The organism is Caballeronia sp. AZ7_KS35 (genome assembly GCF_023631045.1).
In the GTDB taxonomy this organism is placed as follows: Bacteria; Pseudomonadota; Gammaproteobacteria; order Burkholderiales; family Burkholderiaceae; genus Caballeronia; species Caballeronia zhejiangensis.
In genome coordinates this window covers 1-53737 of the sequence record NZ_JALQDV010000067.1, presented here as the reverse complement: position 1 = coordinate 53737, position 53737 = coordinate 1, and the positions used below count along the sequence as shown (strand labels likewise).

General features: G+C 64.0%; 61 protein-coding genes and 1 tRNA gene (1 of these 62 cut by a window edge). 22 read left to right on the top strand and 40 right to left on the bottom strand.

Features of this window, described 5'->3' with window-relative positions; translation table 11 throughout:
* Both NCT05_RS34990 and NCT05_RS34985 read right to left on the bottom strand, forming a co-directional pair.
* Positions 1 to 2071, bottom strand: partial view of a hypothetical protein gene (locus NCT05_RS34990; protein ID WP_502801826.1) — the 5' portion only. Its footprint begins 26 nt before the window's first position; 2071 of the gene's 2097 nt are visible here — the first part of the coding sequence; its start codon is at positions 2069 to 2071; its stop codon lies off the left edge, out of view.
* A 278-nt stretch (positions 2072 to 2349) separates the two neighbouring features.
* The gene (locus NCT05_RS34985; RefSeq protein WP_250504482.1) at positions 2350 to 3726 is read right to left on the bottom strand and encodes a DEAD/DEAH box helicase; all 1377 of its coding nucleotides are present in this window, start codon (positions 3724 to 3726) and stop codon (positions 2350 to 2352) included.
* A gap of 267 nt (positions 3727 to 3993) precedes the next feature.
* Between NCT05_RS34985 and NCT05_RS34980 the strand changes: the two genes are divergently transcribed.
* Positions 3994 to 5493 (top strand): argininosuccinate lyase, encoded by a 1500-nt coding sequence (locus NCT05_RS34980; RefSeq protein WP_008345650.1) that lies wholly within the window; start codon positions 3994 to 3996, stop codon positions 5491 to 5493.
* Positions 5494 to 5539: 46 nt separating this feature from the next.
* Here NCT05_RS34980 and NCT05_RS34975 read toward each other — a convergent pair whose 3' ends face one another.
* From NCT05_RS34975 to NCT05_RS34955, 5 genes are all read right to left on the bottom strand, one after another.
* Complete coding sequence (locus NCT05_RS34975) at positions 5540 to 6757, bottom strand: GGDEF domain-containing protein (RefSeq protein WP_008345652.1); 1218 nt, start codon at positions 6755 to 6757, stop codon at positions 5540 to 5542.
* 104 nt (positions 6758 to 6861) lie between these two features.
* Positions 6862 to 7101, bottom strand: coding sequence for a DUF3072 domain-containing protein (locus NCT05_RS34970; protein WP_116567874.1), 240 nt, complete (start codon positions 7099 to 7101; stop codon positions 6862 to 6864).
* 81 nt (positions 7102 to 7182) lie between these two features.
* Positions 7183 to 7255: transfer RNA gene (locus NCT05_RS34965), tRNA-Lys, on the bottom strand.
* A 189-nt stretch (positions 7256 to 7444) separates the two neighbouring features.
* Positions 7445 to 7852 carry an Hsp20/alpha crystallin family protein gene (locus NCT05_RS34960; RefSeq protein ID WP_008345656.1) on the bottom strand — a complete coding sequence of 136 codons (408 nt, stop codon included), beginning with the start codon at positions 7850 to 7852 and terminating at the stop codon, positions 7445 to 7447.
* A 28-nt stretch (positions 7853 to 7880) separates the two neighbouring features.
* A complete protein-coding gene (locus tag NCT05_RS34955) occupies positions 7881 to 8321 on the bottom strand; it encodes an Hsp20/alpha crystallin family protein (RefSeq protein WP_250504481.1) in 441 nt (146 codons plus the stop codon).
* Between the two features lie 245 nt (positions 8322 to 8566).
* On the opposite strand from NCT05_RS34955, the gene NCT05_RS34950 reads away from it, so the two are divergent.
* Positions 8567 to 8950, top strand: a complete 384-nt coding sequence (locus tag NCT05_RS34950; RefSeq protein WP_033535688.1) for a hypothetical protein — start codon at positions 8567 to 8569, stop codon at positions 8948 to 8950.
* Between the two features lie 122 nt (positions 8951 to 9072).
* On the opposite strand, the gene NCT05_RS34945 is transcribed toward NCT05_RS34950, so the two are convergent.
* Complete coding sequence (locus tag NCT05_RS34945; protein ID WP_250504480.1) at positions 9073 to 9702, bottom strand: CGNR zinc finger domain-containing protein; 630 nt, start codon at positions 9700 to 9702, stop codon at positions 9073 to 9075.
* A gap of 143 nt (positions 9703 to 9845) precedes the next feature.
* Between NCT05_RS34945 and NCT05_RS34940 the strand changes: the two genes are divergently transcribed.
* Positions 9846 to 10700 carry an alpha/beta fold hydrolase gene (locus NCT05_RS34940; protein WP_250504479.1) on the top strand — a complete coding sequence of 285 codons (855 nt, stop codon included), beginning with the start codon at positions 9846 to 9848 and terminating at the stop codon, positions 10698 to 10700.
* 41 nt (positions 10701 to 10741) lie between these two features.
* Here NCT05_RS34940 and NCT05_RS34935 read toward each other — a convergent pair whose 3' ends face one another.
* The 3 genes from NCT05_RS34935 to NCT05_RS34925 are packed head-to-tail and all read right to left on the bottom strand — an operon-like array spanning position 10742 to position 12458.
* Positions 10742 to 10990 carry a pentapeptide MXKDX repeat protein gene (locus NCT05_RS34935; protein WP_008345665.1) on the bottom strand — a complete coding sequence of 83 codons (249 nt, stop codon included), beginning with the start codon at positions 10988 to 10990 and terminating at the stop codon, positions 10742 to 10744.
* Positions 10991 to 11037: 47 nt separating this feature from the next.
* Complete coding sequence (locus NCT05_RS34930; RefSeq protein ID WP_175982154.1) at positions 11038 to 11814, bottom strand: molybdopterin-dependent oxidoreductase; 777 nt, start codon at positions 11812 to 11814, stop codon at positions 11038 to 11040.
* Between the two features lie 14 nt (positions 11815 to 11828).
* A complete protein-coding gene (locus NCT05_RS34925; RefSeq protein ID WP_250504478.1) occupies positions 11829 to 12458 on the bottom strand; it encodes a cytochrome b/b6 domain-containing protein in 630 nt (209 codons plus the stop codon).
* A 365-nt stretch (positions 12459 to 12823) separates the two neighbouring features.
* Here NCT05_RS34925 and NCT05_RS34920 point away from each other — a divergent pair, with 365 nt between their 5' ends.
* From NCT05_RS34920 to NCT05_RS34905, 4 genes are all read left to right on the top strand, one after another.
* On the top strand, positions 12824 to 13369 hold the full coding sequence (locus tag NCT05_RS34920) for a sigma-70 family RNA polymerase sigma factor (RefSeq protein ID WP_250442261.1): 546 nt from the start codon (positions 12824 to 12826) through the stop codon (positions 13367 to 13369).
* Positions 13366 to 14007, top strand: coding sequence for a DUF1109 domain-containing protein (locus tag NCT05_RS34915; RefSeq protein ID WP_008345671.1), 642 nt, complete (start codon positions 13366 to 13368; stop codon positions 14005 to 14007). The genes NCT05_RS34920 and NCT05_RS34915 overlap by 4 nt, the downstream gene beginning before the upstream one ends.
* A 113-nt stretch (positions 14008 to 14120) precedes the next feature.
* Entirely contained in the window at positions 14121 to 14348 is a 228-nt protein-coding gene (locus tag NCT05_RS34910) for a hypothetical protein (protein ID WP_008345673.1), read from the top strand.
* A 47-nt stretch (positions 14349 to 14395) separates the two neighbouring features.
* The gene (locus tag NCT05_RS34905) at positions 14396 to 14614 is read left to right on the top strand and encodes a hypothetical protein (RefSeq protein WP_250504477.1); all 219 of its coding nucleotides are present in this window, start codon (positions 14396 to 14398) and stop codon (positions 14612 to 14614) included.
* Positions 14615 to 14666: 52 nt separating this feature from the next.
* Here the strand turns inward: NCT05_RS34905 and NCT05_RS34900 are convergent, their stop codons facing one another.
* The gene (locus NCT05_RS34900; protein WP_250504476.1) at positions 14667 to 17084 is read right to left on the bottom strand and encodes a glucose/quinate/shikimate family membrane-bound PQQ-dependent dehydrogenase; all 2418 of its coding nucleotides are present in this window, start codon (positions 17082 to 17084) and stop codon (positions 14667 to 14669) included.
* A gap of 58 nt (positions 17085 to 17142) precedes the next feature.
* Positions 17143 to 17559: a hypothetical protein gene (locus NCT05_RS34895; protein ID WP_175982157.1), complete on the bottom strand. Its 417-nt coding sequence runs from the start codon at positions 17557 to 17559 to the stop codon at positions 17143 to 17145.
* Positions 17560 to 17730: 171 nt separating this feature from the next.
* Here NCT05_RS34895 and NCT05_RS34890 point away from each other — a divergent pair, with 171 nt between their 5' ends.
* Entirely contained in the window at positions 17731 to 18075 is a 345-nt protein-coding gene (locus tag NCT05_RS34890; RefSeq protein WP_061164684.1) for an ElaB/YgaM/YqjD family protein, read from the top strand.
* A 34-nt stretch (positions 18076 to 18109) separates the two neighbouring features.
* Entirely contained in the window at positions 18110 to 18301 is a 192-nt protein-coding gene (locus NCT05_RS34885) for a DUF2934 domain-containing protein (protein WP_008345682.1), read from the top strand.
* A 25-nt stretch (positions 18302 to 18326) separates the two neighbouring features.
* On the opposite strand, the gene NCT05_RS34880 is transcribed toward NCT05_RS34885, so the two are convergent.
* The 8 genes from NCT05_RS34880 to NCT05_RS34845 form a co-directional block, all read right to left on the bottom strand.
* Positions 18327 to 19358 carry an SDR family oxidoreductase gene (locus NCT05_RS34880; protein ID WP_034471084.1) on the bottom strand — a complete coding sequence of 344 codons (1032 nt, stop codon included), beginning with the start codon at positions 19356 to 19358 and terminating at the stop codon, positions 18327 to 18329.
* A 55-nt stretch (positions 19359 to 19413) separates the two neighbouring features.
* Positions 19414 to 20304: an MBL fold metallo-hydrolase gene (locus tag NCT05_RS34875; protein WP_250504475.1), complete on the bottom strand. Its 891-nt coding sequence runs from the start codon at positions 20302 to 20304 to the stop codon at positions 19414 to 19416.
* An 8-nt stretch (positions 20305 to 20312) separates the two neighbouring features.
* A complete protein-coding gene (gene nadE, locus NCT05_RS34870; protein ID WP_250504474.1) occupies positions 20313 to 21170 on the bottom strand; it encodes an NAD(+) synthase in 858 nt (285 codons plus the stop codon).
* Positions 21167 to 21682, bottom strand: a complete 516-nt coding sequence (locus NCT05_RS34865; protein WP_250504473.1) for a CinA family protein — start codon at positions 21680 to 21682, stop codon at positions 21167 to 21169. The genes nadE and NCT05_RS34865 overlap by 4 nt, the downstream gene beginning before the upstream one ends.
* Positions 21683 to 21840: 158 nt before the next feature.
* Positions 21841 to 22062, bottom strand: a complete 222-nt coding sequence (locus tag NCT05_RS34860) for a hypothetical protein (protein WP_008345692.1) — start codon at positions 22060 to 22062, stop codon at positions 21841 to 21843.
* A 24-nt stretch (positions 22063 to 22086) separates the two neighbouring features.
* Entirely contained in the window at positions 22087 to 22584 is a 498-nt protein-coding gene (locus NCT05_RS34855) for a YciE/YciF ferroxidase family protein (RefSeq protein ID WP_250504472.1), read from the bottom strand.
* A 127-nt stretch (positions 22585 to 22711) separates the two neighbouring features.
* Positions 22712 to 23674, bottom strand: a complete 963-nt coding sequence (locus NCT05_RS34850) for an alpha/beta fold hydrolase (RefSeq protein ID WP_008345696.1) — start codon at positions 23672 to 23674, stop codon at positions 22712 to 22714.
* A gap of 149 nt (positions 23675 to 23823) precedes the next feature.
* Positions 23824 to 24369: a DUF4142 domain-containing protein gene (locus NCT05_RS34845; RefSeq protein ID WP_250504471.1), complete on the bottom strand. Its 546-nt coding sequence runs from the start codon at positions 24367 to 24369 to the stop codon at positions 23824 to 23826.
* A 124-nt stretch (positions 24370 to 24493) separates the two neighbouring features.
* Here NCT05_RS34845 and NCT05_RS34840 point away from each other — a divergent pair, with 124 nt between their 5' ends.
* Complete coding sequence (locus NCT05_RS34840; RefSeq protein ID WP_008345700.1) at positions 24494 to 24715, top strand: DUF2795 domain-containing protein; 222 nt, start codon at positions 24494 to 24496, stop codon at positions 24713 to 24715.
* Positions 24716 to 24747: 32 nt separating this feature from the next.
* On the opposite strand, the gene NCT05_RS34835 is transcribed toward NCT05_RS34840, so the two are convergent.
* Positions 24748 to 25914, bottom strand: coding sequence for a mandelate racemase/muconate lactonizing enzyme family protein (locus NCT05_RS34835; protein WP_350030113.1), 1167 nt, complete (start codon positions 25912 to 25914; stop codon positions 24748 to 24750).
* Between the two features lie 118 nt (positions 25915 to 26032).
* Here NCT05_RS34835 and NCT05_RS34830 point away from each other — a divergent pair, with 118 nt between their 5' ends.
* Positions 26033 to 26995: a LysR family transcriptional regulator gene (locus tag NCT05_RS34830; protein ID WP_008345704.1), complete on the top strand. Its 963-nt coding sequence runs from the start codon at positions 26033 to 26035 to the stop codon at positions 26993 to 26995.
* A gap of 15 nt (positions 26996 to 27010) precedes the next feature.
* Here the strand turns inward: NCT05_RS34830 and NCT05_RS34825 are convergent, their stop codons facing one another.
* Entirely contained in the window at positions 27011 to 28045 is a 1035-nt protein-coding gene (locus tag NCT05_RS34825) for a methyl-accepting chemotaxis protein (protein ID WP_250504470.1), read from the bottom strand.
* 353 nt (positions 28046 to 28398) lie between these two features.
* On the opposite strand from NCT05_RS34825, the gene NCT05_RS34820 reads away from it, so the two are divergent.
* Both NCT05_RS34820 and NCT05_RS34815 read left to right on the top strand, forming a co-directional pair.
* Positions 28399 to 28872: a hypothetical protein gene (locus NCT05_RS34820; protein WP_250504469.1), complete on the top strand. Its 474-nt coding sequence runs from the start codon at positions 28399 to 28401 to the stop codon at positions 28870 to 28872.
* Between the two features lie 7 nt (positions 28873 to 28879).
* Positions 28880 to 31189 carry a M48 family metalloprotease gene (locus NCT05_RS34815; RefSeq protein ID WP_250504468.1) on the top strand — a complete coding sequence of 770 codons (2310 nt, stop codon included), beginning with the start codon at positions 28880 to 28882 and terminating at the stop codon, positions 31187 to 31189.
* On the opposite strand, the gene scpA is transcribed toward NCT05_RS34815, so the two are convergent.
* Genes scpA through NCT05_RS34770 form a run of 9 tightly spaced genes read right to left on the bottom strand, consistent with a single transcriptional unit; the run spans position 31182 to position 39794 of the window.
* A complete protein-coding gene (scpA, locus tag NCT05_RS34810; RefSeq protein WP_250504467.1) occupies positions 31182 to 33269 on the bottom strand; it encodes a methylmalonyl-CoA mutase in 2088 nt (695 codons plus the stop codon). The genes NCT05_RS34815 and scpA overlap by 8 nt on opposite strands.
* On the bottom strand, positions 33266 to 34090 hold the full coding sequence (locus NCT05_RS34805; RefSeq protein WP_008345713.1) for a Pnap_2097 family protein: 825 nt from the start codon (positions 34088 to 34090) through the stop codon (positions 33266 to 33268). Before NCT05_RS34805 ends, scpA begins: the two co-directional genes overlap by 4 nt.
* Before the next feature lie 9 nt (positions 34091 to 34099).
* Entirely contained in the window at positions 34100 to 35389 is a 1290-nt protein-coding gene (locus NCT05_RS34800) for an MSMEG_0569 family flavin-dependent oxidoreductase (protein ID WP_250442205.1), read from the bottom strand.
* Between the two features lie 30 nt (positions 35390 to 35419).
* Positions 35420 to 35704 carry an MSMEG_0570 family nitrogen starvation response protein gene (locus tag NCT05_RS34795; RefSeq protein WP_250437867.1) on the bottom strand — a complete coding sequence of 95 codons (285 nt, stop codon included), beginning with the start codon at positions 35702 to 35704 and terminating at the stop codon, positions 35420 to 35422.
* A gap of 22 nt (positions 35705 to 35726) precedes the next feature.
* Entirely contained in the window at positions 35727 to 36677 is a 951-nt protein-coding gene (locus NCT05_RS34790; RefSeq protein WP_250504466.1) for a sll0787 family AIR synthase-like protein, read from the bottom strand.
* On the bottom strand, positions 36674 to 37234 hold the full coding sequence (locus NCT05_RS34785; RefSeq protein ID WP_250504465.1) for an MSMEG_0567/Sll0786 family nitrogen starvation N-acetyltransferase: 561 nt from the start codon (positions 37232 to 37234) through the stop codon (positions 36674 to 36676). Before NCT05_RS34785 ends, NCT05_RS34790 begins: the two co-directional genes overlap by 4 nt.
* A gap of 1 nt (position 37235) precedes the next feature.
* On the bottom strand, positions 37236 to 38306 hold the full coding sequence (locus tag NCT05_RS34780; protein WP_008345724.1) for an MSMEG_0568 family radical SAM protein: 1071 nt from the start codon (positions 38304 to 38306) through the stop codon (positions 37236 to 37238).
* A complete protein-coding gene (locus NCT05_RS34775) occupies positions 38299 to 39306 on the bottom strand; it encodes a Nit6803 family nitrilase (RefSeq protein WP_033535685.1) in 1008 nt (335 codons plus the stop codon). Before NCT05_RS34775 ends, NCT05_RS34780 begins: the two co-directional genes overlap by 8 nt.
* A gap of 5 nt (positions 39307 to 39311) precedes the next feature.
* On the bottom strand, positions 39312 to 39794 hold the full coding sequence (locus tag NCT05_RS34770) for an MSMEG_0572/Sll0783 family nitrogen starvation response protein (protein ID WP_008345727.1): 483 nt from the start codon (positions 39792 to 39794) through the stop codon (positions 39312 to 39314).
* Between the two features lie 401 nt (positions 39795 to 40195).
* Between NCT05_RS34770 and NCT05_RS34765 the strand changes: the two genes are divergently transcribed.
* Positions 40196 to 41587 (top strand): aminotransferase-like domain-containing protein, encoded by a 1392-nt coding sequence (locus NCT05_RS34765; protein WP_008345729.1) that lies wholly within the window; start codon positions 40196 to 40198, stop codon positions 41585 to 41587.
* Between the two features lie 14 nt (positions 41588 to 41601).
* On the opposite strand, the gene NCT05_RS34760 is transcribed toward NCT05_RS34765, so the two are convergent.
* Positions 41602 to 42813, bottom strand: coding sequence for a DUF2252 family protein (locus NCT05_RS34760; RefSeq protein WP_250437863.1), 1212 nt, complete (start codon positions 42811 to 42813; stop codon positions 41602 to 41604).
* Positions 42814 to 42875: 62 nt separating this feature from the next.
* A complete protein-coding gene (locus NCT05_RS34755) occupies positions 42876 to 43895 on the bottom strand; it encodes an FUSC family protein (RefSeq protein ID WP_250504464.1) in 1020 nt (339 codons plus the stop codon).
* Positions 43896 to 44053: 158 nt separating this feature from the next.
* Here NCT05_RS34755 and NCT05_RS34750 point away from each other — a divergent pair, with 158 nt between their 5' ends.
* Positions 44054 to 45181 carry an L-dopachrome tautomerase-related protein gene (locus NCT05_RS34750; RefSeq protein ID WP_250504463.1) on the top strand — a complete coding sequence of 376 codons (1128 nt, stop codon included), beginning with the start codon at positions 44054 to 44056 and terminating at the stop codon, positions 45179 to 45181.
* Between the two features lie 18 nt (positions 45182 to 45199).
* Here the strand turns inward: NCT05_RS34750 and NCT05_RS34745 are convergent, their stop codons facing one another.
* The 3 genes from NCT05_RS34745 to NCT05_RS34735 all read right to left on the bottom strand — a co-directional run bounded on the left by NCT05_RS34745 (position 45200) and on the right by NCT05_RS34735 (position 46416).
* Positions 45200 to 45418: a hypothetical protein gene (locus NCT05_RS34745; RefSeq protein ID WP_250437860.1), complete on the bottom strand. Its 219-nt coding sequence runs from the start codon at positions 45416 to 45418 to the stop codon at positions 45200 to 45202.
* Between the two features lie 110 nt (positions 45419 to 45528).
* Positions 45529 to 45873 (bottom strand): response regulator, encoded by a 345-nt coding sequence (locus NCT05_RS34740; protein WP_008345740.1) that lies wholly within the window; start codon positions 45871 to 45873, stop codon positions 45529 to 45531.
* 105 nt (positions 45874 to 45978) lie between these two features.
* Positions 45979 to 46416: a CBS domain-containing protein gene (locus NCT05_RS34735; RefSeq protein WP_033535648.1), complete on the bottom strand. Its 438-nt coding sequence runs from the start codon at positions 46414 to 46416 to the stop codon at positions 45979 to 45981.
* Positions 46417 to 46556: 140 nt separating this feature from the next.
* Between NCT05_RS34735 and coxB the strand changes: the two genes are divergently transcribed.
* From coxB to NCT05_RS34700, 7 genes are read left to right on the top strand one after another with little or no spacing between them, the layout of a single operon-like run.
* Entirely contained in the window at positions 46557 to 47513 is a 957-nt protein-coding gene (gene coxB, locus NCT05_RS34730; protein WP_250504462.1) for a cytochrome c oxidase subunit II, read from the top strand.
* Positions 47510 to 49432 carry a cytochrome c oxidase subunit I gene (gene ctaD / locus NCT05_RS34725; protein ID WP_250504461.1) on the top strand — a complete coding sequence of 641 codons (1923 nt, stop codon included), beginning with the start codon at positions 47510 to 47512 and terminating at the stop codon, positions 49430 to 49432. The genes coxB and ctaD overlap by 4 nt, the downstream gene beginning before the upstream one ends.
* Entirely contained in the window at positions 49429 to 50058 is a 630-nt protein-coding gene (locus tag NCT05_RS34720; RefSeq protein ID WP_175982175.1) for a cytochrome c oxidase subunit 3, read from the top strand. The genes ctaD and NCT05_RS34720 overlap by 4 nt, the downstream gene beginning before the upstream one ends.
* A complete protein-coding gene (locus NCT05_RS34715) occupies positions 50055 to 50390 on the top strand; it encodes a hypothetical protein (protein WP_033535647.1) in 336 nt (111 codons plus the stop codon). Before NCT05_RS34720 ends, NCT05_RS34715 begins: the two co-directional genes overlap by 4 nt.
* Complete coding sequence (locus NCT05_RS34710; protein WP_250504460.1) at positions 50369 to 51295, top strand: cytochrome c oxidase assembly protein; 927 nt, start codon at positions 50369 to 50371, stop codon at positions 51293 to 51295. Before NCT05_RS34715 ends, NCT05_RS34710 begins: the two co-directional genes overlap by 22 nt.
* Before the next feature lie 4 nt (positions 51296 to 51299).
* A complete protein-coding gene (locus tag NCT05_RS34705) occupies positions 51300 to 51662 on the top strand; it encodes a c-type cytochrome (RefSeq protein ID WP_008345748.1) in 363 nt (120 codons plus the stop codon).
* A 2-nt stretch (positions 51663 to 51664) separates the two neighbouring features.
* Entirely contained in the window at positions 51665 to 52942 is a 1278-nt protein-coding gene (locus tag NCT05_RS34700; RefSeq protein WP_250437854.1) for a c-type cytochrome, read from the top strand.
* Positions 52943 to 52948: 6 nt separating this feature from the next.
* On the opposite strand, the gene NCT05_RS34695 is transcribed toward NCT05_RS34700, so the two are convergent.
* The 3 genes from NCT05_RS34695 to NCT05_RS36900 form a co-directional block, all read right to left on the bottom strand.
* Entirely contained in the window at positions 52949 to 53122 is a 174-nt protein-coding gene (locus NCT05_RS34695; RefSeq protein ID WP_008345750.1) for a hypothetical protein, read from the bottom strand.
* Positions 53123 to 53194: 72 nt separating this feature from the next.
* Complete coding sequence (locus NCT05_RS34690) at positions 53195 to 53398, bottom strand: CsbD family protein (protein ID WP_008345751.1); 204 nt, start codon at positions 53396 to 53398, stop codon at positions 53195 to 53197.
* A gap of 46 nt (positions 53399 to 53444) precedes the next feature.
* On the bottom strand, positions 53445 to 53570 hold the full coding sequence (locus NCT05_RS36900; RefSeq protein WP_284507644.1) for a hypothetical protein: 126 nt from the start codon (positions 53568 to 53570) through the stop codon (positions 53445 to 53447).
* Between the last annotated feature and the right edge of the window lie 167 nt (positions 53571 to 53737).

Sequence of the window (53737 nt, the reverse complement as noted above, 5' to 3'; positions counted from 1 at the left end):
AGTCCGCGATCGCGCCGTTGCTGCCTTGCGTGTACTGCAGCGTGTAGCCGTTCTTGAGACCGCGATTGGACGCCAGCACGATCTGGCCGAGCGTGGTCGTCGTGGCCGCGCGCGTCGAACGTTGCTCGATGATCAGATCGGCGAGTTCGGGGTTCGCGCGCGCCGCGTCCGCATCGATGATGCGTCGCGCGTTCGACACGCTGCCGCGATACCAGCCGTAGAACGGGCGATACGCCGGACCCGCGTAATGGCTGTCGATGATCATGTACGGATCGAGACGCTTCAGCGCGGCCTCGACGTCGTCGTCGTTGAGGATGTACGCGAGATCGCCGCCCAGACGCGAACCCGGCTCGCCGATGTGCGCCGGATCGTAGCGCCAGCCGTCCGGCCCGTTGCGCAACTGCGACCACGTCTTGCCCGTCCACGTGACGACGTGCGACAACGCGATCGTCGACGTCGCCGTTTCGGGCACCGTCACGCCGTTGACCTTCTTCGGCGCCTGCGTGATATAGAGCAGATCGCCCGGCAACAGCAGCTTCGACGTCGCATCGAAATTGCCGTGGTTGATGTCGAGCAACACGCCCATTTGCTTGACGCCCGCCCATTTCGGCGTCGTCGTGGCGCCCGCGGGCGTCATGCACGCCTGCGTCGTGATGCCGGTTTCGACTTCGCGATTGTCCGTGGTCAAGCCCGCGAAGTTGTAGACCCACGCGGTGAAGTCGGAGCAGTCGACGCCGTGCCACTGAATCTGCGCCGGCTCGAGCGCGGCCGCGTTCGTTTCGCCCTTGCGCTGCACGACCTGCGAGCCGTCGATGCCGCTGCGCTGCGCCGTGCACGTCATGCCGTACTTCTGCGCCGGATCGGTCTTTCCGCCCGACGTGCTGCCCTTGGACGAGTTGCGATATTTCGGATCGGCTTCCGACGAATCGTCGAACGGCAGCCAGCCCGGAATATGGTGGTGGCAATAGTTGATGTTCTGATCGACCCAGTAATTCTCGACCGCGATCACCAGTTCACGCTGGAACGTGCCGCTATCCGCGCACCCGGCGGGCGCCTGGATCGCGCCGTACTGGCCGGCGAGCGGCCCCCAGCTGCTCGGCGTCTTGAGCGTCGACCAGTTGGTCTTCGTCAGCTTGCCGGTGAGCTTCGCCTGCACGTCGTTTCGGCGGCCATCGAAGAGCGCGAGGTTATCGGTCAGAAGCGCGACGCGGTCGCCGCACGTGCTCGCGCTGCCCTTCGCGGTCTGCACCGCGCCTGGCATCACCGGCTCGATCTGTGCGACCGACGTGATGCCCGAGCGGTTGCGCGGATTCGACATGTACGTCGCCGCGCCCGTCGTGATCGAGCAGTTGCCGCCGCCCGGCGCGCTCACCGTGCCGTCTTCCGCGATGTTGCCCGAGCCCGCGTGACACGACGTCAGCGTGTCGCCGTTGGCCGCCTGCGCGACGATGTCCTGCGTGCTCGCCTCGATGCTGCTGCCGTCGGCCGTGCGGCTTTCGGACTCCGCGCCGAGGGCGAGCGCCATCTTCGCGCCGTCCGTGACCGTCGACGCCGTGCCGGCCGCGACGAGTGCCGGCATGGTTTGCTGCACGTCGATATCGCCGGCGAACGCGTTCACGCGCGACATAGCCGCCGCGATATTGCCCGCGATAAGACCGCCCGCGGCGCGCGCATCGGCGACGATCGCGTTCGAATACGCGGAGACGACCATCTGCGAAGGCGCGCTCAGATAGACCGCGTCGAGTTCGCCGGCGAGCGTCGTCGCCGTGCCGTTCGCTTCTTCCTCGAAGCTGCCGCCCTTCACGCGCACGAGCAGCGGATAGCGCAGCGTGCCCGTCAGCTTGAACGTGCCGTCGCTGCCGGTCGTGGCGATGGCGGAAGCCTTGTCGGCGACGGTGCCGTCGGCCGCGATCTCGTGCACGGTCACCGATGCGTTCGCGACCGGGCCCATGTATACGCCGCCCGACGTCGACGGAGTCGATCCGCCGCACGCGGACAGACACAGGGAAAACGCCGCGCTCGCCGCGGCGGTAAAAGGAATGGGCTTCACGATGACCTTACCGATAAGGATGCGGGCGCGGCGATGAACCGCGCTTGATGTGTCCGATGCGGCTTTCGGGAAGCCGACCATCGACGTCATCAGCGTAAGGCAAGCGTCAGCACCGCGATCCGGCGATCAGACTCGAAAACGGCCGGTTGTTCAGCGGATTTGAAAGGCTAAAGAAGAGCGGATCGTGGCCGCGCGGCGCATCCGTGACGTCACGCTCGACCGCCGTGCCATGACAGGGTCTCGCTGATTGCTCTCGGCCACTAGCGGTCGTTTATCGCCACGCTGAGGTTCAGACCGGATCAGGGTCGCCGTTTGCTTCGCCCATCAGCGGATTTACCAGCGGGCTTGCGCGACCCCGCCGCTGGCTTGCCGGCGGATTTGCCGCGTGGCTTCTGTACGCCGAAAGGATTGCTGCCAGGCGAGATCATGCCTTTGTCCGCGGTCGCAACGCGGGACGTCGCGGCCGGCGCGACTTTGGGCTTCTTCGGCTTTTTGGGTTTCTTGATGATCTGGCCCGTCGCGCTGGTTTGCGGCACGCGGTGTTCGGCCTCGAAACCCGGCTCTTCTTCACGCGGCAGCGTTTGCCGGATCAGCGCTTCGATCGCGGCCAGTTGCGGCGCTTCATCGGCACACACCAAGGACACCGCCACACCGCTGGCGCCCGCGCGTCCGGTACGGCCAATACGGTGCACATAGTCCTGCGCGACGATCGGCAGATCGACGTTGATCACCAGCGGCAAGTCATCGATATCCAGCCCGCGCGCGGCTACGTCGGTGGCGACCAGCATGCTCACTTCGCCCGTCTTGAAGCGCTCGAGCGCACGCAAGCGCGCGGGTTGCGGCTTGTCGCCGTGAATGGTGTCGACGGCGTATCCCGCTTCATCCAGCATCGCCGCCAGATAATCCACGCCATTGCGGGTTTTGACGAACACCAGCGCGTGTTCCCAGTTGTTCTCGGCCACGAGATGCATGAAGAGATCAGGCTTGTTTCTCTTGTCCACCGGCACGACCCACTGCCTGATCTTGCTGGCCGTCGCATTGGGCGGACTGACGCTGATATTGACCGGCCCGCGCAGAATGCCCGCCGCCATCGCGCGGATATCGTCGGTGAAGGTGGCGGAGAACAGCAGCGTCTGGCGCTCGGTCGGCAACGCCGCAAAGACAGCGTTGAGTTCGCGCGCAAAGCCGAGATCGAGCATGCGGTCGGCTTCGTCCAGCACGAGCGTCTGCACTTGATCGAACTGCACCGCGTTCTGCCGATTGAGATCCAGCAAACGGCCCGGCGTGGCGACGAGCACATCGACGCCCTTGCGCAACTTCATCATCTGCGGATTGATGCTCACACCGCCGTAGGCGGCCAGATATCGCAAGTCGAGGCCTTTGCCGTATTCGATGAAGCTCTGCAGCACCTGTTCTGCCAGCTCACGCGTAGGCACCAGCACCAGAACGCGCGCCCGGTTGCTGGACACCGGCGGACCGTGCTGCACCAGCCGTTGCAACAGCGGCAGCGCAAAACCCGCCGTCTTGCCAGTGCCGGTCTGCGCCGCAGCCATGACGTCCTTGCCGCCGAGCACGGCAGGAATCGCCTTCGCCTGCACCGGCGTAGGTGTCCGATATTCGAGGTCCTGCAGATTACGTAATAACGGACCGATCAGGCCAAGCGAGGCGAAGGACATGCACGTATTCCGGGCTAAAACCGCAATTTTAGCTTTACGAAGCGCGCATCGGCGGCGCGCGCGATCGAAAGCGGCGCGAAAGCTCGGGTTCCAGATTCGCATCGATGAACCCGCCGCGCTTGCGAGATCGAGGAGACACCGCGATGACCCGCTTCATCGATTGCGATGATGGATGAAAAGGCCCGCGTTTAGAATGCGCTCTTCGCTATCGGCGCAACGGCTATTCGAACAAACGCTGTCACTGCAGCGACAAGGACAATCGAGACCATGCTCAGAAAGAAGGTAATTCCGCTCGCTTTCGCGATTCTTCTCCATGCGTTGCCCGCGAGCGCCCAGCAGACGACGAACCGCGACGAGTTTTACTGGCTCGGCGAAATCAACAAGGCTACCGCGGTCATCAATAGTCAGGAAGGGTTGCTGGACAAGGCGTTGGTGCCCGGCATCGCGGCAGGCCTCGCCAAAGTGATTCACGACGGCAATCAACCCGGCGGCAAGCGCCCTTCCACCGTCATCACATTCGAGCCGCTGCTGATTCAAGCCGCAGGAATGGATGTGACGCTGCTGCACGCCGGGCGCTCCAGCCAGGACATGCATGCCACGTATCGCGCCGCCATCTTGCGCGACGATATGCTGCGCCTCGCCGAACAGTTGAACAAGACATCCGCGACGCTCGTGACGCTGGCGCAAAAGCACGAGCGCACCATCGTGCCGAATTACACCAATGGCGTCGCCGCCCAGCCGAACAGCTACGGGCATTATCTGCTCGGTTACGCTGCCGCCCTCGATCGCGACGCGCAGCGCATCCGCGAAGCGTACGCACGCATCGATCTGTGCCCGATGGGAACCACGGTGCTGAACGGCACGAGCTGGCCGCTGGACCGCGTTCGCATGGCGCAATATCTGGGCTTCGCCGACATCGTCGACAACGCCTACGACGCGCATCAGATCGCCGCGGTCGATCATCCGGTAGAAGTCGGCTCGATCGTGACGAGCATCGCGCTTCATGCGGGCAGTTTCATCGAGGACGTCATGACGCAATATGCGCAGCCGCGTCCGTGGATTCTGCTTCAGGAAGGCGGCAACAACACCTACGTTTCCAGCGCGATGCCTCAGAAGCGCAATCCGGGCCTGCTGAATTCGACACGCGCGGATGCATCGACTGCCATCACGCTCGCGATGGGACCGGTCATTCGCGCACACAATCTGCCGCCCGGCATGCCGGACGCGAAGGAAGTCAGGGACAACAAGGAAATGGTGAACAGCGCTATCACCGTCCTGCGCAAATGGGACGACATTCTCAAGGCTTTGGTGATCGATCAGGGCCGGGCGCTGGAGGAACTGAACAGCGACTGGACCGCATCGCAGGAAGTCGCCGACGTGCTGATGCGCAAATACAAGCTGCCTTTCCGATTGGGCCACCACTTCGCGTCGGAGGTCGTGGAATACGCGCGAGCGAACGATATCAAGCCCAGCGATTTCCCCTACGATCAGGCGCAGCGCATCTACGCCGAAACGACCAAAGGCTACGGCAACGGCGTGCTGCCGATGAGCGAAGAGGAATTTCGTTCGACGCTGAATCCGGCGGCTATCGTCGATAACCGGCGTACCGTCGGCGGGCCTCAACCGGCCGAGATGGAACGCATGCTGACTGCGGCAAGAGCGAAGATCGCGCAGCAGGACGCATGGGTGGCCGAGAAGCGCAAGACGATCGATTCATCGTTGGCCGGACTCGATCGTGACTTCGACAAGCTCTTGAGCAGCCGGTGATCGTCCGGGCGTTGCAACGGGCTTCTCGACCCAGGCGAATGAACGCTCAGAGCGCCGTCAGACGGCGGTCCGGCGCATCGTCGAGATTCGCGCGGGCCGTCGCGGCTCGCGCGATTTCAAGCCGGTTGCCGCCGCGCGATTTTGCGCTGTAGAGCGCGCGATCCGCGGCAGCGAGCACTTTTTCCAGCGTGTCTTCATCGGTGCCGATGCGTGCCATGCCGATACTCACCGTCGCCTCGATCTCCACGCCGCCCGCCGTGCGCGTGACGGTCTGCGCGAAGCGGCGAACGACGGCTTCGGCCAGGTCTTTCGCGCGGGCGCTTTCGTGCCCCGGCAACAGCGCGGCAAACTCTTCGCCGCCGATGCGCGCCAGGATCACATCGCGTCCGAGCACGCTGCGCAGAATCTTCGCGAACGACTTCAGTACGTCATCGCCGGCTTCGTGGCCGAAGCGGTCATTGATCGCCTTGAAGCGGTCGAGGTCGAGCGCGAGACACGACGCCGGCGGAAAGGCGTCGCTTTCGCGGATGACGCGTGCGCCTTCTTCGAAGAACCATCGGCGGTTGCCGAGACCCGTGAGGTAATCGGTCTGCGATTCGCGTCGCAGATCGGCGTGGGCTTCGTCGCGCGCGAGGCGCAGGAGCGTCATCGGCAGAACGACGGAATAGAGCACGCCTTCATACATCGTCGCCTGACCGGCGATCGCCAGCAACTGCGGTCCGAACGACGCCGCCAGCCACGGCAGAATCGCGGCCCTGAATGCGTAGAAGAGCGCGTGGCCGCCCGTGACGGCCACGGCGATGTTGCGCGACTGCTTCCATTTCGAATCCCGCGTGCCGAGGAGTTCGCGCGCAGTCAGACCGCACACCACGGCAATGGGAATGGCGCTGATGTACGCCCACATGACCGCTTCGCCGCGCTTGCCCGCGATGGCCCAGGCGAGCGCGAGCATCGACAGGATGCCGACGGCGAACCGGCCGTAGCGGCGTCCGTTCAGGAGCGCGACGCCTTGCAGATTGAGCAGATACCCGCCGACGATGATGAGATTCGACACCGCGGCCCCCACGACGCCGGGGAGGCCGGGCACGCCGTGCCGCATCGACGCGGCGGCGCAGCCGAGCGCGAGCGTCGCATAACCGGCCGCGAGCACGCCGAGTTCGCGCCTGCGCCGCGGATACGACCGGCGCTCCCAGAGCGTCAGCGCGCTGCTGGCGAGGAGCGTTCCTATCGCTAACAGGTAAAGGGTGATGAGGTCGACACGCATGCGCTCGTTAAGCCTTCTTCCGGCCGAAGACGATCTGACATGACTCGTTTACGGCGGCAGAATCGGAAAATTTAGGCACGCGTGCCGGATTCGGACGCGTGCCGTCAGCCTGATTTACCGCGCCCCGTCTTTTGCTGAAGTTCGTCGATGCGGCGGGACGCGTCGGCTTTCGTCAGGGTTTCGTCGAAAGGTTCCTTGGCTTCTTCGCAGAGCGTTTTGAGGTAAGACGCCTGCGCGCCGGTCATCGGCTCATCGCCTGTGGTCCAGTCGGCGGGGTCTTTTTCCGCGTTCGACGTCGGGTGCGATTTGGGGTTGTCATGCGGATCGGCGGATTTCTGGGTCATGCTGGGATCTCCTTGCAATGCCCCTTGCTGCGCAAAGAATGTGCCCTGCCTGGGCGAAAGCCCCGACGTGTGATGCCGATATGGGCCGTACTGGATTCGAACCAGTGACCAACGGATTAAAAGTCCGCTGCTCTACCAACTGAGCTAACGGCCCGGCTCGCCCGATCTCCGCCCGCCACAAAGGCGCTTCTTGGGTGCCTGCCCTGGCCGATGGCCGGCAATCGCGTGTATGTCCGCGCGAGCGCTCCTTGATGACGGTGCGCATCCGGGTCTGCGCAGTCGGAGGGTGGCGGCAGACGGCCGCCACCCACGTTCTCCTGTCGTTGCTGCCCGCCCGCCGGCCTCAGTTCGTACGCACTTCGATTCGGCGCGGCCGGGCTTCGTCGCGGCGCGGTATCGTCAGCTTCAGCACGCCGTTCTTCAGGTTCGCATCGATTTTCGATGCGTCGAAGTCAGCCCCCAGCGAGAACGCCCGCGCGAAATGAGGCTGGCGGATCTCCGCATGCTGCAGGCGCAGTCCTGCCGGCGTGGGCACCACCGCCTCGGCCTCGATGTACAGGTTGCCGTCGTGGACCTTCACATCGAGCCGGTCCTTCGTCACGCCGGGCAGATCCGCCCACAGAGTGACGCCCTGGCTATCCTCGAAGACGTCGACGGGCGGCGCCAGCGTGATCCGGCGTGGCGACTGCTCGTCGTCGCGCCGAGCCACCGTCGTGTCGTCTTTCCTGGCAAGTTTGGTCGTGTCGTTCATGATGTCCTCCTACGTTCTGCGACGCGTTTCATTGAACCGTGATGGCGCGCGGCTTCGACGTCTCCCGCTTGCCGATGCTCACGGTCAGGCAGCCATTGGTGTACTGCGCCGTGACCTTGTCCGGGTCCGCGTGCTGCGGCAGTTCGATGACGCGCCGGAAAGCGCCGACGAACCGCTCCTGCGCATAGGTACGCGTGTCGTCGCCGGATTCCGGCTGTGCGCTCCCGCGCTCGCCGCTGATGGTCAGCAGCCCCTTGTCGATCGATACATCGAGGCTGGCCGGATCGACACCCGGCGCGAACGCGACGATCTCGATCGAGTCGTCGGTCGAACCGATGTTGACCTGCGGGAAGGCGCCCGAGCGCCCGGAACGGATGCTGGAGGGGAAACCGCCGAAGAGGCTCGCCATCTGCTGTTGCAGACGGTCGAACTCGCTGAAGAGGTCGGTCCCGAAGTAGAGATCGCTCATGGTCATTTCCTCCTTGAAACCAGCAGGAAGACGAACCGGCCTACGCGCTCCAGTTCGTCTGCCATGCTGCGGGCAAACAAATCGAAACACGCAGCGCGCCGGACTGCTGGCGCGACTGCCTGAGCGGAATTCAAGATAGGATCCCGAGCGGAAATTTCAAGGGGATTTTTGCGACTTTCCGCTCTTGAATTGGAATGCCCGCACCCTATCTTCACGACGCTTCCGACGGACCATGCGAGGACATCATGGAATTCGAATACGATTGGCTGACCCTGGGCCGGCACCGAATCCGGCTGCGCTCGACAAGGGGTTTTCCGACCGAGACGATGCGTACGGCGGTCGAGGTCATCCGGCTGGCTATCGACAGCAACATGAGCGCGCGTGCGCGGCTCGTTGAAGTCGTCTTCCAGCAGGAATCTGCTTACGAGATTGCCGTCGGCACCACGTTCGCCGACGACCGGTTATGTGCGCCGCAACTGGAGGTGGCGATCGCGACGGTCCTCGGCCTGCAGCCCACGAAGATCAATATTTCCGTGACGGTGGTCACGCAGGAAGAGGTCGATCTGCACTTCGGAGTCTACGAGAGAATGCTGGCCGAAAAGCTCGGCGTGGTGCCGCCGATCCAGTGAACCGTCGCACGCCACACCAGAGCTCCAGACCTGCGGCGAACAATGAGTGCGCGACCTTGTCCCGGCGTCCGGTAGCCTCGAGCAGGGGCCGGACCTTCGATCTCGCGTCACGCCATTAGAACTCAACCGCCCTTTCCTTCCCTGAGCCGCGCGCGATGCGCGGCGACTTTCGCGCGGTTCCCGCAACTGGCCATGCTGCACCAGCGGCGAGCGTGACCGCGCGTGTGATCGGCGAATAGCAGCGTGCATGTCGGACCTTCGCACGCTTTGACGTAGGTGAAATCCTCTTCGCAGACGAGTTTCGCGAGCGCCTCGACAATCGGCATCAGCAGCGACTCGGCCGTCGGATAGCGGCGCTGCATCGCGAATGCAAGCCCGCTCGACGCGCTTGCATCCGCGACGATCGCGCCGTGTTGTTCATCGCGCATCAGCACGGTGTTCAGCGCTTCCAGTTCGCGCAGGTCTTTAGCCGCGAGCGGCCGCCCCTTGTTCTTCTGCACGAACGATCTGAACCATTCGCGCAAGCCGCGCGCCTTCGCCGCGACCTCGTCGAGTTCGGCGGGTGCGATTTGCGAACGCATGTGCGCAAGCACGTCGGCGGGCACGAGCCTCGCCTGCTCGAGCCATGACAAAAAGCCTTCGCCGTCGGCGAGCCAGTCGACGGGTTCATCGACCGGCGTGGCAACCGAGTTGAGAAAGTCGAGGCCGGGCGCGTCAGCCACGAAGAATGCGGGAAGTGAGCGGTATTCCATTTCTTCGGTCCAGCGGTGTTTCTACGATGACTTCATCGTAACCGCTAAAAACGCACTTGACAAGTTACCTAGTCGATAAGTAACCTTCATCGCAGACGTTTAACGGTTACACGAACGAACGCCCTCACTCGCGGAGAAACAACATGTCCACCATTGCTCATCGCCATATCGACGTCGACGGTTTCAACGTGTTCTATCGCGAAGCCGGTCCGGCAGACGCGCCGAAGCTGCTCTTGCTGCATGGCTTTCCCAGTTCCAGCCACATGTTTCGCGACCTGATTCCGCTCCTGGCCGACCGCTTTCATATCGTCGCGCCCGATCTTCCCGGTTTCGGCCTCACCGACATGCCGAGCCGCGACAGCTTCGCATACACGTTCGATAACATCGCCGGCGTGATCGACCGCTTCACGGAACGGGTCGGCTTCGATCGCTATGCGGTCTACGTCTTCGATTACGGTGCGCCGACCGGTTTCCGCCTCGCGCTGAAGCATCCGGAACGCATCGCGGCGATCGTTTCGCAGAACGGCAATGCCTATGAGGAAGGACTGAGCGACGGCTGGAGTCCGATCCGCGCGTATTGGCAGACGCCGACGCAGACGAATCGCGATGCGTTGCGCGCGATGCTCACGAAGGACACGACGAAGTGGCAATACACGCACGGCGTGCCCGATGCGTCGGCGGTTTCGCCCGATGGTTACTCGCTCGACGACTACTACCTGAACCGTCCCGGCGCGCACGAAGTGCAGCTCGATCTGTTCGCCGACTATCGCAACAACGTCGCGCTTTATCCGGCGTTTCAGGCGTATTTCCGCGAGCATCGGCCGAAGTTTCTCGCCGTGTGGGGCAAGAACGATCCGTTCTTCCTGCCGCCGGGCGCGGAAGCGTTCAAGCGCGACATCCCGAACGCGGACGTGCGCTTCTTCGACACGGGCCACTTCGCGCTCGAAACGCACGCGGCGCAGATCGCGGCGGCGATCAAGGAATTCCTCGCCGATTAATCACGGGTAAGCAAGGCCGGGCGCGCACCCGGCCTTCGCTTTTACTGCGACATCGCGCCCGAAGCCGGATGGTCCATGCCCATCGCGTTGTTCTTCTTCATCTTGTCGCTCTTCTTCATCGAGTCGTGCGACATCGCGTCCTTGCTCATCGAGTCGTGAGACATGCTGTTTTTGCTCATGGCATCGTGAGACATGGCGTCGTTGGACATCGCGCCGCTCGCCTGCGCGAACGCGGACGAAGCGCCGAGCGCCATCATGGTTGCAAACACTGCGGTCATCAGTCGCTTCATGGTGCATCTCCTTCGTGGGTTGAAAAGCAAAAAATGCGGTGCGGCGATCAGGAACCGCCGAACCAGTTGTAGCCCTGGTCGACCCAGTAGCCGCCCGGATACGTATTGGTGACGAACATCTCGACGATGTGCTTCGGGTTCTTGTAGCCGAGCTTGGTCGGCATGCGCAGCTTCATCGGATAACCGTATTTCGCGGGCAGACGCTCGCCGTCGTATTCGAACGTGAGCAAGGTCTGCGGATGCAGCGCGGTCGGCATGTCGATGCTTTCGTAGTAGTCGTCCGCGCAGCGAAAGCCGACGTATTTCGCGGTCGTGTCCGCGCCCACGCGACGCAGAAACTCGGAGAACGGCGTGCCGCCCCATCGCCCTATCGCGCTCCAGCCTTCGACGCATATGTGCCGCGTGATCTGCTCCGCGTGAGGCAGCGCATACAGCTCGGGCAAGGTCCACACACGCTTGCCCGTGACGAGGCCGCTCACCTTCAGCCGATAGTCGCCGCCATCGACATGCGGCACGTCGTCGATGCCGTAATACGCGTTGAACGGAAACGGTCGCGTGAGCTGCGCTTCGGTATAAGTGGGCGCGAGACGCTTCGGGTCGAAGAGCAGCGCCTGCGCGCGATCGTTCAGGCGCGAGACGGCGGTCAGGAACGTGTTGACCGAGTCTTCATCGGTGATGGAGCAGCCGGTCAACAGCGACAGGCCGCCGAGCGTCAGCATGCGCTTGCCGAAGAGACGCCGCGAAGGCATGTCGAGTTCGCGGCGCGCGTCCGCGAGTATCGAGGCGCGGTCGAGCTTCATGATCTTTCTGTCGTTCGTGTTCATCGCGAGTCTCCGGATCAGCGGCCGCGCAGCATGGTGAGCAGCGAACGCGGCACGAGCGCGACCATCGCGACATGCACGACCACGAACGCAGCCATCAACGCCATCGCGCAGAAATGCACGACGCGCGCGCGGTCATAGCCGCCCATCATTTCGCGCAGCAACGGAAACTGCACCGACTTCCAGATCGCGAGACCGGACAGAACGAGCAGGATCAGATCGATCACGACGAAGAGATAAGCGAGCTTCTGCACCGCGTTGTATTGACGAAGGTCCGCGTGCGAAAGCTTGCCGGTGAGCGCCGCGATCAGATCGTGCAGGACGGCGCGCGGCGAGAGCGGAAAGAACTTTGCAAGAAAGCGGCCGCTCGCGAGATTGAGCGCGAGATACACGATGCCGTTGAAGACCAGCAGCCACATCGCGGCGAAATGCCATTGCAATGCCCCGCCGAGCCATCCGCCGAGCGTGATCGACGCCGGAATGACGATGCCTGGAAACACCGGCGAAGCGTCGTAGATGCGCCAGCCCGAAAGCATTAAGATCAGCGCGGCGAACGCGTTCAGCCAATGCGTGATGCGCAGCCAGAGCGGATGAATGGGCGGAATGCGTTGCGCGGTTTCGCGCGTCTGCGTGAGTGTCGTTTGCATGTCGGTCCCCGTGATGAAGCGTCGGATACGGGTGAATTCGTCGCGAGTCCGCGTTCGGTTACAGACGGGTTTTTCTTTTTCTGTTTCCCGTCGTGTAACCAATCGGCACGCAAAGACGAACTAGCTCACAAGACATGCAAGGAGTTCGTCATGCGGATACGCACGGCTTTCAACACGCTTGCGCAATGAAAAAGATGGACCGCGACGGCGCGTTTTCGACCCTCGTGAGCGCTATTGCGGCGCATCACGGCTTCGTCTATTCTGAAGCGCCCGATCTGACACACGACGCGTCCGCGCCCCGTACGCGCACGTCAGGCGCCGTGTATGAATCGCCGTCCGGCCGTCTCGCCAATACGGGAACCATCTTGCAAGAAGCGGAAAACCGCCTGAGAGTGCTTTTCATCGCCGGACTCGATGGCGACCCGAACGCATACCGCGATTTTCTGCAGGCGCTTACGCGGCACTTGCGCGGCTATCTGCGCAGACGCATTCCGCAGCATCGCGACGATGTCGAAGATCTCGTCCAGGACATTCTGCTCGCCGTGCATAATGCGCGTCACACCTATCGCACCGACGAACCGCTGACCGCGTGGCTGCACGCAATCGCGCGCTACAAGCTGATGGACTATTTCCGCTCGCGCGCACGCCGCGAATCCCTGAACGATCCCATCGACGACTATGCCGACTTGCTCGCCGTCTCCGACGACGAACCCGCGCAAGCGCGGCGCGACATAGGCAAATTGCTGGAGGCCTTACCGGACAAGCAGCGCCTGCCGATCGTGCATATGAAACTCGAAGGCTTGTCGGTGATGGAAACCGCGCGCATCACGGGGCTGTCGGAATCGGCGGTCAAGGTCGGCGTGCATCGTGGGCTCAAGGCGCTCGCCGCACGGCTTCGGGGGTTGCGATGAAAACCGACGACCTCATCGGGCTGCTCTCGAATCAGGTGACGCGCATCGATCGCGGCGCGGTGGCGCGGCGCTTCGCCAGGGCGCTGCTGCTGGGCGCGCTCGGCTCGGTGATCCTGATGGCCATCGTCTACGGCGTGCGGCCGGATCTCGCGAGCATCGCGCGCACGCCGGTGTTCTGGGCCAAGATGGCGTATCCGTTCGTGGTGGCGATCGGCGCGTTCATCGCCGTGACGCGGCTCGGGCGTCCGGGCGTTCGTGCGGGTTATGCGTGGGCGCTCGTCGGCGTGCCGTTCGTCGCGGTGTGGCTCGCGGGCTGGCTGGTGCTCGAGGGCGCCGCGCCGGCCGAACGTCTGCCCATCGTGCTCGGCCAGTCGTGGCGTACGTGTCCGTTCAACATTCTGCTGCTGTCGGTCCCGACTTTTCCCGCCGTGTTCTGGGCGATGAAGAGTCTCGCGCCCACACGCCTTCGCCTCGTGGGCGCGGTCGCCGGTCTGCTCGCGAGCGCGATCGCCACCGTCGCCTATTGCCTGCATTGCCCGGAGATGAGCCCGGCGTTCTGGAGCGTGTGGTACGCAATCGGCATGATGCTGCCCGCGGGCATCGGCGCTTGGCTCGGGCCCAGGCTGCTGCGCTGGTGATCGGCGTCGTGAGGCGCGAGCGTACCGAAGCCGATCCTGCCAGGCCCGATCAATGCTGATGTAAGGAAGCGCGACGTCGCCGCGTCCGATCAGATGTCAGCCGGAGCAACGCCATGGGCCCCACTTCCCTTACTTTCGACATCGATCCCACCCCGCGCCGGGCAGACGGCGAGTTCATGGCCCACGCGCGAATCACCATGCCCGCGGAAAACGGAAGCGAGGGCCAGATCTTCATGAGCGGCGATCTTGCCGGATTCGACACGCGCGAAGACGCGATCGCGTACGCAAGGATCTGGGCCCGCGACTGGATCGACGCTTTCGTGCGGCTCAATACGCGATGACGCGTCCGCACGATCCCATCCCTGATATCGACCACCGAGACGAAAGCATGAACCAGCCGGAAAACAACGCAGCCAATGCAGAGGACGAGCGCGAAAAAGACCGCGCGGCTCGCGAAGCGCTGGACCGCGGCGACAAGGAAAAAATCGACAAAAAGCTCGATGAACTGGGCGTATCGAGAACCGAGTCCGGAAAAGACCAGTCGTCGAAACCGGACACGGAAGGATCGAATTCATCGAGCAAGAACCTCGACGAGCAAAGCGACTAGCCGGGCTCCGCCGTCCCGCCCGAATCGATCGATCAGGCGGGACGAGTCGCGGTCAATGCTTGTCCGGCAGCGCATACGCGATCACGTAATCGCCGAGCTTCGTCAGAAACGAGCCGTGACCGCCCGCCGCGATCAGCACGTACTGCTTGCCGTTCGCTTCGTAGGTCATCGGGGTGGCTTGGCCGCCGGCTGGCAAACGCGCTTCCCAGAGCTTTTCACCGGTGTCGGTGCTGAAGGCGCGCAGGTAATCGTCCTGCGTCGCGCCGATGAAGAAGACGTGCCCGGCGGTCGTCATCGGTCCGCCCAGCATCGGCATACCCATGCGGAACGGAACCGGAATCGGCGATGCATCGCGCGTCGTGCCGATGCGTTTCTTCCAGATCACCTTGTTCGTGTCGAGATCGAGCGCGGCGACATAACCCCACGCGGGTTGCTTGCAAGGCAGACGCAGCGGAGACAGGAAAGGATTGAGCTCCACGCCATACGGCACGCCGTATTGCGGCTGAATGCCGACTTCGGTGCCGGTGCCCGCCTGGCCCGCTTGCGGCGGATCGATCGGGTTGCCGGGGCCGCGCGGCACGAGCTTCGAGACGAATGGTAGCGCGATCGGATTGGCGATTGCGATGCGTCGGTCCGTATCGACGGCGAGCCCGCCCCATTCGAACATGCCGAGATTGCCGGGGAACACGAGCGTGCCCTGCTCGGACGGCGGCGTGAACGGCCCTTCGTACTTCAGCCGATGAAAGATCACGCGGCACATGAGCTGGTCGTACATCGTCGCGCCCCACATGTCCGCGTCGGTCAGGTTCTTTGCGGGCCGGAAAGTGAGCTGCGAGAACGGTTGCGTCGGCGAGAGGCGATCGCCCTTCGCCGCGCCTTGCGGGACCGGCTGCTCGGGCGCGGGCACGATCGGCTTGCCGGTGCGACGGTCGAGCACGAAGATGTTGCCGGTCTTAGCCGGTGCGTAGATCGCCGGAACGATGTTGCCGCTCTGATCCCTGATATCCGCGATGGTCGGCTGCGCGGGCAGGTCCATGTCCCAGAGATCGTGATGCACGGTCTGATAGAACCACGCGAGCTTGCCCGTCGATGCGTTGAGCGCGAGCAGCCCGCTCGCATAGCGCTCCTGATCGGGCGTGCGGTTGCCGCCCCATATATCGGGGGTCGTCACGCCCATCGGCAGATAGACGAGATCGAGCTTCGCATCGTAGGCAGCGGGCGCCCACGAGTTCGGCGAGTTCTGCGTGTAGCTATGCTGATCGTCGGGGATCGCGTTCGGGTCGTGCGCGCCGGGATCGAAGGCCCACAGCAGCTTGCCGGTGTTCACGTCGAAACCACGGATCACGCCCGACGGCTCGCGCGTGCCGTAGTTGTCCGTGACCGCGCCCGCGACGACGATCACTTTCGACGTGACGATCGGCGGCGACGTCGGCTCGTACTGGCCGGGCGTCTTGACCGGCTGCAGATGCTGAAGATCCAGCACGCCGTTCGTCGCGAACTCGGGGCACGGCTTCCCGCTCGCGGCGTCGAGTTCGAAGAGACGCCCATCGTTGACGGGCAACACGATGCGGCGCGCGCACATCGGCAGATTCGTCGTGTTGCCGGCGGCGCGCGCCTGCTCGGCGGCGGGCGTCTCGTAGTACGACACGCCGCGGCAAGTCACGTGCTGGAAACTCGGATCGGGCTTGAGCTTCGGATCGAAGCGCCATTTCTCCTTGCCCGTGGCGCCATCGAGCGCGATCGCATTCTGATGCGGCGTGCAGAAGAAGAGCGTGCCGTCGATGGCGAGCGGCGCCACTTCATCGGTGATCTCGACCGGATCGTTCGGGCCTTTCATGTCGCCCGTGCGAAAGCGCCAGGCTTCCTTCAGTTCGTGCGCGTTGCCCGCGTTGATCTGCGCGAGTTGCGAATAGCGCGTGCCGGTCTGCGTATTGCCGTAAGCGCGCCAGTCGCCATCTTGCTGCGCGGGCGCAGTGGCGGCAGCCGACGGCGCCGCGCGCACCGTGCCGTCCAGCTCCTGCGGATCGTTGAACACCGCATATGCGAGCGCGATGCCCGACAGCACGATGGTCGCACCGAGCGCGAGTGCGCCGGACTGCCGGGGCCACGTAAAGATGCGCAGCACGAATGGCAGCACCATCCATATGCCGACGATGACAAGCACATCGAGACGCGGCGCGAGCGCCCAGAAGTCGAAGCCCGACTCGACGATCGCCCATATCAGTGTGCCGAGCAACAGCGCCGCGTAGAGCCACAGTGCGAGGCCGTTGGCGCGCCAGACGAGCCACGCGATCACGAGCATCGCCACGCCGGCGACCACGTAGTATGGCGAGCCGCCCACCGCGATCAGCCATCCGCCGCCGACGGCCATGTAAAGCCCCGACAGAACGAGAAAGACGATCGTGATCCACTTCGGCACGGACGAAGGCGAACGATGCCGCGCGGGCGGCGGCGAGGAGGATGTGTTCATTCGATGGAAAAAGGATGCGTTGCCGGCAACGCAGCAGTCGTCGTGCCTGTCGTTTGCTTTACTTGGGGACGTGGGCCACGACCGCGCCGGTCGCGTCGACGATTGCGGTCTCGCCCGATGCGCTCACCGATGCCGGCGGCTCGATCGATTCCGCGAGCACGAGTTTCGGCGCGCCCGCGTCCGGCTGCGATGACGTGGCGCCTATTGCATCGATGACATCGGCGGCTGTCGCGGCGATGATCGACAGCAGATCGCTTGCGTACGACAGGAACGCGACCGGCAATGCAGGCTGCGCTTCGCTGGCCTGCGGCGCGCCCCACTGAACGCGCACATCGGCGAGCGCGGATTGCATCGTCTTTTCGTTCAGTTCTCCGAGTTGCCGGAAACCGACCGCAAAACTGGAAGCGGCGCGCAAGCCCGTCTCGAGATTCGTGCGTGCGACGGAGAAGAAAGGCTGCATCAGAACAGGAAACATTTGTACGCTCCATTAGCGATGAAAGTCGGCGAATCATGGAGCAACGGATATGCCATACACGCGGGACTTTCGTTTCGTCAGGACGGCACGCCGATTGCGCCACGCACATGCGCGTCTCTCGACGCGCACCGCGACTTCATCGCATTCAAACGATTTCCAGTGGAGGCAAGCATGGCTGACAACGACCGCGCGCTCGAACCCGTCAACGCTATCAAGACCGAAAGAGCCGACAGCGCCTATGAATTCCCGACGAGCGACAACATGACATCCTCGAATGGAGACCACAGCAGCTTTCGCGAAGCATCGAAGTCATGGGATGCAGGCAACGATGCAACGTCGACGAGCAATCTGCGCTCCGATGCGAAGGCCCGGTTCGCCGACATGCAAGACGCGATGACCCGAAAGTACCGCGCCGCCGCCGATACGACCGACGACTTCGTGCACGAGAATCCGTGGAAGGCGATCACGATGGCCGCGCTGGTCGGCGTGGTCGTGGGCATGCTCGCCGCGCGCTGAGCATCGCTCGTTCGTTGAAAAGGAGGAAAGCATCATGGACGTCCCGGCTAGCGAAGAACAGATTCGGGCACTCGCTTATCGGCTTTGGGAAGAAGCGGGCGGCCCTGAAGGCCGCTCGGACGAGTTCTGGATCATCGCGCAGCAGCAACTGGCGACCGAGCCTGGCATGGGCGGCAACGAATTGCCGGGAGGCGAGCCCGCCGGCGCATCGCCGTCCTCTCGCTGATCTCGAAGATGACTCGACGACGCGCTTACTCGAACCTCGGTTTGCGCGTCGCCCGAAGATAGCGGCGGCCGGCGTCGAGCAGCAGCAAGGCGGCGACGCCCATCGCCACGCCGCGCATGCCGGGCGGATCGATGCGCGCATCGGTGTAAAGGCTTCGCTCGCGCACCTTGCCGTTGCGGCCCGACCGTTCGCGCAGACTGCCCGCCCCTTCATACAACGCGTCGCCTTCGCCATGAGGCTGCCGCGTGAGTTGCGCCTTCACGCCGACGAGACTGACCAGCCTGTCATACAGTCGCGGTGCGCGCTGGCCGAACGACGCCATCGCGCGCGACGCCCCACCGACATGGACATCGCGCTCGGGCACCTCGGCGCAATGCAATATCGCTTTAGCGACCACCTCGGGCGCATAGACCGGTTGCGGCAGCTTCGGCTCGTGCGTGAGATAGTTTCGCGCGTGCTCGACGAAGAGCGTGTCGATTCCCGCAGGCTTGATGAGCGTGACGGACACCGGCGCACGATCGTTTTCCAGCTCGATGCGCAACGCATCGGTATAGCCCTTCACCGCATGTTTCGACGCGACGTATGCCCCTTGCAGCGGAATGGCGACATCCGACAATTCACTGCCGAGATTGATCAAAGCGCCGCCATGCTCGCGCAGATGCTTCAACGCACTGAGCGAGCCGTTCACGATGCCCCAGAAATTCGTATCGAAGAGCTTGCGCTGGTCTTCGAGCGGGACGTCGGTACATCGGCCATAGAGCGATACGCCCGCATTGTTGATCCATGTATCGAAGCGCCCGAATCGCGCGATGGCCGCATCGGCTGCGGCCTGCAACTGTGCCGCGTCGCCCACGTCCGCAACGGCGTAAGCCGCTCGCTGGGTGTCACCGTGCGATAACTCGTCCGACAGCGCCTTGAGCGCCGCTTCGTCGCGCGCCACGAGCATGAGGCGCGCGCCGCGCTTCGCCGCCATTCTCGCGGTGACGAGACCGATACCGCTCGTCGCCCCCGTGATGACGATCACTTGTTCGCTGAGTGGTTTGAGCTGTACTCGCATGATGATCTCGCCGGTTATGGTTGGACCAAACCGGGAGAGCATGCGACATGCCGCGTTACGCCAACGAGCGCGCGGGCCGTATGAAAGCGTCGGCCGGAATGCCCGCCGATCGTCCGGCCATGCGCTCGAATTCGATCGGGTCGTGGCTGCAAAACACGTCGAGCTTGCCGCGCGAATCGACGCTGGCGCACAGCTCACGCAGCCTCGCCTGATTCCTTAGCCGCGCCGCGCGGTCCTTTTCCATCATCCATTGATAGAACGCCAGTCCCGGTGTACAGCGCGGATGTTCGAGATCCATCTCCGTATGAAAGAAATACGCGTCGGCCGCCAGCAGCAGCCAACCGTTTTCCTTGCGTACCGCGATGCCCGCATGACCGAAGGTGTGTCCTCTGAGCGGCACGAGCGCGATATCGTCCAACGAATCCGAGAGCGGCCGCACGCATTCGAAGCCATGCCAGCGGTCGCCGGCGGTGGCGTCGTGAAGTTGCCAGTTCGGCTGCGTCGACCATTGTTGAGGTCTGAAGCGCTGCCGATCGAGCCACGTCTGCTGACGCACCGCATAGTCGCGCTCGATGCGCAGCAGATGCACCTTCGCGTGCGGGAAATCATCGAGGCCGCCCGCATGATCGAAGTCGAGATGACTGAGCACGATATGACGCACGTCGCTGGCCGAAAAGCCCAGCCGTTCGATCTGGCGTAGCGCGGTCATCTCCTCGCGAAAGTCCGGCTTGAGCATCAGCAGGAAGAACGCCGACAGGCGGCTGCGCGGATCGGCGACATCGCGCAATCCGAAGCCTGTATCGATCAGAACGAGCCCTTCGACCGTTTCGACGAGCAGGCAATGGCACGTCAGTTCGCCCCGGCGCAGAAGGCCGGGCGTGCGGCCATCGAAGAGCTTGCCGCCGAGCGGACAACTCGATATGCAGTTGAGGTGATGAACACGCACGCCATGCCTCAAGCAGAGCGGTCTTCGCGCGGCACTTCGACCGGCAGCGCGCGCTTGTGGCGCGTCGCCGTATAGAAGCGGCGAATGGTCAGCAGCACTTCTTCGCTGACTTCCTTGCCCTCCAGAAAGTTGTCGATGTCTTCATAGCTCACGCCATAGCTATCCTCGTCGGGGCGTTGCGGCGTAAGCGATTCGAGATCGGCTGTCGGCACTTTCATCACGAGGCGATCCACCGCGCCCATCGAACGCGCAAGCGCACGCACGCGGCGCTTGTTCAGACCCGACAAGGGCAGCACGTCCGCGCCGCCGTCGCCGAACTTCGTGAAGAATCCCATCAGCGATTCGGCCGCGTGATCGGTGCCGATGACGACGCCCACCCGCGCGCCCGCAACGGCGTACTGCGCGATCATGCGCTCGCGCGCCTTGATGTTGCCGAGCACGAAGTCTTCCTGGAAGTCGTCCGTGTACTGCGCGCCACCCTCTTTGAGCGCCGCGAGCATGGCGTCGGATGGGCCCTTGACGTTGACGGTCAGCGTTTCGTCCGGACGTATGAAATCGAGCGCGAGCCGGGCGTCTTCCTCATCGCGCTGCGTGCCATAGGGCAGTCTCAGCGCGACGAAGTGCGCGTCATAACCGCTCGCGCGAAGACGTTCGACGCTCAGTTGCGCAAGGCGCCCCGCCGTCGACGAATCCACGCCGCCGCTGATCCCCAGTACGTAAGTGCGAAGTCCCTGCGATGAGAGATAGCCGCAAAGAAAGTCGATGCGCCGCTCGCGCTCGGCTTCGACGTCGAAACCGCTCGCGACACCTAGTTCGCGAATCACGGCTGCCTGCCAGCTGCGCCAATCGGTAGCGTGCTCGTTCATCGTTTCTCCCTGACTCGCTGTGCGTGCTGCTGATCGAAGTAGTGTTCGATGCGCGATAGCGCATAAAGCGCCGCTTCGCGCCGGACATCGTTGCGTTCGCCTTCGAATTTCCTGGTCTCGCTGAAGGTGACGATGGTGCCATCGCGCGCACGATACGACCACGCGAAACACTGCGTACCCGATGGCGGCCCGTCGGGCACCGCATCGGCGACGCCCGTATTCGATACCGCGATCTGCGCGCAACATGCTTCCTGCCGCAGCGCGCCCTCCGACATCTCGCGCGCGACGGCTTCGCTCGTCAGCCCATGCTGCTGCATGGTGTCCTCGCGCACGCCGAGGAAGCCCGCCTTGCCAGTCGGCGAGTACGTGACGAAGCCCACGTCGAGACAGCTTCCGCTGCCGGGCACCGACGACACCAGCGAGGCGATGAATCCGCCGGTACACGATTCGGCTGTCGCGAGCATGAGTCCGCGCGAGGTGAGGAATGACACGGCCTGACGGGGAATGTCCATGATTCGGCCTTCCGAAAGGTTCTGGTCTGTTGCGATGCTGTTAGCAGTTCGTATGCCACTGCGGGAGCCCGGCATGTCGTGTGACAGCCGCAAAGAAAAACGACGCACGCCGAACCCTGTCGGCGTGCGTCGATGTCGCGCTTACGGCAAGGCGTCGATCAGGACCGGGCTTCCGTTCCTTTGAGATTTCCATGCTTGTGAGCATGCGTGGCGCCGTACTTCAGCTCGAAGTGCGCGCCTTTTCCGCTCCGGGTGGGCGGGAAGTGCTCGCCTTCCACGCAGGTCACTTCGAACGTGTCCTTGCCGTCATCGTGGACCACCGAGTAGATACCCGAGACCTTCACGATCTCGCCCGGCTTGTATGAATTGTCGCCTGCCATCTTCATCTCCAGAGTGAACGAATTTCAGCCCTTCTGCTGCACTTCCTCGGCGAGTTGCGTCTTCGCGAGCTGGGTCAGTTTCTCGTCCGTGGCCTTCTCTTCCTGCAAGGTATCGAGCAAGAGTTTCATCGCGTCCTCGTTGCCGAGTTGCTTCGCGAGCGTCGCCAGCGTGCCGTAGGTCGCGATCTCGTAGTGCTCGACCTTTTGCGCGGCGGCGATCAACGCGGCGTCGCGAATCGGGCCCTGCTCGAAGGTTTCGATTTCGTCCTGCGCTTCCTCGACGAGACCTTCCATCGCCGCACATTTGATGCGCTTCAACTTGACGCCGAAGAGTTCGACCACCTGATCGATGCGCTCGATCTGCCCGTTCGTTTCCTCCAGATGCGTCTCGAACGCCTGCTTCAGTTGCGCGTTGGTCGTCGCCCGTGCGAGCTTCGGCAGCGCTCTCGTCAGTTGCTTCTCGGCGCTGTACACGTCGGAAAGTGCATGAATGAAAAGGTCCTGCAACGTTTTCGATGCCATGATGCCTCCGTTCGGGATCGGGTTGATGGGACGCGCCGGCTCGACCGGCGCCCGCTTCTCTCCGCGCAATTCGCGTGCCGTGCAATCTTGATCAGCTTGCCTAACGGTTCTGGATGCGCAGTCGCGGCTATTCGAGCGCCATCGTCTCGATGGCGTCGCCGATGCGGCCCGCGTCGTCGTAATGCACCATGTGCCCGAGGCCCGGCATGATCGAAAGCGCGCTTTGTGCGATGTCCTTGTAAAGACGGCCCGACTGCGAGTCCGTATCGACGATTGCGTCGTCGCTGCCGGCAAAAATGCGAACCGGCACGTCGATCTCGCCGTATCGCCCGGACATCGATGCCGCGGCCGGAATCATGCAAGCGGCGTCCTCTGCCGTCGCGCGCATCTGCGACGGGCGCAAGACCAGTTCGCGCGGTACATGGCCGTGAAAGGCATCGGGTACGGCGCGCGGCGCGAACATGGCCTGCACCGTGCGGCCGTACATCATGCGAGCGACGATCGGCGACACGGTGTAGCGCAGCACATCGCCGACGATCGGCATGGCCGCGGGCGCGCTGATCGCAACGTCCGCGCGCGCAGTGGGATAGTAGTAACCCGAGATCAGCGTGAGCCCGCGAATGTCCAGACGTGGTTCGAGCGCCATCGCCGCTGCGACGAGACTGCCGAGCGAATGACCGACGACCACCGCTTGCGTCAGTCCCAGCCTTTTAAGCGCAAGCTGGATCGACGTGGCCTGAGCCTGCGGCGTCCAGATGCGCGCGCGCGGCCGCTCGCTGTGCCCGAAGCCGGGACGATCGAAGGCGATTACGCGGTGACGCCGGGCGAGCCGCTCGAACAATCCGCTCGCCACGAAGTCTTGCGACGCGACCAGATTGCCATGCAGCAGGACGACGACCGGGCCTTCTCCTTCGTCGAGATAGTGGAGGCGCACGCCATCGACATCGATGAATTGGCCCGTGGGCGGAAAGTCGCGTTCCGCGCGCCGCGCTCGCATGGCCGTCCATGCGGCAAGACCGATCGACGCGACAGCCGCGCCGCCGGCTATCGCGCGGCGCGAGAGCAGGGATCCGGTTCGTGTATCTGACATGCGTTACCCGTTCGGTCTGATGAATCCGGCGAACCCGCGCTGCCTCGTAGACGCGCCAGCGAGCCCGCAAGAAAAAGCAGCCCCGCGTGGTTCCGCGCGGGGCTTCGTCCATCGCTTCGGCTTCGGTGCTCCGAAACCGTCAGCCGGGCTTATTGCACGCCCTTCTTCGCGGCGAGATCCTGCGCCATCTTCAGGTGCTTCTGGATGGTCGGCAGCGCCTTCTGCGCCGCCTTCTTGAGGTCTGCGTTCTGGCCTTCCTGCGCTTCCTTCTGGAAAGCGGCGACGGCCTTCTGATGCCCTTCGACGCCGACCTTCTGAATGTACATGGTGTCGAATTCCTTGCCCTTGAGCGGCCTGAGCGCATCGATAACCGTCGTGTCCGAATTGTCCTTCGGCACTTCGACGCCATGCGGCGCCGCCATCTTCAGCTGCATCGTCAGCTTCGTATGGTCGATCATCATGTGATGCGCGAAGCTTTTCACGTCCTTGTCCTGCGACTGGCTGGTCGCCAGCTTGGCCGTGTCGATCTCGGTCGAGCTCGATTCGCTGGCGGCCTGTACGAAAGCCTTGTCCACCGCCGGCAGGTCGTTGGCCTGGGTGGTGCTCGCTGCCTGCGTCTGTGCCAGCACGGTGATAGGCGCCGCGCCGATGAAACCTGCCGCGACGAGTGTAACGAGAGCCGAATGTGCCTTCATGGAAGCCTCCTGAGTAAATGGTCGATTCGCGGCATATGTCAGCAATTGCGATGCCGTGCCCCGCGCTGGACAGGCACAACGGCTGCTGTCGAAGCCCATGATTCATCGATCAAGGGAGCGAATCATGGCAAGCAACTCATCCTCCGGCGGTTCCAACAGCGTGTTCATCGACATGCAGAAAGCCTTGAAGGGCGTCGACTATCCCGCCGACAAGCAGACGCTCGTCGAAACCGCGCGCAGCAACGGCGCAAGCGAAGACGTGATGTCCGCGCTCGATGCGTTGCCGGATCAGCAGTTTCAGACGCCCGCGGAGGTGTCGAAGGCAGTCGGTCAGGAAGAAGGCTGATGCGGTAGACGGCGCGCGCAGCGCGTTGCCGCTCAGGTAAGCAGCTTCTTCATCTCGACGATGAGATCGGACTTGCCTTCGAAGCCGATGCCCGGCAGGTCCGGCATCGTGATGTAGCCGTTCTCGACCTTGACGCCGTCGGGGAAGCCGCCGTACGGCTGGAACAGGTCCGGATACGACTCGTTGCCGCCGAGACCCAAGCCCGCCGCGATGTTCAGCGACATCTGATGGCCGCCGTGCGGGATGCATCGGCTCGGAGACCAGCCGTGCTCGCGCAGCATGTCGAGCGTGCGCAGATATTCGACGAGACCGTAACTCAGCGCGCAGTCGAACTGAAGCCAGTCGCGGTCGGCACGCATGCCGCCGTAACGGATGAGATTGCGAGCGTCCTGCATCGAGAACAGGTCTTCGCCCGTGGCCATCGGATTGGCATAGTAGTTGCGCAGCGTGGCTTGCAGTCCGAAGTCGAGCGGGTCGCCCGGCTCTTCGTACCAGAAGAGGTCGTATTGCGAGAGCGCCTTCGCATAGCGAATGGCCGTGTCGAGGTCGAAGCGGCCGTTTGCATCGACTGCGAGCTTTTGGCCGTCCTGCAGCACGCTCAGGATGGAGTCGATACGGCGCAGGTCTTCATCGAGCGATGCTCCGCCGATCTTCTTCTTCACGACCGTATAACCCCGATCGATGTAGCTGCGCATCTCGTCCTTGAGCTTTTCGTGATCTTGGCCCGGATAGTAGTAACCGCCCGCCGCGTACACGAAAATCCTGCGGTCCGGCTCACCGTCGCCATAGCGGTCGGCGAGCAGTTGGAATAGCGGCTTGCCCTCGATTTTCGCGACCGCGTCCCAGATCGCCATGTCGATCGTGCCGATGGCGACCGAGCGTTCGCCATGACCGCCCGGCTTCTCGTTCGTGAACATCGTCGCCCAGATCTTGTGCGGGTCGAGATTGTCGCCTGCGTCGTTCACGAGCGAAGCGGGATCGGCTTCGAGGATGCGCGGAATGAAGCGCTCGCGCATCAGCGTGCCCTGGCCGTAGCGGCCGTTCGAGTTGAAGCCGTAGCCGACGACCGGCTCGCCATCGCGCATGACATCGGTGATGACGGCAACCACGCTCAACGTCATCTTGCTGAAGTCGATGTAGGCGTTACGAATGGGTGAACTGATCGGTACGGTCTTCTCGCGGATTTCGACGATTCTCACGGCAATGTCTCCAGGGTCTTGGCAGGTATTGCAACCCGGCGGCTGCAACGTGGAACGTAGCTTACCCGCGACGAACGCTGCTAAACTGCACTTCCGTTCACATCATTATTCACATCCGGTGAATACCGAAACGCAGACCGCGACCGACTTCGAGTTCTTTATCCTGCTTGCGAAGCTCAGGAGTTTGTCGGGGGCGGCGCGTGCGCTCGATCTGTCTCCGCCCGCCGCGACCAAGCGGCTTGGCGTCATCGAGCAAAGGCTCGGCGTGCGCCTCGTCAACCGGACGACCCGCAGCGTCAGCCTCACGCCCGAAGGGGAAACGTATCTGCGCTACGCGACTCACATCGTCGGACAGGTGCGTGAGATGGAAGAGGCGTTATCGGTCGCGAGCCGCGATCCGCAAGGCCCGTTGCGCATCAATGCAACGCTCGGATTCGGCCGGACGACCATCGCCCCGATCGTTTCGGAATTCGCGAAGCGCTATCCGGGCGTCGAAGTCCAGTTCGAAGTAACGGACCGTCCTGTCGATCTCATCGAAGGCGCGTTCGATCTGGCGATACGCTTCGGCGATCTTCCGGACAGCCGGCTCAGTGCGCGGCGAATCATGAGCAACCGGCGGTTCTTATGCGCGTCGCCGAAATATCTCGAGAAATACGGCACGCCGGAGCGCGTCGAAGAACTGGCTCGGCATCGCTGCATCATTCATCGACAGAACGACGATGCCTACGGCGTGTGGCGCTATATCGTCAATGACCACATCGAGGCGATCAAGGTCAAGGGCGCGCTGTCGAGCAATGACGGCGATATCGTGCTTCGCTGGGCGCTCGACGGACACGGCATTCTGATCCGCTCGGAATGGGATCTCGCGAAGTACGTGCAAAGCGGAAGGCTCAATCTCGTGATGCCGAACACCGTGCTGCCCTCGGCCGATCTCTTCGTCTACTATCCGCGGCAGAAGAATCAGACTGCTCGCGCGCGCGCGTTCATCGATTTCCTGGTCGGCCGGTTTCAGGCGCCGTTCACGCCGGTCGATACAGGCAGCGAACTTCGCGAGCGCAAGAAGCGAAGTCCGCGCCGTTGAGCGGCCGCCGATGTCTCATGCCGGCATCTGGCAGATGACGCCGTACCAGCCCAGACCGCGATAGGTCTCGTAACCGGGCGTCGCTGCAAACGATACGACTGCACCGCCGGCATCGCGGTAGAAGCCCGATTCCTTGCCGCCCGTCTGCAAGCGAAAGCGCTCGTTGAGGATGCCCTTGCCGTCCGACGCGGCGATCACCCGAAACGACGAATCCAGGATCAGACAGCGCGAGCGCGCCCACTCTTCCTTGCTCAGGCGAACGCCTTTGACGACGGTCTCGGCTTGAGGCGCCCAGTCGAAGAAGATGATGAGCGCTCCGAGCACGCGACCATCCGGCGCGCCGCCCTCGCGAATCGCCGTCGAATACGTCGCGACCTGTGCGTTGTCGAGCGGCGCGACTGTCTCGACATCCGACGCCACGTATTGCGCGCCCGACGCCGTCTTCATTGCGGCCTTGTACCACTCCGCGCCCGCCACGTTCTGCCCGCGCACCGCGTAAGTCGAGTGACGTCCGTTCGCCACGACCACGCCGTTCGCATCGAGGACCCAGAGATCCCGATAAACCGTGTAGCTATCCAGGATGACCTTGAGGCGGCTGCAGGCATGATCGCGCGCCGCCCCGCGCTCATCGGCGAGACATCCGACCAATGCCGAGTCCGTCGCCCACCAGCGCACGTCGCAGGAGCGCTCGTACAGGTTGCGGTCGATGATGTCGATCATGTTCAACGCAAGGTCCGTGTACCGCTGACCGTCGAGCGATCGCATCCGCTCGATCATGCTGTCGCCGAGTTCCGTGAGCGTCGCAAGCGATCCGGCAAGCTCTTTGTTGAGGCCGGCCGTGATGTCGGAGATGCGTGTCGATACATGCTTCACCTGCTTGGCGACGACAGCGAAGCCCTTGCCCGCATCGCCGGCGCGGGCAGCTTCGATCAGCGCGTTCAGTGCCAGGAAGGTGGTCTCGCGGTTGATATCGTTGATGTCGCTGATCTTGCCCGAGGCGAGGCGTTTGACTTCATGTGTCAGATCGACGATAGCTTGCGGATTGGACATGTGGCTTCTTCGTAGGGTCGGTTTTGTATCCCGATCAATGCAAGGTTCGCGCCTGTTTGTCTGACGATTGAGTTTTTACGAAGCAAACGTTTGGAAAGTGACGCGTGCTTTCACCGAGCACCAGTGAAGCGAAAACATGCCCTGTTTTGAGTCGCGTCAGTCGCGCTAGTCGTGTTATCAGCGAACGGGCTTCAATCGTAAAAACAAACTGAAAGGCGGCGAAACGTGCGGTAGCGCACAGTTCGTTCAGAAGTGTTGACCGCAACGGTTCAGAACCGGATGCGCTGCTTCGTCCTTAACGACGAACACTTTTCTTCCACACACGAAGACGCAGCCACGCGTTCAGACAACACATGGACTCGACCGCCGAACACGACCTGATCCGGGACTTGTCCCGCAATGTCCTGATGCAGTTCGCGCCGAACGAGCTGCCGCTTTTCGCGGCGGCGAGCGCGGCGTGGTTTGCCGATCCGGACGCCGCGATGAAGGCATCGAAAAATCGCGATGCCGCGCTCGGCTTCGGCGCCGAATCGTTCTCGATCCTCTTCACGCCGCTCGTGCTTCAGGTCGTGTCGGAAATCATGCCGATCCTCGGCGGCATCGCGCTCAAGGCGGCGGAAACGGCCATCGGCGAAGAAGTGTCCGCGCGCTTGCGGAAGATGTTCCGGGGCGAAGAACCCGAAGCCGTCGCGATCCTGAGCTCCGAACAGTTGGGCGAAGTCCATCGCCATGTGATCGCGGCCGGCTCGCGCCTGCGTCTCGATCGCGCACGAGCCGCGCACCTTGCCGATGCCGTCGTCGCGCAACTGGCCCTGCCGAAGAAGTGAGCGAATCGTGCTGCAATCCGTCACGACGAACACGCGCAGGCCGCGGCTCAATCCGTTGCCGTTTCCGTCCGACATCGCGCTGAGGTTCGATCTGCTGATCGTGCTTATCGTGTGCGTCAGCATCCAGTTCTATGGGCATTTCTGGGAAAGCCTGCACGTCGAGGCGACGGAAAAGCTCGTCGCGTGCGCGTCGGATATGTTCGCGGGCGTTTTCGATCCGCGATTACTGACTCGGGACGTGCTGTCCGCTTCGGAAATGCGTGTGCAGTTCGCACCGCAATTCGCGCATTGCATGGCGCTTCTGCGGCCGCAAATGGCGTGGAAAGGCGCGGGAATCGTCGCGACGCTCGCGCTCGCCGGCGTCTTCTACTGGCGCTTTCCCGCGTGGAAGCTGAAGTCGCAGCGGCTCGTGCCGATCGCAAAGGACGATCCGCCCGGTCTTTTCGATGCCCTCATCGCCCTTTGCGGCGAAGCGCAGTTGAATCCGCCGCCCGCTTTCGTCTGGAATCCGCTCGCGACCGGCCTGCCGGTCACGTTCGGGCGTCGCCGCGACTATTACGTCGCGCTCTCCGGCGCGTTCGTCGCCAATTATTTCTACGCGGATCGCGCCGCCTTCCGCGCGATCGTCCTGCATGAACTCGCGCACATCCGTAACCGTGACATCGACAAGACGTTCATGACGATTGCCGCGTGTTTCGCGTTCGTCATCGTGAGCGTCGTGCCCTTGCTCGGCGTCGCTCTGTTTGCCGGGCACGCGCTGCGCGACACCGCCTGGCTGCTCGCAAAGACCGTGCTGTGGAGCGCGCTCGTGCTGCTGTCGGGCGCGTCGGTGCTGCGCGTGAGGGAGTTTTACGCGGACGTGCAAGCGTCGCAATGGGACGGCTCGCCCGTTCACGTCGATCGTGTGCTCGCGCGGATGCGCGACGACAGCAAGAAGCGCGCGCGCACGTTCCTGAGCCTGCATCCGCGCGGCGATGCGCGTCGCGCCGTGCTCGCCGACACCACGCCGCTCTTTCGCCTCGGCAAGTGGGATGCGCTCGGCATCGGCTTCGGCGCGGGCGTCGTCATCGAAACGATGAACGGTCTCGTGCTCGGCCTCGTGCCCGGCGAAGCGCAAGCGGCGGTCTTGCGCGTGACGATCATCGCGTCGGCGGTGGTGCCGCTCGCCGTGATGATCTTCGCGATCGGCGCGCTCACGACGGGCGTCTGGCGCGGCGCCTATGCAGCGGTGCTGAACGGCCGCGATCCGGTGAAGGGCACGGCGGCGGCGGGCGCCGTGTTCGCGCTCGGCTACTTCGTCAATCAGATGCTCCTCGGCGCGGGGCTGCTTTGGGGCGGCCCGGCCCAGCCGCGCATGACCGCCGACACGCTGATGACGGTGCTCGAAGTCCACGCGGTCGCGCTCGTGCTCGCGGCCATCGGATGCTGGATGATCTGCGACTGGATCGCGCGCTCGGCCGCCGCCTGGACTGGCGTCGCCGTGAGAAGCCGCTCGCCGCTTTTCGCGCTCAGGCTGACGAGCGCGGTTTCCATCGCGGGCGTCGCGGGGATGTTCGCGTGGGGCACGTTCGCGTCGATGTCGATCGTGACGCTCGGGCCGCATCAGACGTTCTATACGTCGCTCGTGATGGCCGCGCCGCCGGTGGTCATCGCGGCGTTCGGGTCGTGGCTTTTTCCGTGGGCATCGCGATGGTTCGGCCGCGCGCGCCGCGAGCTCGCGCCGTCGTCGTGGGTCTTTCTCGACGACGCATTCCGCTTGCGTCTTCCCGAGTTCAGACCGGGCCGCGCGCTGTCGACGGGCATCATCGCCGGGCTCGTCTTCTGTCTCTGGATCGAACTGTTGCGGTTTCGCCGCTTCCTTCCGCACGATGCCGAAAGCACGATCTACGCGACGTTCTCCGCGCTGCTGCACGTCGCGCAACGCGCGGGCGAAAGCGGCTTCGCGATCGTCATGCCGATCGCGCTGACGGCGGCGCTCGCGGCGCTGATCGCGGCGTCGCGTCGGGGCGCCTTCAACGCGCTCTACGGCTTGTGCGCCGGATCGATCGCGGGCGCGGTGATGAGCGTGGGCGGCCTCGTGACCATCGACCTCAACGCGCAATCGACGTTCGAGTCGAGCATGACGTCGGTGCTGCTGTACCTCGGCGTGGCGTCGCTGGCCGCCCTTCCCGCTTCGATGATCGGCGCGCTCGCCGGCAAATTGGGCAGGTCTTCGGACGGACATGACCGCTTGTCGATGGTTCGCAAAGCGGTCGTCGCCATGCTCGGGATCGTGGTCATCGCCGGATGGATCAAGTCGCTGAGCGACGTCATCTGAAGTCGGCCTGCGAAGTGACCAGGCGCGATTCGGAGCGCGCGTCCGGGCAGATCAACTTCACCAGCCGTTCTACGATCTCGTGCATCGTCGAACCTGGATTGAATATGTCGGCGACGCCTTTCTTTCGCAGCAAGAAGGCGTCTTCGTCGGGCACGATTCCGCCGACGACGAGCGGCGTGTGCACGTCGCGCTCCGCAAGCTCGCGCAGCAATCGAGGCACGAGCGTGCCGTGCGCACCGGCAAGCGACGAGACGCCGATGACATCGTACGGCCGTTGCGCAGCGAGCTTCGCGGCCTGCGCCGGCGATGCGAACAATCCGGTAGCCGTCACATCGAAGCCTGCATCTTCCAGCGCGCACGCCACGACATTCGCGCCGCGATCGTGTCCGTCCAGTCCCAGTTTCGCGATCAACATGCGTGGCTTTCGGCCGAGCGTTTCGCCGAGTTGCGCAACGCGAGCGCACGCCGCGTGCCATGCGTCGTCATGGCGACATTCTCCGTACACGCGTGTCGTATTCGCCGATGCCGGATCATGACGCGGCCACACGGCTTCGAGCGCGCGCGTGCATTCACCCACGGTCGCGCGGGCGCGCATGCAATCGATCGTCAGCGCGAGCAGATTGCCGGCATCGTCGCGTGCGGCGCGCGTCAATGCGGCGAGCGCGGCACGCACGCGAGATTCGTCGCGCCGACGCAGCACGTCGGCGATTCTGTGCGACTGCTGCACGCGCACGCGTTCGCCATCGATCACGAGACAGGCGGGCGCATCGTCGTCGGCATGGTCGGCAATAAACGCGTTCGCGCCGACGATCGTCTGCGTTCCCGAATCGATGCGCGCCTGCGTCGCCGCCGCACGCTCCTGAATCCGCCGATGAACCCAGCCCGTGCGAATTGCTTCGAGCGCACCGCCGCGCGCCTCGATTTCGTCGACGATGTCGCGCGCTTGAGCCGCGACGCTCGCCGTCAGCGATTCCATCATGTACGAGCCCGCCCACGGATCGACGACCTCGCACAGCCCCATCTCGTGCTGAAGAATCAATTGCGTGTCGCGTGCAAGCTGCGCAGCGGATGCCGATGGCAACGCAAGCGCTTCGTCATGTGCATTCGTGTGCAGCGATTGCGTGCCGCCGAACACTGCCGCCATCGCTTCGACGGTCGTGCGAACGATATTGTTTTGCGTGCGCGTCGCGCCGAGCGACCAGCCCGACGTCTGGCAATGCATCCGCAGCGCGCGACTCTTCGCCGACGTCGCGCCCTCTTCCTCGGCCATGCTCGACCAGATGAGCCGCGCCGCGCGCAGCTTCGCGATCTCCGCAAAGAAGTCCGTGCCGACCCCGAAGAAAAAGCTGAGTTGCTCGCAGACGGCATCCGCGTTCAGGCCGCGCGCGCGCAGCGCACGCACATACGCGCGGGCGTTGGCGAACGTCAGCCCCAGCTCCAGCGATGCATCCGCGCCCGCTTCCTGAAAGTGATAACCCGAAACGGACAGCGCCTTGAAGCGCGGCATCCGCTCGCTCAAAAACTGCACGACATCCGCGACGATTCGCATCGACGGTTCCGGCGCGAACACGCAGGTGTTGCGCACCATGAACTCCTTGAGGATGTCGTTCTGCACGGTGCCGGAGAGCGACGCCATCGCGATGCCGCGTTCCTCCGCCGCGACGATGTACGCCGCGAGCACGGGCAGCACGGCGCCGTTCATCGTCATCGACACGGAGACGCGTTCGAGCGCGATGCCTTCGAAAAGACGCGCCATGTCGTCGACGGTATCGATGGCCACGCCCGCAAGACCGACATCGGCGCGCGCTTCATCGTCGGTCGAGTCGTAGCCGAGTTGCGTCGGCAGATCGAACGCGACGGATAAGCCCTGCGCGCCGCGATCGAGCGCCCGGCGAAACGCGAGGTTCGAATCGGCGGCATCGGCGTAACCGGCGTACTGGCGCAGGGTCCACGGTCTCGTCGTGTACATCGACGGATACGGTCCGCGCACGAACGGCGCGGCGCCGGGCATCGAGTCGAGATGCGCGAGACCTTCCAGATCGGCCGCCGTGTAAAGCGGCTTGCGCGGCACGCGGTTCATGCGCGTCTCCGTGTCTTGTGTGTCAGCACGTCGGCGATCTTCACGCCATCGCGCGTGCGCTCGATCTCGCACCAGTGCGCGATGCGCGCATCGTCGATCGACGCGCGCCGAAACGTGGCCCGCAGCCCTTCGCCGACGTTGATGTTGCCGTGATAATGCAGCTCGCGCGACACGAGCGCGGGCAAGTCCGCGAGACGCCACGTTTGCCATTCCGCACGATCGACGAACGCCTGAAAGCTCGCGAAGTACAGAAAGTCGGCGCCGTTGAAGTCGCTGTACGGGCATGGCAAAAACTCGACCGGCGCGCATTCTGCCTCGTGCAAAGCGAATCCGTCGATGCTCGCTCCTGCTTCACGCAGGCGCAGCTTGCGCGCCCTATCCTGCATGTCGGCGATGAGCGGATTCATCGGCGCGATCTCGCCTTTGAGGTTCGCAAAGCTCGCCCGCGCGACCGAGCGATTGTTGCGCGCTTCGGTGCGTCGCACGAAGGTGGACATCATCGACAACGCGGCGATCGTGCCGCCTTTGCCGCTTACGCGATGCTCGCTGAAGTGCCGCACCGGACCCACACGCGAAAGCTCGGTGCGTATGCAGAGCGCGTCGTTCTCGCGCACATCGTGCATGCCTTCGGCGCGCAGCCGGATCGACGTGAACGCGGCATACGCGCGGCCGCCTTCGTCGGAGATGAAGTCGCTCGCCGTTTCGCGTGCGAGCGCGTCCCAATGCCGGTCGCCGCACTCTTTCAGCAGCCAGTTCTCCGAGAGCCCCGCGCAATTGAGCTGCGGCATGCCGGCTCGATACGTATCGTCGTGACGAGGCATGAGCTTCCTTTACGCGCACGCGATCGACGCGCGCTCCGGCGCGTTTGCCCGCTCGGCGCACACCGCATCGACGATGTATTGCGCATCGCGCGCCACGCCGGAGAAGCGGCCCGAGCCCCACGTATGCAGCCACGGCAAGCCGACGAAATAAAGGCCCTTCACCGCCGTCACGCCGCGCGTATGCGATGGATAACCGCGTCCGTTGAACACCGGCGCATCGAGCCACGCGAAGTCCGGCGTGAACCCTATGCACCATACGATCGATGTGATCCCGCTCGCCTGCAGGTCGAGCTCCGCGCGCTCTTCCTGCGGCTGCCAGATGGGTACATAAGGCGCGGCGGGAGGCGCGTCGATGCCGTGCTTCGCGATGAAACCGTCGATGCTCGCGTTGATGCGGTTATAGGTATCGTCGGCGTCATCGAGATTCGCGCGCAGGTTGGTCGCGAAACGCAGCTTGCCGTCACGGAAGTCTTCGAGCCGGCCAAACAGTTCCATGCCTTCGAGCGCGAAGCGGCGCAGATCGATGTCGCGTCCGCCGTCGCGGCCCGTGACGTAATGATTGGTGTTGTCGCGCACGCCTTCGCGCAGCGGATGATCGGTCACGGGCATGTCGTAATAGCGCATGTCCGCGAGCCAGTCGACGACATCGCGACCGCGATGAAACCGCGCGCAACGCGGCGCCTCGCCGACCGCGAGATGAACCTTGCGTCCCGACAGATGCAGATCTTCCGCGATCTGCGCGCCTGACTGACCCGAGCCGACGACTAGCACCGCGCCGGGCGGCAGCGCACCGGCGTTGCGATATTCCGATGACTGCACCTGCACGATGTCAGCGGGCAGACGCTCGGCCATGCGCGGCACGATCGGCGTGTGATAGCCGCCCGACGCGACCACGATCTGATCCGCCGTGAACGCGCCGCGCGTGCTCGTCACGGCGAAGCGTCCTTGCGCGTCGCGCGTGACGCGCGTGACCGCCGCGCCCTCGAGCACCGGCGCATTCACCTTGGCGATGAACGCATCGAGATAGTCGATGATCTCGTCCTTCTTCATGAAGCCGTGCGGGTCCGCGCCCTGATACGGATGCCCCGGCAACGCGCATTGCCAGTTGGGCGTCACGAGGCAGAACGTGTCCCAGCGCTGCGTGCGCCATGTGTGCGTGACGCTGTGCTTCTCCAGCACGAGATGATCGATGCTGGCCTGCTTCAGGAAGTAGCTGGCCGAAAGCCCGGCCTGTCCGCCGCCGATGACGATCACGCTGTAATGCGCCGGCGCGGTCTGTGCTGAATCGATGTTCGACATATTCAATCCCTCTACCATTCGACAAGTGAGTCAATCGAGCGCCAGCACGGTGACGCGTGCCTCGTGCGCTTCGCTGAAGCGGCTCGCATCCTCTTCGATGCGCGCAAGCTGATCGAGCGCGGCCGAGCACGCGAAGCCGTATTTCTCCCGCACGCGCTCCGAGCCGATGTGCAGCGCCTCGCGCGAACGCGCGACGAAATCGCCGACGCTATAGCTTTCGCCTGCCGCGAAATACTCGCCGACGACCGTCGAAGGCGAATAGCAGCTCGCCTCGACGCCGTCGGGCCAACGAATCAGAAAATGCATCACTGGCATGGTGTAGCCTCGGTTGCGGGGTTCATCGCGCGCATATGAACGGCGCCTCGTGCAGGTTCCATAGCAACGCGGCATCGCCGTCGCGCGTCAACACGACTTCACGCGATGCATCCACTTCGCCGATCACCGCGCTCGCGAGGTCGCGCGAAGCAAACCGCGCGAGCACTTCATCGACCTGTTCGGGACGCACGGACAGCACGAAGCCGAAGCTCGGAAACGCCGTGAGCCAACGCTCGAAATCGACGCCTTCGGGACAGGGCAACGCATCGAGATCGATGCGCGCGCCGGCCTTCGAGCATTCGAGCAACATCAGCGCGGTGCCGAGCGCGCCCGCCATGCTGATGTCCTTCGCGGCATCGCACAGGCCGTCTTCGGCTAGCGCGGGCAGCAGTTCGTAATCGCCGCGCGCGCGGCCAGCAGGCGCGCTCACCGATGCATTCCAGAACGGATAAGGCTCCTCGAAACGGCCGCGCAAATCGACGGCCATCACCAGCGCATCGCCGGGGCGCGCGTCGAAGCTCGTCAAAAGCTTCCTGGCCCGCCCGACGATCGCCACCGCGAGCTGCGCGCCGTCGCTGCGCACGTTGCTATGGCCGCCGACGATCGGCACGCCATACGCCGACGATGCCGCCGCCATGCCCGCGAGCACCTCGGATGCCGCTTGCGCGTCGCCGCTCCACAAGGCATCGACGACGGCGAGCGGACGTCCGCCCATCGCGTAGATATCGCTCACGTTCACCATCACGCCGCTGTAGCCCGCGAACCACGGCATCGCGCGCACGAAGTCGCTCACCAGCCCTTCGATGGCGAAGAGCAGATAGCCGTCGCCATCGGGAATCGCGGCGCAGTCGTCGCCTATCGGCACGGCCTGAGCGCCTTCAGGCAGCCGCGACAACACGCCCGAGATATCGCTCTTGTGACGAAAGCCGCGACTCTCGCGCAAGCGTTCGACGAGACCGGCCAGCGCGTTCACGACGGCCTCCGCGCCAGCGCGACGAATCCGCTTTGCGGCGTGACGCACGGCGGATACGCATCGAGTTGCGCGCGCATCAGATGATGCGGGCGGCCGAAGAGCGTCTCTTCCCGCTGCGTGTCCCAGCGCAGACGCCGGAAAAGCGGCACGTTCTGCGCCTGCACATGCGCGAGAAAAGTCTCGCATCCGAGCGCGTGTGCGCTCGACACCGCGAGCCGGATCAGCGTCGAGCCGATCTTGCCGTGCGAACGGAAAGCGGCGTGCACGGCGAGCCGCGAGCCGAGCCACACGCGCGGCTGCGTCTCGTGGATGCGTACCGTGCCGACGACCTGCTCCGGCATGCCTGCGACGCAACTCAGCGCAACGAGCAGTTGCGCGCGTTCGTCGATCTCGTCGCGATCGTCGCCGGCGAACACGCCCTGCTCGATGCAGAACACCGCGCGGCGCAGCTTGTACGCTTCATCCGCTTCCCACGGCAGCGTCGCCCACTTGACGCGATATTCGACCGGCGTATAGGCAAGATCGAATGCATCGCCCTCGATGGCTTCGACGAACATGTCACACCTCGTACGAAGAAAGCGACGAGCACGCGCCGCATTTGCCGCAGCCCGCTTTGATATCGGCGGAACGCATGTTGGCGTTTGCGAGCATCGCGCCGATGGGCGCCAGCACCGAGCGCATGAATTCGGGCGTGGGCGCGGGATGATCTTCGAGCGGCGTGCCGCTGATCGGCACGAAGGGCACGACGAACGGATACACACCGAGCGCGATGAGCTCGCGCGCCGTATCGACGATGGCCTGCGCGCTGTCGCCGAGCCCCGCGAGAATGTACGTGCTCACCTGTCCGCGTCCGAATACGGCGACCGCCGCCTCGAAGGCTTCCATGTAACGCGCGACCGGCACCGTCGCCTTGCCCGGCATGATGCGTTCGCGCACGGAAGGCGTCACCGCTTCGAGATGCATGCCGAGCGTGTCGATGCCGCTTGCCTTCATGCGCTCGAACCAGCGATCGTCGTCGGGCGGCTCGCATTGCGCCTGGATCGGCAGATCGACCGCGGCCTTGATCGCGAACGCGCTTTCGCAAAGGATCTGCGCGCCGCGATCGGATGTGGGCGGCGTGCCGGTCGTGAGCACCATATGCTTGACGCCATCGAGAAGCACGGCTGCGCGCGCGACTTCGGCAAGCTGCTCCGGCGTCTTGCGCGCGATCGTGCGCCCCGCCGCGAGCGACTGGCCGATCGCGCAGAACTTGCACGACTTGCGCCGGCTCTCGTAGCGGATGCAGGTTTGCAGCACGGTCGTCGCGAGCACGTCGGCGCTATGCAGCGTCGCGATGTGCGAGTAAGGCACGCCGTCGAGCGTCTGCATCGCATAGAAGCGCGGCGCCTTCGGAAAGCTGATGCTCGCGATCGGAATGGTGTTGCGCATCAGCGCGCTTTTGCCGTTCGCATCGGGCTCCCCGGCGACGAACGGCGATTCCCACGCGGTGCTCGTATGCACGGGCACCATGATGGTCACGCCATCGACCGTGACCGCCTTGTGATCCGACGGTCCCGCGCCGCCGCGCCGGCTCGACACGCCCGCGCGCGGATCGACGAGCCGCAGGCCCGTCGACTGAAGCTCAGTCATCAATTGCCGTGTCGATGCCGGCAGGTTCTCTCGGGCGCTCATCGTGTTCGGTGTCCTTGAAGGAAGTGACGGGCGATGCCGGGCGATCGTTGATCGCGAGGCTCAGCAGTTCGGGCCGTGCGTAATGACCGACCGAATCCATCATGCGTTTGCGCTTCGTGATGAGCGCCATGTCGAGATCGGCGATCACCATGCCCTCGCCTTCGCGCAAAGGCTCGGCGAGATGCTGGCCTTCGGGCGAGACGATCGCCGTGTTGCAGCCGCCGCGCAGCGCGCGTTGCAGATTCGGGTCGGGCGTGACGGCTTCGATCTGCGCATCGGTGAGCCAGCCCGTCGCGTTGACGACGAAGCAGCCCGATTCGAGCGCGTGATGGCGGATCGTCACTTCGATCTGCTCCGCGAAGATCGGACCGACCAGCGAGCCGGGGAACTGGCTGCAATGGATCTCTTCATGCTGCGTCATCAGCGCATAGCGCGCGAGCGGGTTGTAGTGCTCCCAGCACGCGAGCGCGCCGACTCGTCCGACGCCCGTTTCGACGACCTTGAGACCGGCTGCGTCGCCTTGTCCCCAGATCATGCGTTCATGAAACGTCGGCGTGATCTTGCGGCGCTTGAGCAGCAGCTTGCCGTCGGTATCGAAGATGAGCTGCGTGTTGTACAGGCTGCCGTGATCGCGCTCGTTCACGCCGAGCACGACGACCATGTTCGCGAGCCGCGCGTGTTCGGCCACCGCCTGCGTGACCGGCCCCGGCACCACGACCGCTTCCTCGTAGAGCTTCATGTGATCCGCGCCCGATGCCACCGGCGCGCGCACGAACGAGAAATACGGGTAATACGGCACGAAGGTCTCGGGGAACACGATGAGCTGCACGCCCTGCGCCGCGGCTTCGTCGATGGCCGTGCAGACGCGGTCGAGCGTGCCGTTCGGACGCTCGAAGTCCGGCGTGATCTGCACGGCGGCGGCGCGCACGATGCGCTTTTTCGAAAGGGCATCGGCCATGATCGTCACACGGTCCACGTATGGATGACGAGCGCATTCTCCTTGCGATGAAGCAACTGGAGATCGAGCACGTCGAGCGGGTTGATCGGACGAATGCCTTCGATCAGCGAGGCTTCGCCGTGTCCGTAAAGCGCCTGCAATGCGAAGCGGCACGCGTACACCTTGCCGCCTTCGGCCATGAACTTCTGCAGTTGCTTGTTGAAGTTGAGATGGCCGGGGAAGGCTTCGTCGCCGAGCGTCGGAAAACCGCGTTGCAGACCGAGCGTGACGCCGGGACCGTAGAGCAGCACCGACGTATCGAAACCCTTGCGTTGCAGACGCGTGGCCTGCAGCATGTTCACGAAGCCGATCGAGCCTTCGAACGCAACCGTATGAAACGTGACGAGCGCCTTTTCGCCGGGTTCGGCCTTCACATCCTCGAAGACTTTCTCTTCGTAGTCGACCAGAAAGTCGCCGTTCTTGTGAAGCGGTTGATTGACTGCGGGCATGGCATTCTCCGATGTATGGGTTCGCGAACGAGCCGTCGCTCTCGATCGTGGTCGATCGCATTCATCGCGACGGCGAACGCTAAAACGCAACGGATATGCCAATGATTGGCCCGCGAAATGCGATCACTTTGCAATCAAGCAAAACGATCTTGCATGCGCGAAGCGAAAATTTTTTGCGGAAGCCTTGATTCACGGGCCTTCGCGACGCGCCGCCTCGCTCATGCCCGCCTACCCCACGCACGATTTCAGCGCAGAAAAGCGTGTGCATGGTGCGCGGCACACCGAAGCCGTGCATCGATGCGATCAATGCAATCAAGTGCGATCAGCGCATGCGATCTCTTTTCGATCGATTGTTTTGTCATGCTAAGGTCATCCGAACCATCGCCGGAGACATCGCGGTCATGAATCAGCTTGCGCATCACTGGGTCAGGAAGCTCGAAGACAGCAGAAAGCCCGCTTATCTGACGATTCCCGATCTGATCGAGGAAGACTTGGCGAGCGGCCGGCTTCGTCCGAGAGACCGGCTGCCCGGTCTGCGCGACCTCGCCGATCTGCTCGGGCTCAACTACACGACCGTCGCGCGCGCGTATGCCGAAGCGCGCAAACGCGGCCTGCTGGATTCACGCGCGGGCAGCGGCACGTTCGTGCGCGGCAGGACGCAGACCTTGCCGCTCGCGGGCGGCAGCAGTGTCGAGATGTCGATGAACATGCCACCCGAACCGCCCGCGCTCGCGGCGCGGCTGCGTGCATCGGCGGCGAGTCTGATGGAACGCGCCGATCCGTTTCAGTTGCTGCGCTATCAGGATTTCGGCGGCACGACGGCGGATCGCGTTGCGGGCCGCGAGTGGCTCAAGGCGCGCATTCCCGATGTCGATGTCGATACCGTGCTCGTCTGTCCCGGCATTCATGGCGCGCTCGTCGCGCTCGTTTCGCAGCTTGCGCGGCCGGGTGAAATGATCTGTCTGGATTCGCTCGCTTATCCGGGGATCAAGGCGATCGCATCGCAACTGGGCGTGCGTCTGCAAGCCGTGTTGCGCGACGATGAAGGGCCGCTGCCGCATGCGTTCGAGGCATTGTGCCGAACGGAAAAGCCCGGCGGCTTCTATTGCAATCCGACCTTGCAGAATCCGAGCACGTTGACGTTGACGCGGCAGCGGCGCGAAGCGCTGGCCGATGTGGCCTTGCGTTATAACGTGCCGATCATCGAGGACGAGCCTTATGGCATGTTGCCTTGCGATGCACCCGCCACGCTTGCCGAACTCGCGCCCGAACTGACGTATCACGTAACCGGCTTATCGAAGACGCTTGGCGCGGGGTTGCGTGTCGCGTATCTGAAGGCGCCGACGTCGCGGCAGACTCAGCGCATCGCGGGAGCGTTGCGGGCGACGTCGGTCATGCCGAGCCCGTTCACCGTGCTGCTCGCAACGCAATGGATCAACGATGGCACCGCCGCCGACGTGCTCGATTCCATTCGCGATGAAGCGGCGGCGAGGCAGGCTATCGCGTCGGCGGAGCTTCGAGGTCTCGCCTTCGACGCGGATCCGCAAGGGTTTCATCTCTGGCTGCCCGTGCCTTCGATGTCCGACTGGAGCGCGCCGGAACTCGCGTTGCAGTTGCGCAATCAAGGCATCGGCGCGGTGGCCGGCGCCGCGTTCTCTACCGATGGCAATCCGCCGAATGCGCTGCGGCTGTGTCTCGGCGGGCCACAGGATCGCGAGGATTGCCGCGAAGCGCTAAGGCGCGTGGCGGACATGATGGCCGATCCGCATCATCTGCATATGCCGATGCTTTGAAGCGATGCGTACCCTCACGCGTCGGTCGCGTAACGACGGCAATGCTCGAGGTAGCCCGCTTCGTGGCTGCTCACCAACTGCACGATGCTGTTCCAAAGCCATAGCGGCGCGTCGATGGTCTTCGATCGATTGCGGCCGAGTTCGGCTCGCCACTCGCGCTTCGTTGCGTCGTCCATCTGACGCGCATGCGCCTTGCCTACGACACCCGCGAGATAGTGCGCGACGTGCATCGCGTCATCCTTGCCGAGTTGCTCGATCTCGAGTTTCATGTCCTGCGGCAACAACTCGCGGATCACCACGCCGCGATCGAGCAGGCGGGCCGCGCGCATGCGTTCACCGAGAAACGGCGACAGGTTTCGCGCGCCTTCGAGGACGCGCAAGGCGTTGTCGCGCGGCATCGCGACGTCGTCGTAACGGGGCGCGGCGGCCTTCACGCCTTCCTTGATGTCCATCAGACACAGGTCGTCGCCTTCGACGACGCCACCATCGACATCGAGCAGGACCGCATAACGCAGACGGCCGAGCGAGCTGCAACCCTTCACCCAGTACGCCGCGTCCAGCACGACGATCTCGCCCGAATCCTTGCGTCCCTTCAGGCTCGTCGGCAGGCTTGCGATGTCCTCATCGGCGAAGAGCGCTTCGATCGCCTTTCGCTCGTCTCCGGCAAGCGGCCAGAAGCGTTTGCCCAAGGGAATCGTCGGATGCAGGTCCTCGATGCGCTCGCGCGCGAGATGCTGCCACGATCGATGCACGGCTTCCTTCATCGTCACGTGAACGGGTTCGGGACGCTTGATGTCGATGACTTCATCCGCGAATGCCGATTCATATCCTGCGGCCAGCGCCTCGATCATTCGCACGACGTTCAGCCCCGACAACGATGATCCGCGCGCAGCCGTCGCAAGCGACAAGCCCAGACGAACGACGTCATGCACCGGGTTGCCGATCACCGTCTGATCGAGGTCGCGAATCTGGATTTCCACTTTGCCTTTGGCATTGGCAATCGGTCCGAGATTGCCTGTGTGGCAGTCGCCGCAAATCCACACCGCCGGGCCGCGAGGCAACGAATCGCCGTTCGCCTCCATCACCCACTCATAGAATCGTTCGGTATTGCCCCTGACGTACGCGTGCGGCGAGCGCGCCATTTTGCAACGGCGCAGTTCGGTCAGAAGCGCCTGCCGGTCATCGGGCGCGGGCATGCCTTTGTTCGCTTTGCTGTTCTTGCTCATATCCGATCGCCGTAGGTGGTCGGAAGACAGAGCAGATGGTGTGCCGTCGTCTTGCAAACGGCTTACGCGGATCGATCGAAGCGTGTTTCCAGCACGCCGGCGATATTTGCCAGATTCGCCTTGATCTGTTCCAGTGCGAACGACAGCGTCGACAACGCCTGCAACTGCCGTGAGTCGTTCGCGTAGCCGAGAATCACGTTCGCGATATCCGATTGGACGGCAGCGGACGCATCGTTCAGCGGCCCGAGGAAGCGTTCGGCAGGCGGCAGCGGTGCGCCGCCGCGCATCCATGCAGCCAGTGCCTGCAGATAGCCGCTTGCGCAATCGCGCACGAGTTCGATGCGCTCCGCGAGCGGCTCCGTTTCCTCGTTCGTCAGCCAGCCGCATTGCGATTGCCCGATGCGATCGAGCAGCACCAGTCCATGCCATAGCGTTTCGAAAGCGACGAGCGCGGCGCCGAGCGACGATCCGGTTTCGAAGCGCGCGCGCACGCGCGTCTCGCCGCAGACCGCGCGCGCTTCGACGAGATGGCGAAGAAAGCGCTCATGCAGCGCATCGACGCGTTCGCGGTTTTCGAGCGGACCGAGGATCGGCATCGTCGCGAGCAACGCACGGCAGTCATCGAGAAGCTCGCCCATGATCTCGAAGGCGCGCGAACGCGACAGTTGCGGCCACACGCTCGACGACACACCGATGCCGATGACCGCGCCCAGCGCGATCGCTTCGGCGCGCGACACCGCGCCTGCAACGCCCGCCGATGGTTCGAGCGCGAGCGCCGCCGCCACGACGATGCTGTAGTTCGTCGTCGGGAAGAGCGTCGACGCAAGGCATGTGACGAGCGTCGCAAGACCGAGTCGCGGGAAGGCATCGGCGGCATCGGGAAAGAAATGCAGCGTCGCGAGGCCCACCACGGTGCCGATTGCCGCGCCGATCATCTGGCCTACGCCGTACTTGAGGCTGCGGTCGAAGCTCACCTGCAGCGCGAACAGACTGGAAAAAACGCCCCACGTTGTACTCGATGAACCGATGAAATTCATGCACGCATACGTCAGCACGCTCGCGATGAGCGATTGCACGCACATGCGCAGCGCATCGAACCGGCCGATGCGTCGGGGGCGTCTTCGTATGATTGTCAATTCGGCTTGAGTCGCTGAGAGGTTTGCACGATGCGAGCATCGCCTGTGCCCATGCCACGGCATTGCGATTGCTGAAATGGCGCATCCCCGAATCGGAGCCGATCATGAGACCGCTCGTCAAAACCCTCCTCGTTCTGAGCCTCGCCGCCCTCTCGCCGATGGCCAGCGCAGAGGAAACCGCCAGCCGACACGACCGGCAACGCGGCGATGCCAGGCTTCGGCTCGTCGCGACCTTCGAGCATCAAGTGACCGGCGTCACCGTGACGCCCGATGGCCGCACCTTCGTCAACTTTCCGCGCTGGACGGAAGACGCGCCGATATCCGTCGCCGAGCTCGGCAGCACCGGCGATCTGCGACCCTATCCCGATGCCGATTGGAATAGCTGGCGCAATTCACGTCGCGATGAAGTCACGCCGCAGGATCACTGGGTCTGCGTTCAGTCCGTCGTCGCGGACAAGCGCGGCAATCTCTGGGTCATCGATCCGGGTGCGCCGGCGCAGTCGCTCGTCGTGCCGGGCGCGCCGAAGCTCGTGCAGATCGATCTGGCATCGAACCGCGTCGCGCATGTCTATTCGTTCGATGAAACGATCGCACCGCAAGGCAGCTATCTCAACGATGTCCGCCTCAGCCCGGACGGCCGCTTCGTCTATATCACCGATTCGGGCGTACGCGGCGCGATCGTCGTTGTCGATACGGCGTCCGGCTCGGCGCGCCGCGTGCTCGACGGCGACCCGAGCACGCAGGCCGACAAGAGCGTGACCGTGAAGGTCGACGGCAAGCCGCTGCAGCAGACCGACGGACGGCGCGTGAGCTTTTCCGCCGACGGCATCGCGCTGACGCCCGATGGGCGCTATCTGTACTGGCAGGCGGTGAAGGGCAAGACGCTGTATCGCATCGCGACCGACGCGCTTCAGAACGCGCAGTTGAGCGCGCAGCAGGTTTCGTCGCGCGTCGAAGCGGTCGGCATCGACGGTCCCGCGGACGGTCTCTGGTTCGACGAGCGCGGACGGCTTTACGTGTCGTCGGTCGAACATCACGCGATCCGCGTGCGTGACGGCGATCGCTTCACGACGCTGCTGCGCGACAAGCGTCTCGTCTGGCCCGACACGTTCTCGGAAGGCGCGGACGGCACGATCTACGTCACGGATTCGCGCATTCCCGACATGAGCTGGTTCGACCCGCAAAGCCCCGTCGCGTTACCGACGCGGCTCTATGCGCTCAGGGGACGCTAGCGAATGCCGTCTTCGTCGCTAGCTGACGAAGACGATCTCCTGAACATATGAACTGCTGCAAGTGAAATGGGCGATGCGTCCGATGCGCAAGTGAAGAAGCACTTGCTCGAGTCCTTGGACTTCCCTGCCGTCCTTCTGCTGGCCGACGACGTTCGCGCGGCTCGCCTCGGGCCCGTTGCGCTTCAGATCGATGATGCGGCGGATGGCGCCCTGCGTGTTGGTGAAGTATCGGTTCATGAAGGCAGCACGTGCGTTGTCGTGCTGCGATCGTAGCGTCGCTCACCTCAAGCGAATGTTATGCAGGATACGTAGCCGCGCGATCCGCGCAACGTCGCACGCACGGCGCCTCAGCAGCTTCGTATGACATCCGTGAGTTCCGATGCGGTAACGGGCTTGCGCAGATAGCCGTCGAATTGACGCGATGAATCCATGTCGAATCCGCGCGTACCGGTCACCGCGACGATGCACGCCTCCGTCGATGCGCCCGCGCAGCGCACGAATTCGCAGAGCTTGCGTCCGTCGATATCCGGCAAGCCGATATCCATGAACACGGAGTCGTAGCGAGTCTGGCCTGTCATGCGCAGCGCCTCGCCGCCGGTACGCGCGACGTCCGCGTGATGGCCGAGCGAGGCGGCCAGTTCGGCGAATGCCGCGGCGACGTTTGCATCATCTTCGACGAACAGAAACAGCATTGTCGATTCCGGCCGATTGCGGCCGGCTCCCGGTGTTTGAAGGGACGCGCATCCTGTCGCAACGCGAGCAAATCCCGTACCGCTCGGACGGACCTCGACACGACGCTATTTCGGTTCATCGCGACTCGGCACGGACGGCGTCGATATCGCGCCGAGCGTCGACGCAACTTCGCCGTCCGACCATGTCGCGATATCTCCCAGCGCAAGCATCCCGACGAGTTGCTTTTCTCCGTTCACGACGGGCATACGGCGTATCTGCAACCGTTCCATCCGGCGCATCGCGTCTTCGATATCGTCGCTCTCGAAGCACCATTCCACCGGCTCGCTCGCCACTTCCTGCACGGCGCACGAAGCATCCTTGCCCGCCGATACCGCGCGAACCACGATATCGCGATCCGTCACGACGCCCTTGAGCCGCGTGCCGTCGCATACCGGCAGCGCGCCCACGTTCAATTCGTCCATCAGCTCGGCCGCGCGGCGAATCGTGTCGCCCGACGCGATCGCCTGCACGTCTCGTGTCATTACATCGGCTACCTTGGTCATGACATTCTCCCGTCTGAATCACGCTGTTCTCGCGATGAGAGAAACAGCATCCGTCATGCCCTCGTCTCGCGTCAGCGTGCGGCACGCCGATTGCTAATCAGGTCGCACGTCCGCTTTCTGTCCATAGAGACGATGCACCCATGCAAAGCGCATTGACGCCCGCGGGCATTCAAGCCAGCCGCATTCTCGACCTGTGGCATCTGACGCTGGCCGTCTGCTGCGTTGTGTTCGCGGCGATTCTGCTCGCGTGTCTCATCGCGATGATGCGCGCGCCTCGCGCGAATCGCGCAACGCCTGCGGATCTCTCCGCTGTCGGGCATCGCGAGCCGCGCGTGCGCTTCTGGGTCGTCGCCGCGACGGGCGTGTCCACCTTTCTGCTCTTCGGTCTCGTTCTCGCCGATGTCCTCACGGACCGCGCGCTCTCGCGCCTGCCCGTCGACAACGCGTTGCGCATCGAGATGACGGGTTATCAATGGTGGTGGCAGGTGCGCTACGCGAACGATGGCGACGCGCCCGGCTTCACGCTCGCCAACGAACTCCATGTGCCGGTCGGACGGCCGGTGGTCGTGTCGCTGAAAGCCGCCGATGTGATCCACACGTTCTGGGTGCCGAATCTTCATGGCAAGAAAGACATGATTCCCGGCCGCGATGCGACCATCGAGTTTCGCGCGGACAAGGCGGGCGTGTATCGCGGACAATGCGCCGAGTTCTGCGGTTACGAACACGCGTTGATGGCGTTTCAGGTCATCGCCGATCCGCCTGCACAGTATGAAGCGTGGGCGGCCCGTCAGCGCCAGCCGTCCATCGCGCCATCGGACGACATCGCCGTGCGCGGCCGCGACGTGTTCATGAGCCAGGACTGCGCGCGCTGTCACACCGTGCGCGGCACCGAAGCGCAAGGCACGATCGGCCCCGATCTCACGCATGTCGCGAGCAGGCAGTTCATCGCGGCCGGGACGCTTTCCAACAATCGCGGCAATCTCGCCGGATGGATCGTCGATCCGCGCGCGCTCAAGCCCGGCACCGTCATGCCGCCGACGCGCCTGCCGCCCGCCGATCTGCAAGCGCTGCTCGTCTGGATGGAGACGCTCAAATGAGTGAAGCACCGCTGACAGACGGTCCGCACGCATCGCCCGAAGTGCGCGATGCGCTCGCGAAAACCTGGAGCGATCCGCCGGGCTTCATCGGCATGTTGAGCGCGGTCAATCACAAGACGATTGCGCGACGCTTCATCGTGACGACCTTCGTGTTCTTCGTGCTCGCAGGCTTGCTCGCACTCGCGATGCGCACGCAGCTCGCGCGTCCGGATCAGCGGCTGATCGGCCCGAACCTCTACAACGAACTCTTCACGATGCACGGCACGACGATGATGTTCCTCTTCGCCGTGCCGGTGATGCAGGCCGTCGCCGCGTACCTCGTGCCTTTGATGATCGGCGCGCGCAGCATCGCATTTTCGCGCATGAACGCGTATGCGTATTGGGTGTTCCTGTTCGGCGGCTTGCTGCTGTTCGCCGCGCTCGCCGTGAACACCGCGCCGAACACCGGCTGGTTCAGCTACGTGCCGCTCGCCGGTCCCGACTACTCGCCGAACAAGGGCACGGACATCTGGGCGCAGATGATTACCTTCACCGAGCTTTCCGGCCTGCTCGAAGCGGTGGTTCTCATCACGACGATCTTCAAGCTGCGCGCGCCCGGCATGTCGCTCAACCGCATGCCGCTCTTCGTTTGGGCGACGCTCGTCACGCAGTTCATGGTGATCTTCGCGATGCCCGCCGTCATGCTGTGCAGCACAGCGCTGATTCTCGACCGCCTCGTCGGCACGCATTTCTATAACCCGGCGAAGGGCGGCGACGTTTTGCTGTGGCAACACCTCTTCTGGTTCTTCGGCCATCCCGAGGTGTATCTGATCTTCATTCCGCCGCTCGGCTTCATCTCGTCGATCATTCCGACGTTCGCGCGCCGCCCGATATTCGGCTATCCGGCGATGGTGCTGTCGCTCATCGCCACGGCGTTTCTCGCCTTCGGGCTGTGGGTGCATCACATGTTCGCGACGAACATTCCCGAGCTCGGCAAGAGCTTTTTCACGGCGGCGAGCCTGATGATCGCGATTCCATCGGCGATACAGATCTTCTGCTGGATCGGCACGCTATGGACCGGCAAGCTCAATCTGCGTGTGCCGCTATTGTTCGTCCTCGCGTTCTTCTTCATCCTCGTGATGGGCGGCATGACCGGCATCATGGTCGCGTCGGTGCCGCTCGACCTCCAGGTTCACGATACGTACTTCGTCGTCGCGCATCTGCATTACGTGCTGCTCGGCGGCGCGGTGTTTCCGCTCTTCGGCGCGTTCTTCTACTGGTTTCCGAAATTCGCGGGACGCTTGCTCGACGAGCGGCTCGGCAAGTGGCAATTCTGGCTGTTCTTCATCGGCTTCAATGTGACCTTCTTTCCGATGCATCTGCTCGGACTCGAAGGCATGCCGCGGCGCGTGTGGACGTATCCGCACGGCATGGGCTGGGACGGCATGAATTTCACGGCGACATTCGGCGCTTATATGATCGCGTTGAGCGTGCTGCTTTTCATCGTCAATGTCGTGAAGACGATGCGCAGCGACGAACGCGCCGCCGCCGATCCGTGGGGCGCGGGCACGCTCGAATGGAGCGTGCCGTCGCCGCCGCCGCCGCATAACTTCGATGCGATTCCGGTCGTGCACGGACGCGATCCGCTGTGGGAGCCGTCCGCGCAACCGGCCTTCGTCGCGGGTCTCGCCGCCGATGCGCGCGAAGTGCTCGTGACGAGCGTGCTCGATGCGCAGCCCGATCATCGGCCGATGTTTCCAACGCCCTCTCTGTGGCCGTTCGCAAGCGCCGTCGCCACGACGATTCTGTTCATCGGCTCGATCTACACGCCGTGGGCGATCGTATGGGCGTCGCTGCCGGTCGCCGTGGCGATGATCGGCTGGTTCTGGCCGAGTCGCGGCGAGAACCGGCTCGCGGTCGCGCGGGAGCGCCGGCCATGAACGCCGAAACGCGCCGCGAAGCGCACGGCACCGGCGAGCTCGTGCTCGACGTGCGCGCGTTGCCGACCTTCGCCTTCAGTCACCGCAGCCTCATGTGGTGGAGCACGGCCGGCCTGATGCTGATCGAAGGCACGGTGTTCGCCATCGCGGTGATGATGGTCTTCTATCTGCGCACGCGCGCCCCCGCCTGGCCGATGGCGGCCGAGCCACCGCGTCTTTTCTGGGGCACGCTCAACACGGTCGTGCTGCTCGCCAGCCTGTGGCCGAACCAGCTCGCGAAGAACGCGGCGGAACGTGGCGATCGCCGGAAAGCGGCGATCTGGCTCGCGGTGTGCCTGGTCGCATCGGTGATTTTCCTCGTGATACGCGGATTCGAATTCGCATCGCTCAACGTGAGCTGGTACGCGAACGCGTATGGCTCGGTCATCTGGCTACTGCTCGGTCTGCACACGACTCACCTCATCACCGATACCGTCGATACGGCCGTGCTCACGGTGCTGCTCTTTACGGGGCCGTTCGAGGGCAAGCGGCTCGTCGATGTCAGCGAAAACGCGCTCTATTGGTACTTCGTCGTGTTGAGCTGGCTGCCGATCTACGGCGTCATCTATTGGGCGGCGCGGCTATGAAAACCTGGCTCGCGCTGCTCGGCGCTCCGTTCATCGTTCTCGCCTGTCTCAGCTTGAACTACGCGCTGGTGACGCCCGCGTGCCGGCTCGGAGGCCATGCGTTGCTCGACGGCGTGAGCGGCGCGAGCGCGATCGTCTGCGTGGCCGCGACGCTGCTCGCATGGCAGCGCTGGCGCGACGCGCGGCGCAAACTCGCCCTGCCGACGCCCGATACCGGCGACCGTCCGGCACGCGCCGGTTTCATCGCGGCGGTGGCGGCCGGTGTGGGCGCGCTGTCGGTGCTTTCCGTGATCGCGATTTCGATACCGCAATGGCTACTGTCCGCCTGCTGAAATGCGCGCTGCCTTGCGTGCTCCTGTCGTCCGCCGATGCGTATGCCCACGTCGCAGCGACGGAGGCATCGCCGCTCGCGTGGACGTTCGAGCCGTGGATCGTCGCCGTGCTGGCGGCGAGCCTGACGCTCTATCTCGCCGGCTATCTGAAGCTGCACAAGCGCGGCGCGCAAGGCCGTCGCGAGCGTACCGCGAAGCTGATCGCGTTCGCCGCCGGATGGTCGACGCTCGTCGTCGCGCTGGTTTCGCCGCTGCACGCATTGAGCGAATGGCTCTTCTCCGCGCACATGCTGCAGCACGAGCTCTTCATGCTCGTGGCCGCGCCGCTGCTCGTCATCGGCCGGCCGCTCGCCGTGTGGCTCTGGGCGTTTCCCGCGAACGCGAGAGCGCGCATCGGCGCGGCGACGCGTTCACGCTGGATCAAACTGCCATGGCGCTTCCTGACCTTGCCCGTCGTCGCGTGGACGTTGCACGCCGCCGCGCTGTGGTGCTGGCACGCGCCGCGCTTCTTCGAGGCGGCGCTCGCGCGCCCCGGCATCCACACGCTTCAGCACGCCAGTTTTCTGGCGAGCGCGCTGCTGTTCTGGTGGACGGTGTTCGGCCGCGCATCGGAAGCGCAGAGCGCATCCAATGCCCACGCGATGCTTTCCCTCTTCACGACGATGGTCCACACCGGCGCGCTCGGTGCGCTGCTGACGCTCGCGCCGGGTGTCTGGTATCCGTCGTGCATCGAGACGACGCGCGCCCTCGGCTTCGATCCCTTGCAGGATCAGCAACTCGGCGGTCTGGTGATGTGGGTTCCGGGCGGGCTTGCGTATCTGATCGGCGGATTGCTCGTCGGCGCGCGCTGGCTGATGCGGCGGCCGCCGCCGCGCGCCGTCGCCGACGTGGCCAGCGAAGGATGAGCACATGCACACGACTCCGATCGCGCTCCTTCTGATCGCTACGCTCGCCGCTTGCCAGGGCAAGCCGCCTTCGGCCGACGCGATCACCGGCGGCAATCCGCGACACGGCCTCGATGCGATCCAGCGTTACGGCTGCGGCGCGTGTCACCGGATCGACGGCGTGCCGGGCGCTTACGGCAAGGTCGGACCGACGCTGCAAAACATCGGCGAGCGGGCTTATGTCGCGGGCAAGCTGCCGAACACACCGGAGAATCTGCAGACATGGATCCGCTTTCCGCAGCGCATTTCACCGCAGAGCGCGATGCCCGATCTCGGCGTCGGCGAAATCGATGCGCGTGACATCGCCGCATACCTGTATCACCAATAACGATGAACGTATCCCGCTTCCTCTCCGTTCTGCTTCTGTGGCCGCTCGCCGTCATGGCGGACGACAGGGCGTCGCCATCGCCCGAACTGATTGCGCGCGGCGCGTATCTCGCCAAAGCCGCCGACTGCGCCGGATGCCATACCGCGCCCTCGAACGGCGCGCCGTATGCGGGCGGGCTCGAGATGACGTCGCCGTTCGGCACCATCGTCAGCAGCAACATCACGCCGGATCGCGAGACGGGCATCGGCACATACAGCTACGAGGACTTTGCGAAGGCGTTGCGCGAGGGCGTCGCGCCGGGCGGCAAGGGGCTTTATCCCGCGATGCCGTATCCGGCGTTCGTGAAGATCAGCGACGACGATCTGCGCGCGCTCTACGCCTACATGATGCATGGCGTGCCGCCCGTGAATCACCGGCCGCCGGAAACGAAAGTACCCTTTCCGTTCAACCAGCGCTGGGCGTTGCCTCTGTGGCGCATGGCGTTCGCGCCGAAGCAGCGGTTTGAACCGCACGCCGATCGCGATGCGAGCTGGAATCGCGGCGCCTATCTCGTGCAGTCGCTCGGGCATTGCGGCTCGTGCCACACGCCGCGCGGGATCGCATATCAGGAACGCGGATACGACGAGTCATCGAAAACGTTCCTCTCCGGCGGCGTCAACGACAACTGGTTCGCGCCGAATTTGCGCGGAGATTCCGGCTCGGGGCTCGGGCGCATCGCGCAGGACGATATCGCCGCGTTTCTCAAGACGGGCCACGGCGCGGGCATGGCCGCATTCGGCAGCATGGTCGAAACGATCGAGGACAGCACTCAATACCTGACCGATGACGATCTGCGCTCGATCGCCGTCTATCTGAAGACGCTGCCCGCGACCGGCGCGGCGGACGGCGTGTTCGATCCGTCGCTTGCGTCGCCGGGACGTCTCAAGACGCGCGCGCCCGACGTTGCGCCCGAACAGGGCGCGGCGGTCTATGCGGGGTTTTGCGCGCAGTGTCATCGAAGCGATGGCAAGGGCGTGCCGAATGCGTTTCCCGCGCTGGCGGGCAATCCCTCGGTCATCAGCGAAGATACGACCTCGCTGATCCGGCTGCTCGTCGAAGGCGGCAACAGCCCCGCGACGATCCACGGCCCGCCACGTCAGGCGATGCCGCCCTTCGCCGGACGCCTCACCGACGTACAGATCGCGCAAGTGCTCACGTATGTGCGCGCGTCGTGGGGCAACGACGCGCGCCCGGTCACGGCCAACGACGTGGGATCGTTTCGCGCGACCATCCACAAATGACGTGCGTTACTCCGGCGTGCCCGCGCCCTCGTTCGGCTTGACTTCGGAAAGGTCGTCCTTCCGCACTTCGGCTTCGCGCACGGTCGTGCCTTCGTCGTCCGTTTCGGAGACATCGGTGGTGAAGGTTTCGTCGTCGGAGGGCTTCTGGTCCTGTCCGCTTTGCTGGGATGGCGTGCTCATGTTCGATGCTCCTTACGGTTACGGCGGCCGCACCATACGGCCACTCTTGTTTCAACGCTTGCGCGCTATCGATTACTCGTTGGTCGGATCGCCCGGGTCTTCCACGCCCTTTTCGATGTTGTCCTTCTGATCGCCATAGTCCTTGCGATTGGCGCCGTTGGTAATTTCGACATCGCCTTTCACCTTGCGATCTTCATTGCCCGTCACGGTGCCGATGGCCGTATCGGTCCAGCCTTTGATCTGTTCCTTGATCCCTTCCCTTTGATCCTTGTTCATCGTGTGCTCCTGTGTGATGGACAAATGGCGATGACAGCCGATGCCTTCAGCGTGCCGCGCGTCCGCGAATCAGCGCCGCGATCGCGAAGCCTGCGCCGAGCGCGACGTAGGTCATCGCGAGCGAGCGCTTCGACAGATGAGCTTCGAAGCCGGGCGTGACTCGTTTGGGCACGGCGTGGTAATCGACGACATAGGCGACGAGCGCGGTCGTCGCGGCGGGGGGGGGGGGGGGGGGGGGCGGGGGGGGGGGGGGGGGGGGGGGGGGGGGCCCCCCCCCCCCCCCCCCCCCCCCCCCCCCCCCTATGGGCTGTGTGTTATACACAAAAAACTAAACAACAC

What these genes read in the sequence shown, in the direction of transcription:
- NCT05_RS34985 (WP_250504482.1), bottom strand. Translation starts at nt 3,726, where the DNA reads ATGTCCTTCGCCTCGCTTGGCCTGATCGGTCCGTTATTACGTAATCTG.
- NCT05_RS34980 (WP_008345650.1), top strand. Translation starts at nt 3,994, where the DNA reads ATGCTCAGAAAGAAGGTAATTCCGCTCGCTTTCGCGATTCTTCTCCAT.
- NCT05_RS34975 (WP_008345652.1), bottom strand. Translation starts at nt 6,757, where the DNA reads ATGCGTGTCGACCTCATCACCCTTTACCTGTTAGCGATAGGAACGCTC.
- NCT05_RS34970 (WP_116567874.1), bottom strand. Translation starts at nt 7,101, where the DNA reads ATGACCCAGAAATCCGCCGATCCGCATGACAACCCCAAATCGCACCCG.
- NCT05_RS34960 (WP_008345656.1), bottom strand. Translation starts at nt 7,852, where the DNA reads ATGAACGACACGACCAAACTTGCCAGGAAAGACGACACGACGGTGGCT.
- NCT05_RS34955 (WP_250504481.1), bottom strand. Translation starts at nt 8,321, where the DNA reads ATGAGCGATCTCTACTTCGGGACCGACCTCTTCAGCGAGTTCGACCGT.
- NCT05_RS34950 (WP_033535688.1), top strand. Translation starts at nt 8,567, where the DNA reads ATGGAATTCGAATACGATTGGCTGACCCTGGGCCGGCACCGAATCCGG.
- NCT05_RS34945 (WP_250504480.1), bottom strand. Translation starts at nt 9,702, where the DNA reads ATGGAATACCGCTCACTTCCCGCATTCTTCGTGGCTGACGCGCCCGGC.
- NCT05_RS34940 (WP_250504479.1), top strand. Translation starts at nt 9,846, where the DNA reads ATGTCCACCATTGCTCATCGCCATATCGACGTCGACGGTTTCAACGTG.
- NCT05_RS34935 (WP_008345665.1), bottom strand. Translation starts at nt 10,990, where the DNA reads ATGAAGCGACTGATGACCGCAGTGTTTGCAACCATGATGGCGCTCGGC.
- NCT05_RS34930 (WP_175982154.1), bottom strand. Translation starts at nt 11,814, where the DNA reads ATGAACACGAACGACAGAAAGATCATGAAGCTCGACCGCGCCTCGATA.
- NCT05_RS34925 (WP_250504478.1), bottom strand. Translation starts at nt 12,458, where the DNA reads ATGCAAACGACACTCACGCAGACGCGCGAAACCGCGCAACGCATTCCG.
- NCT05_RS34915 (WP_008345671.1), top strand. Translation starts at nt 13,366, where the DNA reads ATGAAAACCGACGACCTCATCGGGCTGCTCTCGAATCAGGTGACGCGC.
- NCT05_RS34910 (WP_008345673.1), top strand. Translation starts at nt 14,121, where the DNA reads ATGGGCCCCACTTCCCTTACTTTCGACATCGATCCCACCCCGCGCCGG.
- NCT05_RS34905 (WP_250504477.1), top strand. Translation starts at nt 14,396, where the DNA reads ATGAACCAGCCGGAAAACAACGCAGCCAATGCAGAGGACGAGCGCGAA.
- NCT05_RS34900 (WP_250504476.1), bottom strand. Translation starts at nt 17,084, where the DNA reads ATGAACACATCCTCCTCGCCGCCGCCCGCGCGGCATCGTTCGCCTTCG.
- NCT05_RS34895 (WP_175982157.1), bottom strand. Translation starts at nt 17,559, where the DNA reads ATGTTTCCTGTTCTGATGCAGCCTTTCTTCTCCGTCGCACGCACGAAT.
- NCT05_RS34890 (WP_061164684.1), top strand. Translation starts at nt 17,731, where the DNA reads ATGGCTGACAACGACCGCGCGCTCGAACCCGTCAACGCTATCAAGACC.
- NCT05_RS34885 (WP_008345682.1), top strand. Translation starts at nt 18,110, where the DNA reads ATGGACGTCCCGGCTAGCGAAGAACAGATTCGGGCACTCGCTTATCGG.
- NCT05_RS34880 (WP_034471084.1), bottom strand. Translation starts at nt 19,358, where the DNA reads ATGCGAGTACAGCTCAAACCACTCAGCGAACAAGTGATCGTCATCACG.
- nadE (WP_250504474.1), bottom strand. Translation starts at nt 21,170, where the DNA reads ATGAACGAGCACGCTACCGATTGGCGCAGCTGGCAGGCAGCCGTGATT.
- NCT05_RS34865 (WP_250504473.1), bottom strand. Translation starts at nt 21,682, where the DNA reads ATGGACATTCCCCGTCAGGCCGTGTCATTCCTCACCTCGCGCGGACTC.
- NCT05_RS34860 (WP_008345692.1), bottom strand. Translation starts at nt 22,062, where the DNA reads ATGGCAGGCGACAATTCATACAAGCCGGGCGAGATCGTGAAGGTCTCG.
- NCT05_RS34855 (WP_250504472.1), bottom strand. Translation starts at nt 22,584, where the DNA reads ATGGCATCGAAAACGTTGCAGGACCTTTTCATTCATGCACTTTCCGAC.
- NCT05_RS34850 (WP_008345696.1), bottom strand. Translation starts at nt 23,674, where the DNA reads ATGTCAGATACACGAACCGGATCCCTGCTCTCGCGCCGCGCGATAGCC.
- NCT05_RS34845 (WP_250504471.1), bottom strand. Translation starts at nt 24,369, where the DNA reads ATGAAGGCACATTCGGCTCTCGTTACACTCGTCGCGGCAGGTTTCATC.
- NCT05_RS34840 (WP_008345700.1), top strand. Translation starts at nt 24,494, where the DNA reads ATGGCAAGCAACTCATCCTCCGGCGGTTCCAACAGCGTGTTCATCGAC.
- NCT05_RS34825 (WP_250504470.1), bottom strand. Translation starts at nt 28,045, where the DNA reads ATGTCCAATCCGCAAGCTATCGTCGATCTGACACATGAAGTCAAACGC.
- NCT05_RS34820 (WP_250504469.1), top strand. Translation starts at nt 28,399, where the DNA reads ATGGACTCGACCGCCGAACACGACCTGATCCGGGACTTGTCCCGCAAT.
- scpA (WP_250504467.1), bottom strand. Translation starts at nt 33,269, where the DNA reads ATGAACCGCGTGCCGCGCAAGCCGCTTTACACGGCGGCCGATCTGGAA.
- NCT05_RS34805 (WP_008345713.1), bottom strand. Translation starts at nt 34,090, where the DNA reads ATGCCTCGTCACGACGATACGTATCGAGCCGGCATGCCGCAGCTCAAT.
- NCT05_RS34800 (WP_250442205.1), bottom strand. Translation starts at nt 35,389, where the DNA reads ATGTCGAACATCGATTCAGCACAGACCGCGCCGGCGCATTACAGCGTG.
- NCT05_RS34795 (WP_250437867.1), bottom strand. Translation starts at nt 35,704, where the DNA reads ATGCCAGTGATGCATTTTCTGATTCGTTGGCCCGACGGCGTCGAGGCG.
- NCT05_RS34785 (WP_250504465.1), bottom strand. Translation starts at nt 37,234, where the DNA reads ATGTTCGTCGAAGCCATCGAGGGCGATGCATTCGATCTTGCCTATACG.
- NCT05_RS34780 (WP_008345724.1), bottom strand. Translation starts at nt 38,306, where the DNA reads ATGACTGAGCTTCAGTCGACGGGCCTGCGGCTCGTCGATCCGCGCGCG.
- NCT05_RS34775 (WP_033535685.1), bottom strand. Translation starts at nt 39,306, where the DNA reads ATGGCCGATGCCCTTTCGAAAAAGCGCATCGTGCGCGCCGCCGCCGTG.
- NCT05_RS34770 (WP_008345727.1), bottom strand. Translation starts at nt 39,794, where the DNA reads ATGCCCGCAGTCAATCAACCGCTTCACAAGAACGGCGACTTTCTGGTC.
- NCT05_RS34765 (WP_008345729.1), top strand. Translation starts at nt 40,196, where the DNA reads ATGAATCAGCTTGCGCATCACTGGGTCAGGAAGCTCGAAGACAGCAGA.
- NCT05_RS34760 (WP_250437863.1), bottom strand. Translation starts at nt 42,813, where the DNA reads ATGAGCAAGAACAGCAAAGCGAACAAAGGCATGCCCGCGCCCGATGAC.
- NCT05_RS34755 (WP_250504464.1), bottom strand. Translation starts at nt 43,895, where the DNA reads ATGTGCGTGCAATCGCTCATCGCGAGCGTGCTGACGTATGCGTGCATG.
- NCT05_RS34750 (WP_250504463.1), top strand. Translation starts at nt 44,054, where the DNA reads ATGAGACCGCTCGTCAAAACCCTCCTCGTTCTGAGCCTCGCCGCCCTC.
- NCT05_RS34745 (WP_250437860.1), bottom strand. Translation starts at nt 45,418, where the DNA reads ATGAACCGATACTTCACCAACACGCAGGGCGCCATCCGCCGCATCATC.
- NCT05_RS34740 (WP_008345740.1), bottom strand. Translation starts at nt 45,873, where the DNA reads ATGCTGTTTCTGTTCGTCGAAGATGATGCAAACGTCGCCGCGGCATTC.
- NCT05_RS34735 (WP_033535648.1), bottom strand. Translation starts at nt 46,416, where the DNA reads ATGACCAAGGTAGCCGATGTAATGACACGAGACGTGCAGGCGATCGCG.
- coxB (WP_250504462.1), top strand. Translation starts at nt 46,557, where the DNA reads ATGCAAAGCGCATTGACGCCCGCGGGCATTCAAGCCAGCCGCATTCTC.
- ctaD (WP_250504461.1), top strand. Translation starts at nt 47,510, where the DNA reads ATGAGTGAAGCACCGCTGACAGACGGTCCGCACGCATCGCCCGAAGTG.
- NCT05_RS34720 (WP_175982175.1), top strand. Translation starts at nt 49,429, where the DNA reads ATGAACGCCGAAACGCGCCGCGAAGCGCACGGCACCGGCGAGCTCGTG.
- NCT05_RS34715 (WP_033535647.1), top strand. Translation starts at nt 50,055, where the DNA reads ATGAAAACCTGGCTCGCGCTGCTCGGCGCTCCGTTCATCGTTCTCGCC.
- NCT05_RS34710 (WP_250504460.1), top strand. Translation starts at nt 50,369, where the DNA reads ATGGCTACTGTCCGCCTGCTGAAATGCGCGCTGCCTTGCGTGCTCCTG.
- NCT05_RS34705 (WP_008345748.1), top strand. Translation starts at nt 51,300, where the DNA reads ATGCACACGACTCCGATCGCGCTCCTTCTGATCGCTACGCTCGCCGCT.
- NCT05_RS34700 (WP_250437854.1), top strand. Translation starts at nt 51,665, where the DNA reads ATGAACGTATCCCGCTTCCTCTCCGTTCTGCTTCTGTGGCCGCTCGCC.
- NCT05_RS34695 (WP_008345750.1), bottom strand. Translation starts at nt 53,122, where the DNA reads ATGAGCACGCCATCCCAGCAAAGCGGACAGGACCAGAAGCCCTCCGAC.
- NCT05_RS34690 (WP_008345751.1), bottom strand. Translation starts at nt 53,398, where the DNA reads ATGAACAAGGATCAAAGGGAAGGGATCAAGGAACAGATCAAAGGCTGG.